The sequence below is a fragment of the Amycolatopsis vancoresmycina genome (genome assembly GCF_000716785.1).
Taxonomy (GTDB): Bacteria; Actinomycetota; Actinomycetes; order Mycobacteriales; family Pseudonocardiaceae; genus Amycolatopsis; species Amycolatopsis vancoresmycina.
Window position 1 is genome coordinate 1 of the sequence record NZ_JNYY01000011.1, and the last position, 55,784, is coordinate 55,784.

52 protein-coding genes (1 of these 52 running past the window's edge) are annotated in these 55,784 nt (G+C 72.4%); 23 read left to right on the forward strand and 29 right to left on the reverse strand.

Annotated features, from left to right (window positions below; genetic code table 11):
- Nucleotides 1-173: 173 nt before the first annotated feature.
- The 3 genes from OO60_RS25640 to OO60_RS25650 form a co-directional block, all read right to left on the reverse strand.
- Entirely contained in the window at nt 174-332 is a 159-nt protein-coding gene (locus tag OO60_RS25640; RefSeq protein ID WP_033262214.1) for a ribbon-helix-helix protein, CopG family, read from the reverse strand.
- 85 nt (nt 333-417) lie between these two features.
- The gene (locus OO60_RS25645; protein ID WP_033262215.1) at nt 418-1,482 is read right to left on the reverse strand and encodes a DmpA family aminopeptidase; all 1,065 of its coding nucleotides are present in this window, start codon (nt 1,480-1,482) and stop codon (nt 418-420) included.
- Nucleotides 1,479-2,081, reverse strand: a complete 603-nt coding sequence (locus OO60_RS25650) for a TetR/AcrR family transcriptional regulator (RefSeq protein WP_033262322.1) — start codon at nt 2,079-2,081, stop codon at nt 1,479-1,481. The genes OO60_RS25645 and OO60_RS25650 overlap by 4 nt, the downstream gene beginning before the upstream one ends.
- A 120-nt stretch (nt 2,082-2,201) precedes the next feature.
- Here OO60_RS25650 and OO60_RS25655 point away from each other — a divergent pair, with 120 nt between their 5' ends.
- Entirely contained in the window at nt 2,202-3,623 is a 1,422-nt protein-coding gene (locus OO60_RS25655) for an APC family permease (protein WP_051767761.1), read from the forward strand.
- Here OO60_RS25655 and OO60_RS25660 read toward each other — a convergent pair.
- From OO60_RS25660 to OO60_RS25670, 3 genes are all read right to left on the reverse strand, one after another.
- On the reverse strand, nt 3,611-4,162 hold the full coding sequence (locus OO60_RS25660) for a snapalysin family zinc-dependent metalloprotease (RefSeq protein ID WP_033262216.1): 552 nt from the start codon (nt 4,160-4,162) through the stop codon (nt 3,611-3,613). The two genes, OO60_RS25655 and OO60_RS25660, sit on opposite strands and share 13 nt — an antisense overlap.
- Before the next feature lie 146 nt (nt 4,163-4,308).
- Nucleotides 4,309-4,866, reverse strand: coding sequence for a TetR/AcrR family transcriptional regulator (locus tag OO60_RS25665; protein ID WP_033262217.1), 558 nt, complete (start codon nt 4,864-4,866; stop codon nt 4,309-4,311).
- A 1-nt stretch (nt 4,867) separates the two neighbouring features.
- Entirely contained in the window at nt 4,868-6,352 is a 1,485-nt protein-coding gene (locus OO60_RS25670) for an MFS transporter (protein ID WP_033262218.1), read from the reverse strand.
- Between the two features lie 83 nt (nt 6,353-6,435).
- Here OO60_RS25670 and OO60_RS25675 point away from each other — a divergent pair, with 83 nt between their 5' ends.
- Nucleotides 6,436-6,666 (forward strand): hypothetical protein, encoded by a 231-nt coding sequence (locus OO60_RS25675; protein ID WP_033262219.1) that lies wholly within the window; start codon nt 6,436-6,438, stop codon nt 6,664-6,666.
- A gap of 82 nt (nt 6,667-6,748) precedes the next feature.
- Here the strand turns inward: OO60_RS25675 and OO60_RS25680 are convergent, their stop codons facing one another.
- Nucleotides 6,749-7,915, reverse strand: coding sequence for an ROK family transcriptional regulator (locus tag OO60_RS25680; protein WP_051767762.1), 1,167 nt, complete (start codon nt 7,913-7,915; stop codon nt 6,749-6,751).
- A 137-nt stretch (nt 7,916-8,052) separates the two neighbouring features.
- Here OO60_RS25680 and OO60_RS25685 point away from each other — a divergent pair, with 137 nt between their 5' ends.
- The 3 genes from OO60_RS25685 to OO60_RS25695 are packed head-to-tail and all read left to right on the forward strand — an operon-like array spanning nt 8,053 to nt 13,174.
- The gene (locus tag OO60_RS25685) at nt 8,053-9,477 is read left to right on the forward strand and encodes an APC family permease (protein ID WP_033262221.1); all 1,425 of its coding nucleotides are present in this window, start codon (nt 8,053-8,055) and stop codon (nt 9,475-9,477) included.
- Nucleotides 9,474-12,287, forward strand: coding sequence for a glycosyl hydrolase 2 galactose-binding domain-containing protein (locus tag OO60_RS25690; protein WP_003097901.1), 2,814 nt, complete (start codon nt 9,474-9,476; stop codon nt 12,285-12,287). Before OO60_RS25685 ends, OO60_RS25690 begins: the two co-directional genes overlap by 4 nt.
- A complete protein-coding gene (locus OO60_RS25695) occupies nt 12,284-13,174 on the forward strand; it encodes an ROK family protein (RefSeq protein WP_003097903.1) in 891 nt (296 codons plus the stop codon). Before OO60_RS25690 ends, OO60_RS25695 begins: the two co-directional genes overlap by 4 nt.
- Nucleotides 13,175-13,230: 56 nt before the next feature.
- Here the strand turns inward: OO60_RS25695 and OO60_RS25700 are convergent, their stop codons facing one another.
- The 3 genes from OO60_RS25700 to OO60_RS25710 are packed head-to-tail and all read right to left on the reverse strand — an operon-like array spanning nt 13,231 to nt 16,272.
- Nucleotides 13,231-14,439, reverse strand: coding sequence for an MFS transporter (locus OO60_RS25700; RefSeq protein WP_033262222.1), 1,209 nt, complete (start codon nt 14,437-14,439; stop codon nt 13,231-13,233).
- Nucleotides 14,440-14,480: 41 nt separating this feature from the next.
- Complete coding sequence (locus OO60_RS25705) at nt 14,481-15,476, reverse strand: LacI family DNA-binding transcriptional regulator (RefSeq protein ID WP_003097909.1); 996 nt, start codon at nt 15,474-15,476, stop codon at nt 14,481-14,483.
- 31 nt (nt 15,477-15,507) lie between these two features.
- On the reverse strand, nt 15,508-16,272 hold the full coding sequence (locus tag OO60_RS25710; protein WP_155848961.1) for a Crp/Fnr family transcriptional regulator: 765 nt from the start codon (nt 16,270-16,272) through the stop codon (nt 15,508-15,510).
- 97 nt (nt 16,273-16,369) lie between these two features.
- Between OO60_RS25710 and OO60_RS25715 the strand changes: the two genes are divergently transcribed.
- Nucleotides 16,370-16,900, forward strand: a complete 531-nt coding sequence (locus OO60_RS25715) for a Pycsar system effector family protein (protein WP_003097914.1) — start codon at nt 16,370-16,372, stop codon at nt 16,898-16,900.
- A gap of 2 nt (nt 16,901-16,902) precedes the next feature.
- Here OO60_RS25715 and OO60_RS25720 read toward each other — a convergent pair whose 3' ends face one another.
- Nucleotides 16,903-17,589 carry a Crp/Fnr family transcriptional regulator gene (locus OO60_RS25720; protein ID WP_003097917.1) on the reverse strand — a complete coding sequence of 229 codons (687 nt, stop codon included), beginning with the start codon at nt 17,587-17,589 and terminating at the stop codon, nt 16,903-16,905.
- A gap of 135 nt (nt 17,590-17,724) precedes the next feature.
- Here OO60_RS25720 and OO60_RS25725 point away from each other — a divergent pair, with 135 nt between their 5' ends.
- From OO60_RS25725 to OO60_RS25735, 3 genes are read left to right on the forward strand one after another with little or no spacing between them, the layout of a single operon-like run.
- Nucleotides 17,725-19,386, forward strand: coding sequence for a peptide-N4-asparagine amidase (locus OO60_RS25725; RefSeq protein WP_033262225.1), 1,662 nt, complete (start codon nt 17,725-17,727; stop codon nt 19,384-19,386).
- A gap of 10 nt (nt 19,387-19,396) precedes the next feature.
- Nucleotides 19,397-20,038, forward strand: coding sequence for a class I SAM-dependent DNA methyltransferase (locus tag OO60_RS25730; RefSeq protein ID WP_003097922.1), 642 nt, complete (start codon nt 19,397-19,399; stop codon nt 20,036-20,038).
- A 52-nt stretch (nt 20,039-20,090) separates the two neighbouring features.
- Nucleotides 20,091-21,368 (forward strand): cytochrome P450, encoded by a 1,278-nt coding sequence (locus tag OO60_RS25735; protein WP_003097924.1) that lies wholly within the window; start codon nt 20,091-20,093, stop codon nt 21,366-21,368.
- Between the two features lie 2 nt (nt 21,369-21,370).
- Here OO60_RS25735 and OO60_RS25740 read toward each other — a convergent pair whose 3' ends face one another.
- Together OO60_RS25740 and OO60_RS25745 are read right to left on the reverse strand one after the other, a co-directional pair.
- Nucleotides 21,371-21,997, reverse strand: a complete 627-nt coding sequence (locus OO60_RS25740) for an alpha-ketoglutarate-dependent dioxygenase AlkB (protein WP_003097926.1) — start codon at nt 21,995-21,997, stop codon at nt 21,371-21,373.
- Nucleotides 21,998-22,071: 74 nt separating this feature from the next.
- Nucleotides 22,072-22,647: a dihydrofolate reductase family protein gene (locus OO60_RS25745; protein WP_003097928.1), complete on the reverse strand. Its 576-nt coding sequence runs from the start codon at nt 22,645-22,647 to the stop codon at nt 22,072-22,074.
- Nucleotides 22,648-22,864: 217 nt separating this feature from the next.
- Between OO60_RS25745 and OO60_RS25750 the strand changes: the two genes are divergently transcribed.
- Nucleotides 22,865-23,467: a hypothetical protein gene (locus OO60_RS25750; RefSeq protein WP_081655929.1), complete on the forward strand. Its 603-nt coding sequence runs from the start codon at nt 22,865-22,867 to the stop codon at nt 23,465-23,467.
- Nucleotides 23,468-23,489: 22 nt separating this feature from the next.
- Here the strand turns inward: OO60_RS25750 and OO60_RS25755 are convergent, their stop codons facing one another.
- Complete coding sequence (locus tag OO60_RS25755) at nt 23,490-24,425, reverse strand: RluA family pseudouridine synthase (RefSeq protein ID WP_003097932.1); 936 nt, start codon at nt 24,423-24,425, stop codon at nt 23,490-23,492.
- Between the two features lie 16 nt (nt 24,426-24,441).
- Complete coding sequence (locus OO60_RS25760; protein WP_003097933.1) at nt 24,442-24,819, reverse strand: DUF5313 domain-containing protein; 378 nt, start codon at nt 24,817-24,819, stop codon at nt 24,442-24,444.
- A 79-nt stretch (nt 24,820-24,898) separates the two neighbouring features.
- Here OO60_RS25760 and OO60_RS25765 point away from each other — a divergent pair, with 79 nt between their 5' ends.
- Entirely contained in the window at nt 24,899-25,336 is a 438-nt protein-coding gene (locus OO60_RS25765; RefSeq protein WP_003097935.1) for a MarR family winged helix-turn-helix transcriptional regulator, read from the forward strand.
- 35 nt (nt 25,337-25,371) lie between these two features.
- On the forward strand, nt 25,372-26,253 hold the full coding sequence (locus OO60_RS25770) for a TIGR03854 family LLM class F420-dependent oxidoreductase (protein ID WP_033262226.1): 882 nt from the start codon (nt 25,372-25,374) through the stop codon (nt 26,251-26,253).
- On the opposite strand, the gene OO60_RS25775 is transcribed toward OO60_RS25770, so the two are convergent.
- The 3 genes from OO60_RS25775 to OO60_RS25785 all read right to left on the reverse strand — a co-directional run bounded on the left by OO60_RS25775 (nt 26,250) and on the right by OO60_RS25785 (nt 29,778).
- Complete coding sequence (locus tag OO60_RS25775) at nt 26,250-27,032, reverse strand: hypothetical protein (RefSeq protein ID WP_004558916.1); 783 nt, start codon at nt 27,030-27,032, stop codon at nt 26,250-26,252. The two genes, OO60_RS25770 and OO60_RS25775, sit on opposite strands and share 4 nt — an antisense overlap.
- Before the next feature lie 55 nt (nt 27,033-27,087).
- Nucleotides 27,088-28,206 (reverse strand): hypothetical protein, encoded by a 1,119-nt coding sequence (locus tag OO60_RS25780; protein ID WP_004558915.1) that lies wholly within the window; start codon nt 28,204-28,206, stop codon nt 27,088-27,090.
- A gap of 66 nt (nt 28,207-28,272) precedes the next feature.
- The gene (locus OO60_RS25785) at nt 28,273-29,778 is read right to left on the reverse strand and encodes an MFS transporter (RefSeq protein ID WP_033262228.1); all 1,506 of its coding nucleotides are present in this window, start codon (nt 29,776-29,778) and stop codon (nt 28,273-28,275) included.
- A 120-nt stretch (nt 29,779-29,898) separates the two neighbouring features.
- Here OO60_RS25785 and OO60_RS25790 point away from each other — a divergent pair, with 120 nt between their 5' ends.
- The gene (locus OO60_RS25790) at nt 29,899-31,059 is read left to right on the forward strand and encodes a DUF1015 family protein (protein WP_033262229.1); all 1,161 of its coding nucleotides are present in this window, start codon (nt 29,899-29,901) and stop codon (nt 31,057-31,059) included.
- Here the strand turns inward: OO60_RS25790 and OO60_RS25795 are convergent.
- Together OO60_RS25795 and OO60_RS25800 are read right to left on the reverse strand one after the other, a co-directional pair.
- Entirely contained in the window at nt 31,056-31,979 is a 924-nt protein-coding gene (locus OO60_RS25795) for a hypothetical protein (protein WP_004558400.1), read from the reverse strand. The two genes, OO60_RS25790 and OO60_RS25795, sit on opposite strands and share 4 nt — an antisense overlap.
- Nucleotides 31,979-32,485 carry a DinB family protein gene (locus tag OO60_RS25800; protein ID WP_033262230.1) on the reverse strand — a complete coding sequence of 169 codons (507 nt, stop codon included), beginning with the start codon at nt 32,483-32,485 and terminating at the stop codon, nt 31,979-31,981. Before OO60_RS25800 ends, OO60_RS25795 begins: the two co-directional genes overlap by 1 nt.
- Before the next feature lie 54 nt (nt 32,486-32,539).
- Between OO60_RS25800 and OO60_RS25805 the strand changes: the two genes are divergently transcribed.
- On the forward strand, nt 32,540-33,619 hold the full coding sequence (locus OO60_RS25805; RefSeq protein WP_205624237.1) for an ATP-dependent DNA ligase: 1,080 nt from the start codon (nt 32,540-32,542) through the stop codon (nt 33,617-33,619).
- Entirely contained in the window at nt 33,616-34,620 is a 1,005-nt protein-coding gene (gene ligD, locus OO60_RS25810) for a non-homologous end-joining DNA ligase (protein WP_004558397.1), read from the forward strand. Before OO60_RS25805 ends, ligD begins: the two co-directional genes overlap by 4 nt.
- Here the strand turns inward: ligD and OO60_RS25815 are convergent, their stop codons facing one another.
- Nucleotides 34,621-35,739 (reverse strand): MFS transporter, encoded by a 1,119-nt coding sequence (locus tag OO60_RS25815; protein WP_004558396.1) that lies wholly within the window; start codon nt 35,737-35,739, stop codon nt 34,621-34,623. It lies immediately after the preceding gene.
- A gap of 92 nt (nt 35,740-35,831) precedes the next feature.
- Here OO60_RS25815 and OO60_RS25820 point away from each other — a divergent pair, with 92 nt between their 5' ends.
- Nucleotides 35,832-36,389: a TetR/AcrR family transcriptional regulator gene (locus OO60_RS25820; RefSeq protein WP_004558395.1), complete on the forward strand. Its 558-nt coding sequence runs from the start codon at nt 35,832-35,834 to the stop codon at nt 36,387-36,389.
- Here the strand turns inward: OO60_RS25820 and OO60_RS25825 are convergent.
- Together OO60_RS25825 and OO60_RS25830 are read right to left on the reverse strand one after the other, a co-directional pair.
- Nucleotides 36,386-36,640: a hypothetical protein gene (locus tag OO60_RS25825; protein WP_004558394.1), complete on the reverse strand. Its 255-nt coding sequence runs from the start codon at nt 36,638-36,640 to the stop codon at nt 36,386-36,388. The two genes, OO60_RS25820 and OO60_RS25825, sit on opposite strands and share 4 nt — an antisense overlap.
- A 67-nt stretch (nt 36,641-36,707) precedes the next feature.
- On the reverse strand, nt 36,708-37,730 hold the full coding sequence (locus OO60_RS25830; RefSeq protein ID WP_004558393.1) for a CobW family GTP-binding protein: 1,023 nt from the start codon (nt 37,728-37,730) through the stop codon (nt 36,708-36,710).
- A 452-nt stretch (nt 37,731-38,182) separates the two neighbouring features.
- Here OO60_RS25830 and OO60_RS25835 point away from each other — a divergent pair, with 452 nt between their 5' ends.
- The 3 genes from OO60_RS25835 to OO60_RS25845 all read left to right on the forward strand — a co-directional run bounded on the left by OO60_RS25835 (nt 38,183) and on the right by OO60_RS25845 (nt 41,274).
- Nucleotides 38,183-39,316 (forward strand): nitric oxide synthase oxygenase, encoded by a 1,134-nt coding sequence (locus OO60_RS25835; protein ID WP_004558392.1) that lies wholly within the window; start codon nt 38,183-38,185, stop codon nt 39,314-39,316.
- 88 nt (nt 39,317-39,404) lie between these two features.
- Nucleotides 39,405-39,914 carry a flavodoxin domain-containing protein gene (locus OO60_RS25840; RefSeq protein WP_004558391.1) on the forward strand — a complete coding sequence of 170 codons (510 nt, stop codon included), beginning with the start codon at nt 39,405-39,407 and terminating at the stop codon, nt 39,912-39,914.
- A gap of 79 nt (nt 39,915-39,993) precedes the next feature.
- On the forward strand, nt 39,994-41,274 hold the full coding sequence (locus OO60_RS25845; protein ID WP_033262231.1) for an MFS transporter: 1,281 nt from the start codon (nt 39,994-39,996) through the stop codon (nt 41,272-41,274).
- Here OO60_RS25845 and OO60_RS25850 read toward each other — a convergent pair whose 3' ends face one another.
- Together OO60_RS25850 and OO60_RS25855 are read right to left on the reverse strand one after the other, a co-directional pair.
- The gene (locus OO60_RS25850) at nt 41,275-41,934 is read right to left on the reverse strand and encodes a response regulator transcription factor (protein WP_004558389.1); all 660 of its coding nucleotides are present in this window, start codon (nt 41,932-41,934) and stop codon (nt 41,275-41,277) included.
- 9 nt (nt 41,935-41,943) lie between these two features.
- Nucleotides 41,944-43,143 (reverse strand): sensor histidine kinase, encoded by a 1,200-nt coding sequence (locus OO60_RS25855; RefSeq protein WP_081655976.1) that lies wholly within the window; start codon nt 43,141-43,143, stop codon nt 41,944-41,946.
- Between the two features lie 168 nt (nt 43,144-43,311).
- Between OO60_RS25855 and OO60_RS25860 the strand changes: the two genes are divergently transcribed.
- Complete coding sequence (locus OO60_RS25860) at nt 43,312-43,920, forward strand: MmpS family transport accessory protein (protein ID WP_004558387.1); 609 nt, start codon at nt 43,312-43,314, stop codon at nt 43,918-43,920.
- A gap of 85 nt (nt 43,921-44,005) precedes the next feature.
- On the opposite strand, the gene OO60_RS25865 is transcribed toward OO60_RS25860, so the two are convergent.
- Nucleotides 44,006-45,511 carry a sialidase family protein gene (locus OO60_RS25865; RefSeq protein WP_004558386.1) on the reverse strand — a complete coding sequence of 502 codons (1,506 nt, stop codon included), beginning with the start codon at nt 45,509-45,511 and terminating at the stop codon, nt 44,006-44,008.
- 111 nt (nt 45,512-45,622) lie between these two features.
- Complete coding sequence (locus tag OO60_RS25870) at nt 45,623-46,591, reverse strand: YeiH family protein (protein WP_004558385.1); 969 nt, start codon at nt 46,589-46,591, stop codon at nt 45,623-45,625.
- A gap of 70 nt (nt 46,592-46,661) precedes the next feature.
- Here OO60_RS25870 and OO60_RS25875 point away from each other — a divergent pair, with 70 nt between their 5' ends.
- The 3 genes from OO60_RS25875 (at nt 46,662) to OO60_RS25885 (ending at nt 49,535) form a co-directional block, all read left to right on the forward strand.
- Complete coding sequence (locus tag OO60_RS25875; RefSeq protein WP_033262232.1) at nt 46,662-47,558, forward strand: LysR family transcriptional regulator; 897 nt, start codon at nt 46,662-46,664, stop codon at nt 47,556-47,558.
- Nucleotides 47,559-47,631: 73 nt separating this feature from the next.
- Complete coding sequence (locus OO60_RS25880; protein ID WP_033262233.1) at nt 47,632-48,378, forward strand: PadR family transcriptional regulator; 747 nt, start codon at nt 47,632-47,634, stop codon at nt 48,376-48,378.
- Nucleotides 48,379-48,503: 125 nt separating this feature from the next.
- Nucleotides 48,504-49,535 (forward strand): class I SAM-dependent methyltransferase, encoded by a 1,032-nt coding sequence (locus OO60_RS25885; RefSeq protein ID WP_033262234.1) that lies wholly within the window; start codon nt 48,504-48,506, stop codon nt 49,533-49,535.
- 1 nt (nt 49,536) lies between these two features.
- Here OO60_RS25885 and OO60_RS25890 read toward each other — a convergent pair whose 3' ends face one another.
- The gene (locus OO60_RS25890; RefSeq protein ID WP_033262235.1) at nt 49,537-50,856 is read right to left on the reverse strand and encodes a M14 family zinc carboxypeptidase; all 1,320 of its coding nucleotides are present in this window, start codon (nt 50,854-50,856) and stop codon (nt 49,537-49,539) included.
- Between the two features lie 191 nt (nt 50,857-51,047).
- Nucleotides 51,048-55,784, reverse strand: partial view of an ATP-binding protein gene (locus tag OO60_RS25895; RefSeq protein WP_033262236.1) — the 3' portion only. Its footprint extends 732 nt past the window's final position; the window shows 4,737 of its 5,469 coding nt (coding positions 733-5,469); its start codon lies beyond the right edge, outside the window — the gene reads right to left on this strand; the stop codon is at nt 51,048-51,050.

Sequence of the window (55,784 nt, forward strand, 5' to 3'; positions counted from 1 at the left end):
CTACCACGAGCTCGGTGCTGACTACTTCACCCGCCGGGACCCTCAACGCGCCATGCGCCAGATCGTCAAGCAGGCCAACGCGCTGGGCATGACCGTCCGTTTCGACCCAATCCCCACCTGACACAAGACCAGACCAACCCCATCTCCACCAGCGAGTCTCGTTCATCTTCGTGTCAGTGCTCCTCTTCGGGTTCGGTTCCGAGGTAGGCGCGCAGCGCGTCGGCGACGAGCGCCGAGAGCGACCGCTCGGTCTCGATGGCCCGGTGCTTGACCTGCCGGATCAGGCCGATCGGCAGGTACACGTTGAACTGCTTGACGTCGTCATCGCCCACCCGGCGAGGCTAGCACGCTAGCAAGCTAGACGCATAGCTCCGCCGCTCGTCTCGAAACCTCGAAGCCCGGCTCGTCCTCGGCGGGTCAGCCGAGCCAGTGCGCAAGCGGCAGCCCGGGCACCCGGCGCCCCCGGTGGCCGGTCGTCTCGCGCCCGGCCACCAGCGCGTTGAGCACCGCTTCCTCCACCGCCTGGACCACCGCCTCGAAGAACGGGTCGATCCGGCCCCACGGCACGAACCGCAGGCTCTCGTACTCGGCCTCCGCCGTGCGGGGGAACGTGCTGGTCAGCGCGCCCGGGTTCGCCGTGCTGAAGGCGAGGAACAGGTCGCCCGAGAAATGGGAGCCCGTCGTGCCGGTGCGGGCCAGGCCCAGCGGGACCCGGCGGGCCAGCGCCGTGCACTGGCCCGGCAGCAGGGGTGCGTCCGTGCCCACGACGACGATCACCGAGCCCGCGCCCGCCGGGGCCGCCGCCCACGCCTCCATCGGGTTGTCCGCCGCCAGTTCCGCGCCCACCGGCGCGCCTGCGACCGTCAGTTCCCGCCTGCTGCCGAAGTTCGCCTGCACCAGCACGCCCACGGTGTACTCGTCCGCGCCGTGGGCGACGACCCGGGAGGCCGTTCCGGTGCCGCCCTTGAAGCCGTAGCAGGTCATCCCGGTGCCGCCGCCGACCGACCCCTCGGCGGGCGGGCCCGGCCGGGCCGCGTCGATCGCCGCCACCGCGTGTCCACTGTGGATGGTCGGCGCGTTGATGTCGTTGAGGTAGCCGTCCCACGTCTCGGCGACCACCGGCAGCAGCCACTCCGCGGCCACGTCGGGGCGCTCGCGCACCACCCAGTCCACCACGCCCCGGTGGCACGGCCCGACGGCGTGCGTGTTGGTGATCAGCACCGGCAGGGTCAGCGACCCCGTCTCGGCGAGCCACGCGGTGCCGGTCATCTCGCCGTTGCCGTTGAGCGAGGACGTCCCGGCGGCGCACGGCACGGCGAATTCCTCGCGGCCGCGGGGGAGGATCGCGGTGACACCCGTGCGCACCGACTCGCCCTCGACCAGCGTCGTGTAGCCGACTTCGACGCCGGGGACGTCGGTGAGCGCGTTGTGCGTGCCGGGCCGGCCGGGCAGGGCGATGCCCAGGTCGCGGGCACGGGTCATGACGGGTCCTCCAGGGTGCAGGCGGTGCGGGCGTAGGACAGCAGCATCGCTTCGGCGGTGGCCGGCTCCAGCGTCGGCACGGCCTGGGTGAGGTGCAGGCCGTAGCCGTCTTCGAGGGCGACGAGGTTCCGGGCGATCGCGAGCGCGTCGGCGGTCAGCGTGAACTCGCCGGTTGCGGCGCCGGCCTCGAGGATCCCGGTGTAGATGCGCACCTGCCGCTCGTAGAGCGCGATGTGCCGGGCGGCGTAGGCGGGGTCGCGGCGGGCGATCGTGCCGAGTTCGTAGAGCAGCACGCACAGTTCGTCGTCCGGGCCGGAGGGCAGGCCGCTGCGGATGGTGGCGAGCAGCCGCTCGGTGGGGGTGCCGCGGCGGGCGGCTTCCTCCCGCTGGGTGCAGAAGCGTTCGACGGCTTCGCGCTGCACCTCCTGCAGCAGCTCGGCCAGGGTGGGGAAGTAGTAGAGCACCGAACCGGACGACAGCCCGGCGCCGTCGGCGATGTCCCGCAGCCTCAGGTTGAGGACCCCGCGCTCGACGACGGCGCGCCGCGCCACCGCGATCAGCTCGGCCCGCCGCTCGGGTGCCCTGCTCGGTCGTGCCATGCCGATCATTCTTCGAAGGATCTTCAAGAAAAGCAAGTACTTGACTTCCCGGGCTGACAAGCCTTTGATCCGTGGTCACCTGGTTTATCGAAGGAGCTTCAAAAAACTGGAGGCCCGATCGTGACCACCCCTCCGCTCCGCCGCGGCCTGCGGACCCTCGGCACCCTGCTCATCACGCTCTCGGCGATCAGCCCCGCGTCGTCGGTGTTCATCATCGCGCCGGGCGTGCTCACCGGCGCCGGCACCGGGGCCTTCCTGAGCTTCGCCGCCGCCGCGGTCGTCGGCGTCTTCATGGCGTTCGTCTACGCCGAACTCGCCTCGGCGTTCCCGGTGGCCGGCGGCGAGTACGCGATCGTCGCGCGCACGCTCGGCCGGCTGCCCGGGTTCGCCGTGCTGGGGCTGATGATCATCACGCAGGTGCTGATCGTCGCCGTGATCGCCCTGGGGGTCGGCACCTACCTGGGTGTGCTGTGGCCGGGCCTGCCCGGGCCCGCGGTCGCCGCGGTGACGTGCGTGCTGGCCGCCGTGGTCGGGGTGTTCGACATCAAGGTGAACGCGTGGGTCACCGGGGTCTTCCTGGCCATCGAGCTGCTCGCGCTGGTCGTGGTGAGCGCGCTCGGCCTGCTGCACCCGGCGCGGCCGGTCACCGACCTGCTGGTGCACCCGGTGGCCGCCGACGGCAGCCCGGCGACCATCGGCGCCATCGCGATCGCGGTGGCCGTGGCGATGTTCGCCTACAACGGCTACGGCTCGGCGGTCTACTTCGGCGAGGAGACCCAGGACGCCCCGCGCGGCATCGCGCGGGCGATCCTGCTCGCGCTGGTCGTCACGGTGGTCGCCGAGCTCGTCCCGGTGACGGCGGTCCTGCTCGGCGCGCCCGACCTCGGGCAGCTGTTCGGCGCGGAGAACATGCTCTCGGCGTTCATCTCCGCCCGCGGCGGCAGCACCCTGGACACGGTCCTGAGCGTCGCGGTCGCGCTGGCGATCGTGAACGCCGTGCTGGCGATCGTGCTGATCAGCTCCCGGCTGGTGTTCAGCAGCGGCCGCGACCGGGCCTGGCCGGGCGCGGTCAGCCGGGCGCTGGCGGCGGTGCACCCGCGCTTCGGGACGCCGTGGGTGGCGACGGTCGGGACGGGGATCGTCGCCGCACTGCTCTGCTTCGCCGACCCGAAGCTGCTGCTCGTGGTCACCAGCACGTCGATCGTCGTGGTGTACGCGGCGCTGTGCCTCGGCGCGATCAACGGCCGCCGGACCGGCGCGACGGCGCACGCGAAGTACCGGATGCCGTGGTTCCCGGTGGCACCGCTGCTCGCGCTGGCCGTGCTGGTGTTCGTGGTGTACCAGAACCTGCTGGACCCGGTGGTGGGCCGGCCGAGCCTGATCGTCACGGTGGGCATCATCCTGCTGGCGGCGGCGTACTACGGCGTGGTCCTGCGCCGCCGCGGCGGCTGGCAGCTCGCCGAGGACGTCGTGGCCGAGGACGCACCGGCGCGCGCCGGTGACCCGGGGGCCACCGGCGCGCGGACCGATCAGAAGCCGTAAACCGTCTGGAAGACGCGCTGCTCGCTGGTGGCGGCGAGACCGTTCGCCCAGAGCTGGTTCACCCGCGAACGCTCGGTCGCGTTCGGGTAGGCGTTGGTGCAGGACGGGCCGGGGCCGCCACCCGACATCAGCTCCGAGCACGGGCCCGAGTAGTGGTCGGGCAGCCCGAGGGCGTGCCCTGTCTCGTGCGCCGCGATGCGGGTCGGGTTGTACTGGCGGGCCTGGCTGTAGTCGATGAAGATGGTGCCGCTGCCGTGCCCGTTGGTGGAGGCGTAGGACCCGCGGGGGTCGTTGCCTTCGGTGTAGCGCAGGCTCGCACCGGAGTTGCGTTCGACCAGCTTCACGTTGGTCACGCTGTTGTTCCAGTTGGCGGCACCGGCGTTGATCACCGAGCGGAACGTCGGCGCGCTGGCGGTGCTGTAGTACACCGTGGTGACGGCGGCTTCCTGCTCGGTGGCGGCCGACGCGGTGCCGGCGGCGAGCGGGGTCAGGCTCAGTGCCAGCGCAGCGGCGCCGGCCAGAGCGAACTTCCTCGACATCGGAAGACTCCTCGTGGGGACGGGGATTTGCCGGATTTGCGCGCGCTGTCGAAAATTTACCCGGAAGCCGCGACGGCGGGAGCCGACTAACGTAGGGTCGGCAAGTGGTGATTTACCAACACCTTCGACGGGTTGACACCGCCGGTTCAGTTCGGGCGGGTCAAGTCGAGTAGCTGCTGTTCGAGCTTCCGCGCGGCCGCCACGTCGATGCCGACGCCCCACAGCGGGGCCGCGCTCGCGCCGTCGGCCGCCGCGACCACCAGGGTGACCACGTGGTCCGGGAGGCCGTCGTCGTGCAGTTCGCGCTCCCACTGCCCGGCGTCCGCGCGGGCGAGCTCGGCGACTTCCGGGATCGACATCAGCTGGGCGATCAGGGCGAGGTACTCGCGCACGGCGACCTCGTCGTGGGAGGTGTCCAGCGACGCCCGGACGTAGGCGCGCGTCAGCCGTCCCGGGGCCGTGTCGGCCGGGTCGAGCGCCGCCCGCACCTCGGTGCGGAAGGCGTCCAGCATGTCCTGCGCGAGCGTGCGCACCAGCGCGTCCTTGGCCGGGAAGTGGTACAGCAGCCCGCCTTTCGACACCCCGGCCGCCCGGGCGATGTCGTCGAGGGACGCCGAGACGCCGCGGGTGCGGATCACCGTCGCGGCGGCGTCGAGCAGCGCCCGGCGGGTTTCTTCCGGGCTGCGCCCGGCTTTGCGCGGCATGTCAGTCCTTTCCGGACGGAATGGTACGCCAGGCGATCACCGCGGCGACGGCGGTGACGGCGGCCGCCGCGAGCGCCGTTACCTGCATGGCGCCGGTGAAGGCCTCCTGCGCGGCCCGGACGAGCTCCGGGTCGCCGACGAGCACCGCGCCGGCGAGGGAGTCGCGGGCCTCGGCGGGGAGCGGGTCCGCCGGCAGGAAGGCGCGGTAGGCGAGGGTGACGACCGAGCCGAGGACCGCGATGCCCAGCGCCGCCCCGAGTTCGTAGGCGGTCTCGGAGATCGCGGACGCCGAACCGGCCTTGTCCCGCGGGACGGCGGACAGCACCGAGTCGACGGTCAGCGTCAGCGCCAGCCCGACGCCGAGCCCGACCGGCACCAGCGTCAGGCCCAGCCACCAGTACTGCGGCGCCGGTTCGGCGAGGGCGACGAGCGCCAGCCCGGCGGCGGCCACCGCGAGCCCGGCTGCGACGGCCCGCCCCCGCCCGAGCCGGGCGACGACCACGCCGACCGCGGCCACGACGGCGATCGAGGCCAGTGTCGCCGGCATTTCCGCGAACCCGGCCTGCAGCGGCGAGAAGCCGCGCACGAGCTGCAGGTACTGCGAGAAGAAGAACAGCAAGCCCATCAGCGCGAAGACGGCGATGAAGTCCGCGAGGACAGCGCCGCTGAACGCCGGGTTGCGGAACAGCGTGACGTCGATCAGCGGCGCGGCCGCCCGCCGCTGCCGCCGGACGAACAGGACACCGGAGCCCAGCCCGAGCACGGCGGCGACGGCGACCCGGGCGTCGAGGCCGGCGCTGACGGCGTGCTTGACCGCGTAGACCAGCGGCACGATCGCGGCGAGCGACAGCCCGGCCGAGAGCAGGTCGAACCGGCCCGGCGCCGGATCCCGCGACTCGGGCAGCAGCCACGCACCCGCGATCAGGAAGACCACGACGACCGGCACGTTGATCAGGAACACCGAGCCCCACCAGTAGTGCTCCAGCAGCGTCCCGCCGACGAGCGGGCCGAGTGCGATGCCGCCGCCGGACCCGGCCGACCAGATCGCGACGGCGCGGGTCCGCTCGCGCGGGTCGGTGAACAGCGTCCGGATGAGCGACAGCGTCGACGGCATGATCGTCGCCCCGGCGACGCCCAGCAGCAGCCGCGCGAGGATCAGCACGCCGGCGGTGGGGGAGAAGGCGGCGAGGACGGAGGCGAGCCCGAAGGCGGCCGTGCCGAGGAGCAGCACCTTCTTGCGCCCGAACCGGTCGGCGAGGTTCCCGGCGGTGACGAGCAGGCCGGCCAGTGCGAGGGAATAGACGTCGCCGATCCACAGGACCTCGGTGGCGGTCGGCGCGAGTTCCCGGGTGAGTGACGGCACGGCGAGGTAGAGCACGGTGCCGTCGATGGCGAGCAGCAGGACGGCCCCGACGAGCACCCCCAGCGCGGCCCAGCGGCGGCGCGGGCTCACCGTCCGGGCGGAGGCGGGCTGAGTCGTGGTCATGCCGGTTACTATACCGTCTGGACGGTACAGTAACGCTGGTGAGGCCGGTCACGGGTACGCTGGAGGAGCGGAAAGGGGTGCCTGTGACGGCGGAAGAACTGATGATCGAGTTCGCCCTGACGCGCCTCGACCACCCGGACCTCGACTTCGAGGAGATCGCGGCGCTGCTGGTCCGCCGCGGCGGCACGGAGCGGGAGCTGGAGTTCGCGTCCCGCAACCTGGCCGACCGCGGTGAGCTGCGCGGCCCGGCCTTCCGCACGGCGGTCGAGTACGTGCTGCGCGTGGTCCTCACCCTGCGGGGCCCCTCGGACTAGCGCCGGTGCGGGTTGTCGTGAGTGGTAAGGCGAGTTAGAACTCGCCTTACCACTCACGACACCCGGGCTGGTTTCCCGGTGCTCAGGCGCCCGCGGTGTGGGGGAGGCCCCGGCGGTCGAAGACCAGGTCCCGGGCCGTGTCCAGTGCCGTGGCGATCGCTCCCGCCAGCACCGCGTCCTCGCCCAGCTGGCCGGCCACGATGTCCGGCACCGCCGGGATCGTCGCCGCCAGCGCCCGCCGCATCGGGCCGGCCAGCAGGTCCGCGTTCCCGCCGATCCCGCCGCCCAGCACGATCAGGCGCGGGTCCAGCACCGCCGTCACCGCCGACACCACGTACGCCAGCTTCTCCGCTTCCTCCTCGACCACCCGCACCGCCCGCTCGTCGCCCGCGCGGGCCAGGCGGAACACGTCCTTCGCCGACCTCGCCGTCAACCCGAGAGCCCGGGCCGCGTCGACCACCGCCTGGCCCGCCGCCGCCGTCTCCATCGGGCCGGGGCGTCGCGCGCCCGCGCCCGACGGCATCGGGCCGTACGGCAGGTCCGCGATCTCGCCCGCCGCGCCGTGGGCGCCGCGGAACAGCCTCCCCGCCACCAGCAGGCCCATGCCGATCCCGGTGCCGACCGTCAGGCACACCAGCACGTCGACGCCGAGCGCCGCGCCGAGGGCGTGCTCGCCGACCGCGCACAGGTTCGCGTCGTTCTCCACCACCACGTCCGAGCCCGCGACGGCCAGCGCCGAGACGAGCTCGTGCAGCACCCCGCGCCGCTCCCAGCCCGGCAGGTTGGGCGCGCGGTGCACCGTGCCGGTCGCCGGGTCGGGGACGCCCGGCGTGCCGACCACCGTCGCCACGACTTCGTGCGGCGCGAGCCCGGCCGAAGCCACCGCGCGGTCGACGGCGTCGCTCACCGTGCGCACCAGCGCGCTCGCCGAGCGGCACCGGTTGGGCTCGTCGAGCCGGGCGACGATGCTGCCTTCGAGGTCCGCGACGGCCACCCGGATCACCCGCCGCCCGATGTCGACGCCCACGACGTGCCCGGCGTCCGGCGCCGCCTGGTAGACCACCGCCGCGCGGCCCGGTCCGGCCAGGCTGCGCCCGGTGGCCCGGACGAGCCCGTGCTGCTCCAGGTCCAGCAGCGCCTGGCCCACCGTGGGTTTCGACAGGCCGGTGTCGGCCGCGATCCGGGGCCGCGTCGCTTCGCCGTGGGTCCGCAGCCGGTCCAGGACGAGCCGCTGGTTCAGCGCCCGCATGTGTGCCGGGGTTCCGGCCTGCGGCCCGTTTTGCCCCACACGTCCTCCTGAGTTGCCGCAACTTTACCGGCGGAACCCTTTCGACCCCGCCCGTTCTATGTTAAGAAACTTTACTAACTACTAGTCGGAGGCACGTCGTGAGTTCACCCACTCGGTCCGGGGAACCGCCCGCCCTTGAACGCCGTATCGGCCCGCTGCAGGCCACCGCGATCAACATGACGCAGATGTGCGGGATCGGCCCGTTCGTCACGATCCCCGCGATGGTCGCCACCATGGGCGGCCCGCAGGCGATGTTCGGCTGGATCATCGGGGCGATCGTCGCGCTGGCCGACGGGCTGATCTGGGCCGAACTCGGGGCCGCGATGCCGGGGGCCGGCGGCACTTACCTCTACTTGCGCGAGGCGTTCCAGTACCGGACCGGGCGCCTGATGCCGTTCCTGTTCGTCTGGAGCGCGGTGCTGTTCATCCCGCTGATCATGTCGACCGGCATCATCGGGCTCGTCCAGTACCTCGGCTACCTGATCCCGGGCGTCACCGACGACGCGGGCACGACCCCGCTCGGCAAGCTGATCGGCGTCGGCATCACGCTCCTGATCATCCTGGCGCTGTTCCGGAAGATCGGTCAGATCGGCAAGCTGACCACCGGCCTGTTCGTGGTCATGCTGGTCGCCGTGCTCGCCACCATCGTCGCGGCCTTCTCGCACTTCAGCGGCGCGCAGGCGTTCGCCTTCACGCCCGGCGCGTTCAGCTCGGCCGGCGAGGGCACGTTCTGGGGCGGCCTCGGCGCCGGCCTGATCATCGCGATCTACGACTACCTCGGCTACAACACGACCGCCTACCTCGGCGGCGAGGTCCGCTCGCCGGGCCGGACCATCCCGCGGTCGATCATCTTCTCCATCCTCGGCATCATGAGCCTCTACTTCCTGCTGCAGGTCGGCGTGCTCGGCTCGATCCCGCTGGACCAGCTCAAGACCGCCACCTCGGTGGCCTCCTCCGTGCTCGAGCAGGCCTGGGGCACCGGCACGGCCAAGGCGATCACCGTGCTGATCGTGATCGCCGCGATCGGCTCGGTCTTCGCCGGGCTGCTCGGCGGGTCGCGGGTGCCGTTCGAAGCCGCGCGGGACAAGGTGTTCCTGCCGGTGTTCGGCAAGCTGCACCCGAAGCTCAACCTGCCGACCGCGGGCGTGCTCACCATGGGCGCGATCACGATCATCGGCTCGCTGTTCACGCTGACCGACGTCATCAACGCGGCCGTCGCCACGCTGGTCATCATCCAGTCACTGGCCCAGGTCGCCGCGATCTGGACGCTGCGGCGGCGGCAGCCGGACCTGAAGCGCCCGTACCGGCAGTGGCTCTACCCGGTGCCGACGCTGCTCGCGCTGGTCGGCTGGGTCTACATCTACGTCTCCGCGACCTGGCTCTCGATCGGGCTGTCGCTCGGCTGGATCGCCCTCGGCGCGATCGCGTACCTGGTCTATGCCAAGGCGGAGCACACGTGGCCGTTCGGGCCCAAGGAAATCAAGGAAGCCTTCGCCACCGAACCGGAAGGGGTTCAGGCATGACCCGGAAGCTCGCGGTCCTCGCCGCGCTGCTGCTCGTGCCCGGCGTGCTGAGCGTGGCCGCGCCGGCGTCCGCGCAGCAGGACCTCGCGAAACCGCACGGGTTCAGCACGATCGGCCTGCCGGGCTGGCAGGTCCTCACGACGGCGAACGTCAAGGACGGCGGAGACAAGGTCTCCACGCCCGGGTACGCCACCCGTGGCTGGCTGCCGGTGAAGGTCGACGACGCCGGCGCGCCCGGCACCGAGATCACCGCGCTGGTCCAGAACGGCAAGTGCCCGGACGTCTTCTACTCGGACAACATCCGCAAGTGCTTCGGGTACGTCGACAAGCTCGGCCCGGTCGTCACCCAGCCGTTCGCCGACCCGTGGTGGTACCGCACCGACTTCACCCCGGACATCCGGCCGGGCCAGCACGCGAAGCTGACCATCCCCGGCATCGTCGGCGAGGGCGACGTCTGGGTGAACGGCACGCTCGTCGCGACGAAGGACGTCGTCAGCGGCGCGTTCGCCGGGCACACCTTCGACGTCTCGAAGCTGGTCAAGCCGGGCAAGAACACCCTGGCGATCAAGGTCTACCCGAACAACCCGCTGAAGATGTACACCCTCGACCAGGTGGACTGGAGCCAGATCCTGCCGGACAACGACACCGGCATCCAGTTCCCGCCCACCCTGCAGGTCTCCGACGCCCTCTCCGGCGACAACGCGCACGTCGTGCAGGACAACGCACCCGACCTGTCCAGCTCGAAGCTGACCGTGAAGGTGGACGTCACCAACGACGCGGCCGCGCCGCAGACCGGCGACGTCGCCGCGACGATCACCCCGCCCTCGGGCGCGCCGGTCGTCGTGCGGCAGCGCGTCACGATCCCGGCGAACACCAAGCGGACCGTCGTGTTCGCGCCGGTGAAGATCGACCGCCCCCAGGTGTGGTGGCCGTATTCGATGGGCGCCCAGCCGCTGTACACGCTGACCACCGCGGTCTCGCAGGACGGCGTGCTGTCGACGTCGTCGAAGAGCACGTTCGGCATCCGCACGGTGACCTCGCGGCTGGTCGGCAAGTCCGCGCCGCTGCCGGAAGGCGCGCGGCAGTTCACGATCAACGGCAAGGACTTCGTCTTCCGCGGCGGCGGTTTCGCGCCGGACCTGTTCCTGCGCTACGACCAGGCCGACACCGCGCACCAGATCGCGCTGATCAAGAACCTGGGGCTGTCCGGTGTCCGCCTCGAAGGCCACGACATGCCGCAGGACTTCTACGACCAGGCCGACCGCGCGGGCCTGCTGGTGATCGGCGGGTTCCTCTGCTGCGACGCCTGGCAGCCCGACACCGCCGAGCAGCTGGGCGAGCGCGACCTGCGGATCATCCACGACTCCTCCGTGAGCATCGCGCAGCGCGAACGCAGTCACCCCAGCGTGTTCAACTACGGCTGGAGCGACAACGAGCCGTTCCCGAACCAGGAACAGGCCGTCCTCAGTGCCTTCAAGCAGGAGGACTTCCAGGTTCCGGTGATCGCCTCGGCCGAGTACAAGAGCACGCCGACGCTGGGCAACTCGGGCGAGAAAGAAGGCCCGTACGACTGGGTCCCGCCGTCGTACTGGTACGACAGCTCGCACTTCGACGCGTCCGACGACAGCCGGACCAACGCGGGCGGCGCCTGGGGCTTCGCGAGCGAGCAGAGCGCCGGGCACACCGTGCCGACGCTGGACTCGATCAAGCGGTTCCTGTCGCCCGCGGAGCAGGCGAAGCTGTGGCAGGACCCGGCGTACAACCAGTACCACGCCAACTTCGAGCCGGACCACGGCGGTTACGCGTTCGGCACGCTGTACACACTGGACCAGTCCATCCTGCAGCGGTACGGGAAGTGGACCTCGCTCAAGTCCTATGTGGACCTGGCGAACATCGCGAACTACGAGAACACCCGCTCGCAGTTCGAGGCGTTCCTGCACCACTCGGCGGACAAGGCGAACCCGGCCACCGGCGTCGTCTACTGGCAGCTGAACAAGGGCTGGCCGACGCTGCTGTGGTCGCTCTACAACGACGACGGCGACCAGCCCGGCGCGTTCTTCGGCGCCAAGAAGGCGAACCGGCCGCTGCACGCGCTCTACGGCTACGACAACGGATCCGTGACGCTGGACAACCTCGGCGCCACCACGCAGTCCGGCCTGTCGGTGCAGGCCCGCGTCCTCGACACCGCGGGCAAGGTCCTCGACGACCAGACGGTCTCGGGTGTTTCGCTGGATTCGCAGGGCGTGCGCACCGGAGTCCTGAAGCCGAAGGTGCCCGCGGAGACAAAGGCGCCCGCGCCGGCGCAGGTCTACTTCGTGGAACTGCAGGTCAAGCAGGGCGGGAAGGTCGTGGACCGGAACGTCTACTGGCTGTCGACGCAGAAGGACGTCGTCGACTGGGCCAAGACGCTCGGCAACCCGCAGGCGACGCTGTCGCAGTACAGCAACCTGCAGGCGCTGCAGAACCTGCCGAAGTCGCAGGTCGGCGTCACCGCGTCGACCAAGGCGCAGGGCGGCGGCCTCGTCACCACGGTGACGGTCACGAACACCGCGAAGACGCCGGGGGCGGCGTTCTTCCTGCGGGCCGACGTCCGCCGCGGGACGCCGGACGGGCGCGAGGCGCCGGGGGACAACCAGCTCGCGAACGCGACCTGGGACGACAACGACATCACGCTGTGGCCGGGTCAGTCGCAGACGCTGACCGTCACCTACCAGGCGGCCGACCTGCGCGGGGCGGCCCCGGTGATCAGCGTCGACGGGTTCAACACGGGCCGGGTCGTGGTGCGGGGGACAGGAGGGGCGCACGCGTGAGCGACGATCGGATTCTCGGGATCGACTTCGGCGGCACGAAGGTGGCGCTGGGGCTCGCCGACCGCGACGGCACCCTGCTGGCGACGCGCCGGCTGGACACCGACGCGCAGGCGGGGGCCGAGCAGGTGGTGGTGCGCGCGCTCGCGGCGGCCAGGGCCCTCCTGGCCGACGAGGGCGCGGTGCCCGCCTGCATCGGCGTCGTCAGCCCGGGGATCGTGCTGCCGGACCGCATCCTGCTCGCGCCGAACGTGCCGGGGTGGGAGCAGCTGCGCCTGGCGGAGCTGGTGGCCGCCGAGTTCCCGGCCGTGCCGATCTCGGTGGGCACGGACGCGAAGGCGGCGGCGCTGGCGGAATGGCGCTGGGGCGCGCTGGCCGGGGCCGACCCGGCGGTGTTCCTGTCGCTGGGCACCGGCATCGCGGCGGCGGTGCTGTTCGGCGGCCGGGTGCTGACCGGCGCCAACGGAGCTGCCGGCGAGATCGGGTACAACCTGCTCTCGCCGCAGGACACCGAGGGTTTCGCGAGCGGAGCGGCGCCGCTCGAGGAAGCCGTCGGTGGGCGTGGGCTGGGCGGCCGGGCGAGCGAACTGCTCGGCCGCCCGGTCACCGCCGGTGAGCTGTTCGCGCTGGCCAAGGAGAACGTCGAGGCGAAGGAACTGGTGACCGCGGCGCTCGACGAGCTGTCGATGCACGTGGCGAACCTGGCGATCATGCTGGACCCGCAGCGCATCGCGGTCGGCGGCGGGCTGGTGCGCTCGGCCGACGTGCTGCTGCCGGCGCTGGCGGACCGGCTCGCGCACGCGGTGCCGTTCCCGCCGCAGCTGGTGGCGGCCCGCTTCGACCAGGACGCGGCGCTGCTCGGCGCGGTCGCGCTGGCCCTGGGCGGCTGAGTCGTCCGGGTGGTGTGCCGGTGCCCCGACCCGGCCCACCACCCGGTTTCAGCGTTTCAGGCCGGGGCCACGGCGGCTTCTTCCGCGTACCGGAAGGCGGCGGGGGACAGCGTGAACCAGACCAGCACCGCGCTGACCGCCTGGATGCCCGCGGCCACCACCCAGACCGCGCGCAGGCCCCAGTGGGCCGCGACGAGCCCGCCGGTCAGCGCGCCCAGCGGGGTCAGGCCCCAGGCCAGCGCCCGGTGGCTGGTCAGGACCCGGCCCAGCAGCGGCGCCGGCGTGAAGCGCTGGCGGCTCGACTGCGAACAGACGTTCCAGATCAGCACGGTCGCCGTCAGCGACACCAGGACGACGCCCACCAGCGGCGGCCACGGCGGGACGAAGGCGATCAGCAGTTCCGTCACCACGCCGAAGCTCTGCGCGAACCGCATCGACCACGAGTAGCCGAGCCGGTCCACCACCTTCTGCACCACGAACGACGACGCGACCCAGCCGACGGCGAGGCAGGCGAGCAGCAGGCCGTAGCCGACCGGCCCGACGTGCAGGACCTGCGTCGCGTAGAGCACGAACATCGCGTTGCCGGCGCTCGCGGCGAACGAGCCGAGGGCGACGTTGATCGTGATCGACCGCAGCAGCGGCGTCCGCACCAGGTGCCGCAGCCCGCCGGAGAGGTCGCGCAGCGGGTGCGTCGTCGCCGCCACGACGGACTGCGACGGGATCCGGCGGGCCAGGACGAACGCGAGGACCGCGCAGCCGGCGGCCAGCCACGCGGGCGCCCCGCCGCTCACCGCGACCAGGAACCCGGTCAGCGGCGGCACGACGAACCGCACGACCCCCTGGTCGATCACCGTGAGCCGCGCGTTGGCGTGGGCGAGCTGGCCGGGCCCGACCAGTTCCGGCACGAGCGCGCCGCTGGCACCGTCCCCGAGCACCCGCGCCGAGGTGATGACGAAGGCGACCACCAGCAGCACGGGCAGGCTGAGCACCTTCCCCGAGGTGACGGCGGCGAGCACGACGGCGGCCCCGGCCAGCACGGCGTAGGCCCAGGCCAGCACGGTGGTCCGCCGCACCCGGTCGATGAGCACCCCGGCGAACAGGGAAAGCAGCAGCCACGGCGCTTCCCCGACGACGTTGATCAGCGACACCTGCCGCGGATCGGTGGTGACGGAGACGGCGAGCAGCGGAATGGCGGCGAGCAGCAGCCCCTCGGCGGCGGAACCGGACACCATCACGGCCTGCAGCCGCACCCACCTCGACGCCATGATCCCGAGCCTGCCCGATGGACCGGTGAATCCGAAACGATTTAGCGGCGCACCCGGGTCGACTCGCGCACCACCAGCTCGGGCGTGAACACCACCGCCTGCCGTTCCGGCTTCGTGTCCGACGTCTCCGCCAGCAGCAGTTCCGCCGCCGTGCGGCCGAGGCGGCGGGCCGGCTGGCGGACCGACGTCAGCGGGACCGCCGCGGCGCCCGCGAACTCGATGTCGTCGTACCCCACGATCGCCATCTCCTCCGGGACGCGGACCCCGGCGCCGACCATCGCCTGCAGCACGCCCAGAGCAAGCAGGTCGTTCGCGCAGAACACCGCCGTCGGGCGAGGGCTCATGCCGAGCAGGCGGGCGCCGGCGTCGCGGCCGGAGGTGACGTCGAGGCCGATCGCTTCCAGCACGGTCAGCTCGGCCCCCGAGCCGGTCAGCGCGGTGCGCAGGCCCTGCTCGCGGTCGCGGCACTGGGCGAGGATGGCGGGGCCGTTGACGAAGGCGATCCGCCGGTGACCGGTTTCCAGCAGGTGCCGTCCGCCGAGCGCGCCGCCGGCGACGTCGTCCACCGACACCGAACTCGCCTCGGCCGCCGGGGCCTTGCGGTCGACGAAGACGTACGGCGTGCCGGTGCGCCGGAACGTCCGCAGGGCCTCGCCGGACGTCGCGACCGGGCTCAGCAGCACGCCGCGCACCCGCTGCTCGGCGAACATCGCCAGGTACGACGCCTCCAGCTCGGACCGCTGGCCGCTGTTGCAGGTGATGATGTTGAGGCCCTCGGCGTGCGCGGCCTGCTCGGCGCCGCGGGCGACGTCGACGAAGAACGGGTTGCCGAGATCGAGCACGAGCAGCCCCATGACGCGGCTGCGGCCGGCGCGCAGCTGACGGGCCGACTCGTCGCGGACGTAGCCCAGCTCCTCGATCACCGACAGCACCCGGCTGCGGGTGGCCGCCGCGACCACGTGCGGCCGGTTGACCACATTGGACACCGTGCCGATCGAGACGCCGGCCCGTTTCGCGACGTCCTTGATGCCGACCACGGAACCCCCTCGCTGAGAGAGCGTGAGCCTATCATGATCTGAAACGTTTCAGGACCTGCGGATCGGTCTCGTCGAGCTTGCCGAACCGCAGCAGCGCGCCGAGGTCGGCGACGACGATGCGCCGGTACTCGCTGCGGAGGACACCCAGCCGGTGGAGGCGCTGGGTGGTCTTCTCGAACGTGCTCAGCGCGACCCCGGTGAGGGAGGCGATTTCGGCCTGGGTGAGGGAAAGGTCGAGGATCCAGCCCTCGCAGCTGGGGCGGCCGTGGCGGCGGACGATCTCGGCCAGGACGCGGCCGACCCGCATCGGCGCCGGGCAGCTGAGGATCTCGGCGCGGCGGCTGTTCGCCCAGTGCAGCCGGGTGCTCAGCGAACTGGCCACCGCCCGCCACAAGTCGGGATGGCGGTCGAGGAACTCGGTGAACTGCGCCTTGCCGACGAGGTTCGCCCGGACGGGCGTGCAGGTCTGCACGTTGGCCGACCGCCGCCGGTCTTCGAAGACCGACAGCTCGCCGAGGATGTCGCCCGGGCCGCGCAGCGCGAGCAGCACCGGACGGCCGAACTCGGTGTCGACGACCACCTTCAGCGTGCCGGTCAGCGGGATCACCACGTGGTGGCTCGGCTCGCCCTGCCGCAGCACGGTCTGCCGCGCGCGGTAGGTCACCGGCGTCCCGAGGTCGAGCAGGGCGTCCCCGGTGCTCGCCCCGAGCAGCCCGAGCACCGAGTCGGCCGGCCATTGTCGTTGCTGGTTCAGCGCTACCCCCGTGGTCCGGACGCTGCCGTCGCGGCGTGTCACGCCAGGGAAGCCCGGACCGGCGCCGGTGAACCCGTCATCCGATGGGGTGCGGGCGCCCGGATCGCGGAAAAGTGGGTGCGGGAGAACGGAGATCGCGATGAGCCCGAAGGCGGTGAAACGCGTGCCGGCGCCGGAACCCGGGCTGGTGCGGGAGCTCGACACCGCGCTGAGCACCGTGACGTCGTTCCAGGGCGCGGTGCAGCACGCGGACGAGAAGGTGCGCACGGTGGTCGCGGTGCAGAGCACGATCACCGCGCTCGTCGCCGCGCAGCTGGCCTTCCTGCCGGCGGCCCAGCCGGCCGCGGGCCTGCGGACGGCGGTGTTCGCGATACTGGCCTGCTTCGTCGCGGGGTACGGCTATTCGGCGTTCCAGCTGGTCCAGGCCCTGCGGCCGCGGACCGAACGCCTCGCCGTGCCCAACCGGTTCGCCTTCCCGACCGTCGCGGGCGCCGCCGGGCCACCCGCCCGCGCCCCGGTGCGCCGGCAGTGCGCCGAAGCGCACCAGCTGTCGAGGCTGCTGGCCGAGCTGGCGATGGTCAAGCACCGCCACGTCCGGCGGGCCTTGGCCGGCACCGGTGTGCTGTTCCTCTGCGGCCCGTTGCTGCTGCTGGTCACCGCCCTCGCGTGAGATCAGCCGTCGGCGACGGCCTCCAGCCGGGCGCGGTCGACGACGGTGATCCGCCGGTAGCCGGTGCCGACGACGCCGGCGTGCCGGAACCCGGCGAGCGCGCGGTGGACCGTCGGCTCGGCGGCGCCGACGAGCCCGGCGAGCTCCGGCTGGGTGAGGTCCAAGCCGATCTCGACCCCGCCGCGGCCGGGCGTGCCGTAGGCCGCCGCGAGTTCCAGCAGCACCCGCGCCAGCCGGATCCGCACCTCGCGGCTCCCGAAGTCGACGCGCCGCCGGGTCGCCCAGCGCAGCTTGCCGGCCACGCTGCTGCCGACCGCGAGCGCCACGTCGGCGTGCCCGGCGAGAAACCGGCGGAACTCGGCCTGCGGGACGAGCCGGGCGCCGACCCGGCCGGCGCAGGTGACCGTCGCGACCCGGGGCTGCCCGTCCATGCTCGCGAGCTCGCCGATCAGCTCGCCCGCGGCGCGGATGGCGAGCAGCGCCAGGTGTCCCTCCGGGGTCGTGGCCGTCACCTTGACGAACCCGGCCACGAGCACGAACGCGTGCGTGGTCGTTTCGCCTTCCCGCAGCAGGACTTTGCCCGGGGCGTAGTCGCGGAGGGTGCCCAGGCCGAGCAGGCCGGCCCTCGACCTCTCGGGCAGCTTCGCCAGGAAGCTGCCCGGGGGGAAGTCCCCGGTCAGGCTGCTCACGGCCGTCCTCCTCACCCGCCGTGCATGCTACGGACCGGCCCGGCCGCCGACCAAGGGCGGCGAGCCGCGTGACCGGGCTTTGTCCGGTTGATGTCCAGCCGTTCGTCGGGCGGGCACCGGGATAGGGTGGCCCGCGTGCGGAGACGACTGGTGTTGATCGGTGCGGTCCTGTCCCTGCTGCTCCTTCCGGGCGTCGCCGTGGCTTCGCCGGTCGTGGAAGGCGACACCGACGATCCGGTGACCGCCGCGCCCGCCGTCTCGCGGCCGGACACCCCGCACTGCACCGTCACCCTCGCCGATGCCTTCCGCTCCAACGCCGCCGACGGCAGCCCGCGGTTCTACGAGGGCACGCTCGCCCCGCCGAAGGCCTGCCCGGGGCCGTGGGCGAAGGTCGTCATGGACCAGACCGTGACGGTCAGCGGGCGGCAGTACGACCGGATCGGCGACCTGCGGATCGGCGGCACCGAGGTCTGGTGGGGGACCACCGAGGAACCCAGCGGCGAGGGCCACCGCGCGATCACCTACCACTTCGCCAAGGACCTCACGCCCTACAGCGCGCTGCTGCGCACCCCGCAGCCGTTCCACGGTGGCATCGAAAACTACAACTCGGCGGTCTACACCGGCGTCTACGCCCAGACCGTGACGCTCACCTACTACCAGGCGGACCGGCGGCACCCCGCGGCCGTCACGCCCGATCACGTCGCCGGGTTCGGCCACGCCGACGCCACTCCCGCCGCGCCCACCGTGCACTTCACCGCGCAGGGCCTGCCGCGCAACATCACCCGCGCCTACCTCGAGGTCACGCTCGAAGGCCACGCCTGCGACGAGCAGTGGTTCGACGACGTCCCCGACGCCGTCGCGGCGAAGTACCCGGCGGCAGGCCTGTGCGGGAAGGGCCCGTACCGCGAGGCGAACTTCGCGATCGACGGGACGGCGGCCGGGAGCGCGTTCACGTTCCCGCACATCTACTCCGGCGGGATCGTGCCGCAGCTGTGGCGGCCGGTCGTCGCGATCGACACCTTTAGCCTGCACGCCGAAACCTACGACGTGACGCCCTTCGCGGGCCGGCTCGTCGACGGCGGTACCCATGACCTCTCCTTCTCTTTCCCGGACATCGGCGGCGAATTCACCGTCGTCCCGACGCTACTGCTCTACACCGACAAAAACGCCGCGCAGACGTCCGGCGCCCTGGTCCAGCACGATGTCGCCGCCGCGCCGGCCCGGCAGACGACGGCCAAGGACATCTCCGGCGGCGTGAACGTGACGGTGACCGCGAAGCGCACCGACGTCACGGCGGGCTACGTCGACACTTCCGCCGGCCGCGTGTACACCCGCGTCGAGCGCACCCGCGACTACCGCAACAGCGACGACGTCACCGGCGACGGCTTCACCCAGCACGTCGTGCAGGCCGACGCCGGCCACCAGACGTCGGTGTCCACAGTGGACGGCCGGGTGCGGTCGGCGGACCGGCACACCTGGTCCTACCCGCTGACGACCGACGCGACGGCGAACATCACCGACGACCAGAACCTCCGCATCTCGGGCTCGGCCGACATGACGAAGACCCTCGCCGACTTCACCGGCGACGGCCGGACCTGGCGGCCGTCGAGCGCGTCGCGGGAGTGGCTGGGCTCGTCCGGCGTGCTGGCCCGCACGAACGGGGTCAACACCGAGGCCGACGGCCGGTCCCGGACGCTCTTCACCGGCACCGACGACCTGGGCCGCCCCTACTTCCACTACGTCGCCAGCGAGCACGGGCTGATCACCGAGAACCGGATTGTCGGTGGCCGCGGATAAGGTCCGCCTCATGACCGAACCCGCCTTCGTGACCGAGACCCGGACCGCCTACGACACCGTCGCCGACTCGTACGCCGAGCAGCTGCGGGACCTGCTGGACGAGAGCCCGTGGGACCGGGCGATGCTGAGCACGTTCGCCGAACTGGTCGGGAAGAGCGGCCCGGTCGGTGATCTCGGCTGCGGCCCGGGCCGGTTGACGGGATACCTGGCGTCGCTCGGGCTGGACGTGTTCGGCGTCGACCTCTCGCCCGGCATGGTCGGCGCGGCCCGCCGGGCGCATCCCGGACTGCGCTTCGAGGTCGGCTCGCTGGCCGCCTTGGACCTGCCCGACGGGAGCCTGGCGGGCGCGGTGGCGTGGTACTCGCTGATCCACACCCCGACGGCGGAGCTGCCGGCGGTGATGGCGGAGCTGGCGCGGGTGCTGGCGCCGGGCGGGCGGCTGCTGACCGGGTTCCAGGTCGGCGACGAGTGCCTCCGCATCACGCAGGGCTACGGCCACGACGTCGCCCTGGACGCCTACCGGTTGCCGCCGGACTTCGTGGCCGGGCTGTGCGCCGCCGCCGGGCTGGTCGTGGAGGCGCGGGTGGTCCGCGAGCCGCAGCCGCCCGAGAAGACACCACAGGCCTACCTGCTGGCGCGCAAGCCGGGGTGAACCCCGTCTCGCTCCCGTCACCCGATCGGGCTAGTGCGGTACTGTCGGCGGCATGGGGAGTCTCCGCTCACGGGTCCTGGGCTGGGTCGGCCGACGGTACCTCGCCCGGCAGTCGAAAAAGGGCTTCGACCTCGAGAAGATGTCGGCCATCCTGCCCGATTCGGCGCTGCTGCCGCTGAAGCGGGACGGCCTCGACCCGGTGCCCGCGATGGCCGAGCGGCGGAGCGAGGCCCCGATCGGCAAGCTCGACCTGCCGTTCGGGATGAACGCCTGGCTCGTCACCGGGTACGACGAGGCGAAGGCCGTGCTCGGCAAGGCGACCGGGTTCTCCAGCGACTTCGGCAACCTCGTCGGCAACGCCGGCGTGACCGCCGACCAGAACCCGGGCGGCCTCGGCTTCGCGGACCCGCCGGTGCACACGCGGCTGCGGAAGCTGCTCACCCCGGAGTTCACCATGCGCCGGCTCGGCCGGCTGGCGCCGCGCATCGACGAGATCGTCGCCGAGCAGCTCGACGCGATGGCCGCCACCGACGGCCCGGTCGACCTGTGGCAGGCGTTCGCGCTGCCGATCCCGTCGCTGACCATCTGCGAGCTGCTCGGCGTGTCCTATGAGGACCGCGAGGACTTCCAGCGGCTGAGCACGGCCCGCTTCGACCTCTTCGGCGGCGCGGGCGCCTCGCTCGGCGCGATGTCGGAGTCGCTGACGTACCTGCTGGACATCGTCAAGAAGCAGCGCGAACAGCCCGGCGACGGCCTGCTCGGCATGCTGATCAAGGAACACGGCGACGAGATCGACGACCGCGAACTGGCCGGCCTGGCCGACGGCGTCCTCACCGGCGGCCTGGAGACGACGGCGAGCATGCTGGCCCTCGGCGCCCTGGTGCTGCTGCGCGACGAGCAGGCGATGGCCGCCGTCCGCGGCGACGACGAGTCGGTGCACCGGTTCGTCGAGGAGCTGCTGCGCTACCTGACGGTGGTGCAGATGGCGTTCCCCCGCTTCGCCAAGGAGGACATGGAGATCGGCGGCGCGCGGATCGCCGAGGGCGACATCGTCCTGGTGTCCCTGTCGGCGGCGGACCGCGACCCGAAGCTGGGCCCGGACATGGAGACGTTCGACGCCACCCGCGAGCCGACGTCCCACCTGGCGTTCAGCTACGGCATCCACCGCTGCATCGGCGCGGAACTGGCCCGCATGGAGCTGCGCACGGCGTACCCGGCACTGATCCGGCGGTTCCCGAACCTGCGGCTCGCGGTGCCGGAGGACGAGCTTTCGTTCCGCAAGGTGTCCATTGTGTACGGCCTGGACGAGCTCCCGGTGCTGGTGGACTGAGCTCAGCGCACCCCGCGCGGCCGGAACTGGATGCTGATCCGCGGCCCGGCCGCCCGGTTCGTCTTCGGGATCGCGTGTTCCCACGTGCGCTGGCACGAGCCGCCCATCACGATCAGGTCGCCGTGGCCGAGGGCGTACCGGTGCGACTCGCCGCCGCCGCGGGGGCGCAGGGCCAGCTGGCGGGCCGCGCCGACCGAGAGGATCGCGACCATCGTGTCCTCGCTGCTGCCGCGGCCGATGGTGTCGCCGTGCCACGCGACGCTGTCGCGGCCGTCGCGGTAGTAGCACAGGCCCGCGGTGCGGAACGGCTCGCCGAGTTCACCGGCGTAGTGCGCGCTCAGCGCGTCGCGGGCCTCGGCCAGCACGGGATGGGGGAGAGGCGCCGCCTCGCGGTAGAAGCACAGCAGCCGGGGGACGTCGACGAGCCGGTCGTACATCCGCCGGCGCTCCGCCTGCCACGGGACGCCGGTGACCAGGTCGGTGAACACCTCGTCGGCGCCGTCGAGCCAGCCCGGCTGCACGTCGATCCACGCGCCGGAGCCGAGTTCGGTCCGCCGCGGCGCCAGCGCATTCAGCGTGACGGGGCCGGATTCGCCGAACAGCGATGCCTGCAGTGCCGGGGTCGTCATGGGTCCGACCATACACGACGTTCGAACAAATGTTCTACGTGAAACATCGCGCAGCCGGCCGGACCCGGCGGCGGTCAGTGCACGACGTCGTAGACCAGCTTCTGGATCCCGTTGCCGTACGTCTCGGACTCGACGAGCTTCAGGTTCTGCTTGTCCTTGTCGGTCTCGCTGAACAGCCGCTTGCCCGCGCCGAGCAGGACCGGGAAGACCAGCAGGTGGTAGCGGTCGATCAGGCCGGCGTCGGCCAGGGCGCGGTTGAGGGTGGCGCTGCCGTTGACGATGATCGGCCCGCCCTCGGTCTCCTTGAGGGCCGCGACCTCGTCCAGGGACCGCAGGATCGTCGTCTCGCCCCAGTTGTCCACCAGGCCGGCTTCGGTGAGGGTCGTCGACACCACGTACTTCGGCATCGCGTTGTAACCGGCGAACTCGACGGTCATGCCCGGCCAGACCGGCGCGAACGCCTCGTAGCTGACCCGGCCCAGCAGCAGCGCGGTGGCTTCTTCCTGCTCGGCGCCCTTGATGGCGTAGGCGGCCGGCTCGAAGTCGACGTCCTTGAACGTCCAGCCCGCGTTCCGGTAGCCCGGCTCCCCGCCGGGGGCCTCGACGACGCCGTCGAGCGAGACGAACGAGGTGGAGATCAGGGTGCGCATGGGGTGCTCCTCGGTGGTCGATCTTGCTTCTGCAAGTCTGTCGAACGGGGTGGGCCGGATTCGACAGCGGGTCCGGAGAAAACTTCCGACACACCGCGGCGGCGGAGAGTGGCTCTTGCCCGTCGCCGCGCGGGCTCGTACAGTCACTTCCACGCCGGACACAGGTCTGGACCTTTGTCCGAGCCACCGCCGCCTCGAGTGACACAGGAGGTTGACGGTGCGCAGACTTCACGGTGCGGTCGTGTTCGCGGCCGCGGCGCTGGGACTCGCGGTCTTCACCCCGGCGGCGGACGCCCAGGTCGGCACGGGTCCGTGGACCGCGGACTCACCGGGCTACTCCGAGCAGCAGCGGGGGTGCGGCAAGATCTCCGGGCTGACGTTCCAGCTCACCTGCTCGACCGGCAGCGGTGACCAGCGCGCGGAACGCCGCTACACCACCTACACCGGCGGCACCCACCAGTTCGAGGGCTCGTTCAAGATCACCAGCATGTCCGGCTCCCGGATCAGCCTCAAGCAGACGTTCCGGGACGGCTCGAACGCCGGCCCGTACTTCCTGCTGGCGGTGGAGAAGGGCGGCCGGCTCTACGCCGTGCACGGCGGCGAGACGATCGCCACCGGCGCGACCGTGGGCACGAGCGTCCGGGTGAACACGATCAACCAGGTCGGCAGCACCCACAAGGTGTACATCAACGGCTCGCAGAAGGACTCCGTGTCGAGCCCCGGCGGCAGCTACTACGACAAGTTCGGCAGCTACCGCACGGCCAGCGGCGCCGGCCCGATCACCGTGCAGTGGAGCGGCATCAAGTTCTGGCACAAGTGAAACCCGTGGCGGCGTCCCCGGTTCACGCCGGGGGCGCCGCCCAGGCGTCCGGGTCGTCCCAGGCGGTCAGCCGCCGCCCGCTGGTGAAGCGGCGGTGCGCGCCGGTCAGCGGGTCGTCGAAGTCGAGGACCTTGGCCAGCAGCTGCAGGGGTTTCGTGAAGTCGCCCAGCGGCTTCTCGCGCAGCACCGGGTAGAAGTCGTCGCCGAGGATCGGGACGCCGAGGCCGCTCAGGTGCACGCGCAGCTGGTGGGTCCGGCCGGTCGAAGGCACCAGCCGGTACCGGCCCCGGCCGTCGCGGTGCTCGAGCAGGTCCACGTACGTTTCGGCGTTCGGCTCGCCCGGCACCTCCTGGGCGGCCAGCACCCCGCGGTCCTTGACGATCCGGCTCCGGACGGTCCTCGGCAGGGCCAGCTCCGGGTCGTACGGCGCGATCGCCTCGTACTCCTTGTGCACCCGGCGGTCGCGGAACAGCGTCTGGTACTTCCCGCGCAGCTCGGGCGTGATCACGAACATCACCAGCCCGGCGGTGACGCGGTCGAGCCGGTGGGCGGGGGACAGCTGTGGCAGGTCGAGGTCCCGGCGCAGCCGCACGAGCGCCGTCTCCAGGACGTGCTGCCCGCGCGGGATGGTGGCCAGGAAGTGCGGCTTGTCGACGACCAGCAGGTGTTCGTCGCGGTGCACGACGTCGATCGCGAACGGCACCGGCACCTCGTCCGGCAGGTCGCGGTGGAACCAGATGAACGAGCCGGGCGCGTAGGGCGTGTCGACGCCGAGCGGGCCGTCGGTGCCGTGGATGCGTTCCTCGCGCAGCATCTGCTCGATGCGGCCGGGCGTCACGCGCGGCAGCCGGTCGACGAGGTGTGCCAGCAGCGTCGGCCACTCGCCCTCGGGCAGTTTCAGCCGGGCGGGGTCGAGCCCGTGGCGGGGCGGGATCGGCGGGCGGAGCTTGCGTCTCATCGTCCCCCGACTGTAGCTAACCCTCCGACGGCGTCCGGTAGCGCGCGAGGTACCGGGCGGTCGCCTCGGCGTTCTTCGCCTCGGCGGCTTCCGCGCGGATCCGGCGTCCGGTGTGGTGCGGGAACCCTTGCCGTCCGAGCCGGTGCTCGACGCTCTCCTCCATGTAGGCGCACGAGTAGAAGTACGCGACGAGCGCGGCCATGAGGACCAGCGAAAGCCGCAGCCAGATCGACCCGGGCAGCAGCAGCCACACGGCGCACAGCGGCACGATGCCGATCGACCGCTGCAGCACGAACCGCGCACGCCAGTGCTTCGACGTCGCGTCGTGCAACGCCCAGTCGTTGAAGCGCTCGGGCAGCCGGACGCCCACGGCGTAGCCGAACCAGCGGAGCACACTCGGTCGTTCCATGACAGTGATAGTACACTAATACTTAGTGCACTAACTATTACCGCCGACACAGTAGGATCGGGACATGATCGACCTGGGTGAGGACCCCCTGAAGCTGGACCGGCAGGTGTGTTTCGCGCTGTCGGTGGCTTCGCGCAGCGTGATCGCGATCTACCGGCCGCTGCTCGAGCCGCACGGCCTGACCCACCCGCAGTACCTGGTGATGCTCGCGCTGTGGGAGCAATCACCGCGCTCGGTGAAGGAGCTGGGCGCGGCCCTGCGCCACGAGCCCGCGACGCTGTCGCCCCTGCTCAAGAGGCTGGAGGCGCTGGGCTACCTCACGCGCAGCCGCAGCCGCTCGGACGAACGCCGGCTGACGGTGGAGCTGACCGAGACGGGCCGGGCGCTGCGGGCGGAGGCGGAGAAGATCCCGTACCAGGTGGTGGAGACGCTCGGCATGGAGGTGGCCGAGCTGGAGGCGCTGCACGGCGTGCTGAGCCGCGTCATCGCCGCGACGGCCTGAGGAATGCCCCGCCGCCGGGCGGGGTTGCACGGTGTGTGCTGAAGATCAGGCTGGGCGTCGCCCCCGCGGCCGGCACCGGGCCGGCGGAGTTCGCCGGGCTGGCGCAGCGGCTGGAGGACGCCGGCGTCGACTCGCTGTGGCTGTCCGAGCTGGTCTATTCGCCCGAGGTCGACCCGATGATCGGGATGGCGCACGCCCTGGCGCGGACGTCGAAGCTCAAGGTCGGCACCGGCGTGGCCATCCTGCCGGGCCGCCACCCCGTCCTGGTGGCGAAACAGCTGCTCACCCTCGCCGGCCTCGCGCCCAAACGGGTCCTGCCGGTGTTCGGGCTCCGCCCGGCGCGCCCCGCGGAGAACGACCTGTTCCCGGTCCCGCCGGGCCGCCGCGCCGCGGTGTTCGACGAGTCTCTCGTGCTGCTGCGCCGGCTGCTGGAGGAGGACGAAGTGTCCTTCCACGGCGAGTTCTTCGACGTCGACGGGGTCCGCCTCGGCCCGCGCCCGGCCAAGCGCCTCGACGTCTGGCTGGGCGGATCGGCCCCGGCGGCCCTGCGCCGCACGGGCCGGCTCGCGGACGGCTGGCTGGGCAGCTTCCACACCCCCGCCCAGGCACGGGCCGCCCGCATCGCCATCCAGGAAGCCGCGGCCGAAGCGGGCCGCGAGATCGAAGCGGACCACTTCGGGCTCAGCCTCGCGGTGGCGGAGGGCGGCGTGCCGGCCGAACTCGCGGCCGTGGCGGCCCGCCGCAGTCCCGGCGTGCCGGTCACGGACCTGGTCGCGACGAGCTGGCCGGAGGCCCGGCGGCTGGTGGAGCAGCACATCGAGGCCGGGCTGTCGAAGTTCGTCATCCGCCCGGCACACGGCGACTTCGCGGGTTTCCTGGAGAAGTTCCAGGCGGAACTGGTGCCGTTGCAGAACTAGCCGTGGTTGAGGTTGCCGTGCACGTGGCCTACCTGGATCGCGGTCCCGCCGTGCATGTCGTGGATGACGTTGTGGGTGCCGGCCGGCTCCGGCACCGATTCGATCGTCGCCTTGGCCGCGGCCAGCTCTTCGGCGTAGTCGCCGGCGCCGTACCGCAGCAGGTCTCCGCTGGGGTTCGGGATGTAGAGGTAGACGGTCCCGCGGTACTCCTTGACCGAGACGTCCGCCGGGACGACCTTCGTCGCCGGGAGGGTGGCGTATTCGCTGGCGAGCACGTCTTCGAAGACCCGCTGCGACAGCGCGACGGCGAGGAAGGTCTGGTCGGGATCCGACCGCTCCAGCACGGCCCGCACGGGAGCGGCGTCGAGCAGCCGGTGCGTGGTGATGACCGCACTCCCGATCGCGGCGGCCGAAGTGCCCGGAGCCGTTTCGAGCACGGGCCCGACGTTCAGGCTGGCCCGCATCCGCAACCGCACCGACCGCCCGGCGGCCCGCAACCGCGCATCCCGCGCGGCGAGCACGACCTGCAGTTCGTCGAAGAACCGGCTGACGACGGCGGGCAGGAACCGCGGATCGAAGCCGAGGCCGTAGCCGTCCCCGGTGCCGTGCGGGAAGAGCGGGCTCTCCCAGACCTCCCCGAGCCCGGCGCGTTCGAAAGCGAGCCCGAGCACGTCCGGGATGGCCTCGACGACGGCGGCCTGAACGGCATCGGGCTGGCTGCCGAACCCTTTGGCATCGACAACGAGCAGGGCACGGTAAGGCGGGAGTTCGGCGAGCACGGTGAGGCCTTCCTGGTCGCGGCCGAGGCCACCCGATTCTGACGGACGAGCCGAGTCACCCGCACATCCGGGACACGACCGCCGGCAGCGGTGCCGGGGAGAGCGGGACGGCTCGTGCCGGTTCGCTCAGGCCGAGCAGCTCGTACATCTCCTTGCGCAGGATCGTCCCGGCTTGCCCCGGACGCGAGGTCAGCAGACCGGCGATGCGCGCGCCGAGGCCGCGGTCCTGCGCGCCGGCCGCCGCGTCGAGCTGGGGGAGGAGCGGCCGCGTGACGTCCCACAGCGGCGCGTGCTCGGCCAGGACGGCGGCCGGGCTGCCCGCCAGCATCGGCTGAGGTTCGTGCGGGATCCGCAGGACGGGAGTGCCGAGGCCGGCCGCGAAGGTACCGACTGACGTGTAGTCGGCGAGCACGTGGTCGGCGGCCGCGACCGCGCCGCGCCAGTCGGTGTGCGGAGCCAGCACGGCGAGCCCGGCGTCGAGGGCGTCGGAGAGCCAGCCGAGCACCTGGCCGCGGCCGTGGTGCGACCAGATCTGCGGGTGCAGGGAGGCGACCACCCGGAACCGATCGGGCGGCGCGGCCTCGACGATCTCCCGGAAGAGCTCCGGGTTGCGGCCGAACCCGGAGCGGGGTGACCAGGTCGAGGTGACCAGCAGGACTTCACGGTCGTCCGTGACGCCCAGTGCGCGCCGGTGCCGTTCACGGTGTTCGGTGGTGGCGACGAGCCGGTCGAAGGCGATGTCCCCGGCGACGACGGCGTGCGGGACGGCCTCCGGGCAGAACCGGGCGAGGACGTCGAGCTCGCGTTCGTGGGCGAGCGCGATCCGGTCGGGCCGGACCCGGCCGTCCCGCACCAGCTGCCCGGGGTGGAGGCCGGTGACGAGGTCGCCGTCCGCCGCCGTGCGCCAAGGGCGGTACTGGCCCAGGGCGCCGCCGTGGGCGACCAGGAGCGCCGGTCCCCGCACGGCCTCGAGACCGCGGGAACTCGCGGCGAGCACCAGCCCGTGGGTGTCCTGGCGGGCTTGCTGCATCGACAAGAGGACCTCGCCCCGGGCGCGGATGCGTTCGGCGGCGTCCGGCCGGTCTTCCCCGTCGTCCGGCACGGCGTGGACGCGCTGCGTCCGGTGGTCGCTCTCGAGGAGCGGAACGAGGTCTTCGAGCCTGGTGAGCGCCACGATGTGCGGGGCGAGGACGAGGACGGACTTGCCGGTCCGGGTCGCCCAGTTCTCCGTGGCCAGTGCTCAGAACTCCAATTGCTCCGTCTTCCGCGGCATCAGCAACAACGCCCCCACCGACAGGACGGCCACCGCTAGCAACCCCAGGAAAACATAGTGCGTCGCATCCGCCAACGCCCCGCGCACGAACACCGCCGCCGGTGAGTCGTCGTGTCCGCCCAGCACCAGGCTCGTCGCGTCCACCGAAGCCGGCAGCTGACCGACCCCCGGAGGCGGCGAAGCGAACCGCGAAGCCAGCGTCGCGTTCGCGATCGCCCCGAACACCGCCGCTCCCACCGCGCTGCCCAGCGACCGGCTGAACAGGTTCGTCGCCGTCACCACGCCGCGCCGGTCCCAGCCCACCACCGACTGGATCGCCACCAGGGTCGGGCTCGCCGCCAGCCCCAGGCCCACCCCGAGGACGAACGCCGCGAACGCCGCCGCCCACAGGGACGAGCCCGCGCCCAGCAGCGCCACCAGGACCCCGCCCAGGATGATGAACACGCTGCCGATCAACGCCGTGTCGCGGAAGCCGATCTTCAGGTAGATCCTGCCCGCCAGGGACGCCGAAATCGGCCAGCCCACCGTCAGCGCCGCCACCGCGAAGCCCGCCACCAGCGCGCCCGCGCCCAGTACTCCCTGGGCGTACGTCGGCAGGTACGACGTCAGGCCCATCAGGACCGCGCCCACCACCACCGCCACCAGGTTGCCGCCCACCAGGACGCGGCGGGTGAACACCCACAGCGGCAGCACCGGCTCGGCCGCCCGCTTCTCCACCAGCACGAACGTCACCAGCAGCGCCGCGCCCGCCACGAAGATCGCCACGCTCGGCAGGCTGCCCCACGCCCACGCGACACCTCCCTCGAGCAGGCCGAGGATCACCAGCGAACAGCCGATCGTCAGCAGCGCCGCGCCCAGGTAGTCGACCTTGTGCGGCTTGCGCTCCACGCGCTCGGTGAAGTTGCGGTGCAGCATCAGTGCCGCGATCGCGCCCAGCGGCAGGTTGATGAAGAAGATCCAGCGCCAGTCCAGGTACTCGGCGAACAGGCCGCCGAGCGTCGGGCCGACCACCGAGGCCGCGCCCCACACGCTGGCCACGTAACCCTGCACCCGCGCGCGCTCCTCCACCGTGTAGAGGTCGCCGATCACCGTCATCGACATCGGCTGGATCGCGCCCGCCCCGATGCCCTGGACCGCGCGGGCCGCGATCAGCACCGGCATGCTCCACGCGGCGCCGCACAGCACCGAGCCCACCAGGAAGGCCGCGATGCCGAAGAACATCACCGGGCGGCGGCCGAGGACGTCGGCGAACTTGCCGTAGAGCGGCACCGTCACGGCCTGGGTGAGCAGGTAGATCGAGAACAGCCACGGGAACTGCGCGAACCCGCCCAGGTCCCGCACCACCGACGGCACCGCGGTGGCGATGATCGTGCTGTCCAGCGCGACCAGCGCCGTGCTGAGCATGACCGCGATCAGGACCGGGCCGCGGTCCGAGCGGAAACCGACCCCTCTGGCGGCGGCGGACGTCGTCATCGGCGGGGTGCTCCTCGGGACCGTCATGACCGGAGTCAACTGCTTTGCAGTCCTAAGCATTCCATCCCGGCGGTGCCGGCCCCAGCGAATTTCCGCGGCCCGTGCCGGAAGATGGGCAGGATGAGCGACTGGATCCGGCCGATCGGGCCGGGGTGGGTGGTCCGCGACGCGGTCCCCGGCCCCGACGTCGACGAGTTCGCCGAGCCTGAGCGGGTGATCGCCGCGCTGGCCGCGCCCGGGGCCGCGGACAGCCTGCTGGCCGTGCAGCACCCCGCCCGCACGCCCGCGGCCCTGGCGCGCGGCCTCGACCTGGCGGCCGCCGTCCCGGTCGCCCGCGCCGTGCTCGAACGGCTGCGCCGGCGGTTCTACCGGCCGGTGCGCGACATCGTCGCGCCCTACCGCGTGGAAGGGCCGGACGGCGTGGCGCTCGGCCTGCTCTGCCTGGTCGACCCGGCGGCGGTGACCGACGACGGCGCCGCGCGGGTCAGCCACACCGAGGACGTCTACCCCGACGTCGTCGCCGAACGGGCCGCCGTCCTCGCCGGCCTGGGCTGCGCGACCAGCGCCGCGCTGCTCGTCCCGGCGTCCGGCGGGCGGGCGCTGACCGAGCAGGTCGAGCAGGCGTGCGCCGGGCTCGGCCTGCCCGATCTGTCCACTTCGGATGCGGCGGGCCGTCGCCACGACCTGTGGCTGGTGCCCGCCGGACCCCTGCAGAGCCGGCTGCTGGCCGCGGTCGCGGACGCGGACCTGCTCGTCGCCGACGGCAACCACCGTGTGGCCGCCGCCGCGGCCGCCGGGCACGGCGCCCTGCTGGCCCTGGTCACGGCCGGGCCCGCGCTGAAGATCGGCGCCATCCACCGCGTCCTCACCGGCACCGGCCTCGGCCCGGAGGACCTGGTGTCGCGCTGGTGCGCGGCCGGCCTGGACGTCCGCTACGACGAGCACGCCGTGCCGGTCACCGGCGAGGCCGTCGTGCGCGCTGGCTCGGCCGTGCTGCGGGTACCGCTCCCGGCCCCGGACGGACCCGGCCCGGTGATCGACCACGAGCTCGTCGAGCAGGTCCTGTTCGCCGGCGCGCTCGGCATCGACCCCGACGGCCCGTGCGTCCGCCCGCTCCCGGCGGGGCGCCCGCTGCCCCCGGACGCGGACGCGGTGGTCCTGCTGGCCCCGGTGAGCTACGCGGACGTCCTGGCCGTGCACGCGGCCGGGCGCCGGATGCCGCGCAAGGCGACCTACTTCACGCCGAAGCCGCGCAGCGGGCTGGTGCTGGCGGAGCTTTAGCGGGCGTCCCACCAGTTCAGGACCCGGGTGGCCGACAGCGTCAGCCACTTCGACGGCTGCCCGGCCGGGACGTCGACCGCGAACCACACGCGGCCGGGGTCGTCGCGCTGCTGGAGCCAGGTGCCGTCCGGCTGCCGCGCCGCGCGGATCAGCTCGACGGCCTCCGCCAGGCGCGGGTCGGGCCGACCGGCCGCGCGGAAGTACTCGGCCGCGTTCAGCGCGGTGAACCGCCAGCGGACCGGGGCGGAGAACTCGCCCACCCCCGGCACGATCGGCTCGCCGGTCGAGAGCCGCCGCAGCAGGTGGCGCTCCAACAGGTACTCCTCGCCACCCCGGCGGGCCGCGCGGGTGGCGGCCGAGCCGCCGGTGGCCGTTTCCCAGGCGAGGAGGCCCTTGAGCGCGTTCAGCGTCGAGTGGACGGACGAGCGCGTCGAACCCTCGACCCACTCGCAGTTCCAGCCGCCGTCGGGCAGCCGGTGCTCGACGAACCACTCGGCGAGGCCGGCGACGTCCGCGCCGAGCCACACCCCGTTGGCCAGGGTCCAGGCGTTGATGCAGACGTCGACTTCGCCGCCCCAGTACGGCAGGTCGTCGTACTCCCAGCGGCTGGTGCGCGCGAGCAGCTCGGCCGTGCCGCGCAGGACGGCGGCGTCGAGACCCCATTCGCGCAGGCTGTTCAGCGACCACGTCGTCGCCGTCCACGGCTGGGGCTCGTCTCCGCGGAAGCCCGCGGGGAAGAACGCGCCGCCCGCCCACTGGCCGTCGGGGTCCTGCCGGGCCAGCAGCCGCGCGCCGAACCCTTCGGTGGTGATCCGCGCCCGCGTCGCCTCCCAGACCTCCGGCGGCTCGCCCGCCAGGTCGCGCTCGACCTGCCAGCGCAGGGCCGGGTCGGCGTCGCGCAACCAGGCGAGCACGTCCATCAGGCGCCCGTGACGCCGTCGATGGCCTCGCGCAGGAAGTCGGCGTGGCCGTTGTGGCGGGCGTACTCGTGGATCATGTGCAGCATCACCAGCCGCAGCGAGACGTCCTCGCCCCAGCGCGGCTGGTGGCCGGTGACGTCCAGGGACTCGGCCGCCTCTTCGATCTTGCGGGATTGCTCGACCTCGGCCTCCCACACCGCGAAGGCTTCCGAGCGCGTCGACGAGGTCGCGTCGTAAGCGGCCTGGTAGTCGCCCTCGGCCGACCAGACGAGCGGGACGTCCTCCCGGTTGATCACCCGCCGGAACCAGGTGCGCTCGACCTCGGCCATGTGCCGGACCAGGCCCAGCAGGGACAGCGTCGAAGGCGGGCTCGAGGCCCGGCGGAGGTCCTCGTCGGACAGTCCGTCGCACTTCATCGCGAGGGTGGCGCGGTGGAAGTCGAGGAAGGTGCGGAGCATTTCGCGCTCGCCCCCGGTCAGGGGCGGTGCGGGACGTTCGGTGGTCACGAGGGAGTGTGTATCACGCTCAGAAATGTCGTACCCGTGTTTTAAGCTCGCGCCGTGGACTTGCCCGTCATGCCGCCGGTGCGGCCGATGCTCGCGAAAGCGGTGCACGAGGTACCTCGTGCCCCGGGGCTGCTGTACGAGCCCAAGTGGGACGGCTTCCGCTGCATCGTGTTCCGCGACGGCGACGAGATCGAGCTCGGCTCCCGCAACGACCGCCCGCTGACCCGCTACTTCCCGGAGCTGGTGGAGCTGCTGGCCGCCGCGCTGCCGCCCCGCTGCGTCGTGGACGGCGAGATCGTGCTGGTCACCCCCGCCGGGCTCGACTTCGAGACGCTGCAGCTGCGGCTGCACCCGGCCGCCTCGCGCGTGCGCAAGCTGGCCGAGGAGACACCCGCCAGCTTCATCGCCTTCGACCTGCTCGCCCTGGGCGGCACCGACCTCACCGAGGAGCCGTTCCGCGAGCGGCGCAAACAGCTCGAAAGCGTGCTCGCCACGAGCGCCGAAGGGCTGCAGCGCGTCCACCTGACGCCGCTGAGCGAGGACCCGGAGCAGGCGCAGGACTGGTTCACCCGGTTCGAGGGCGCGGGGTTCGACGGCGTCATGGTCAAGCCGGCCGACCTGCCGTACGAGCAGGACAAGCGGGTCATGCTGAAGGTCAAGCACGAGCGCACGGCCGACTGCGTCGTCACCGGCTTCCGCTGGCACAAGGACGGCGCCGGCGTCGGTTCGCTGCTGCTCGGGCTGTTCGACGACGACGGCGTCCTGCACCACGTCGGCGTGGCCAGCAGCTTCACCAAGGCGCGGCGGGCCGAGCTGGTCGACGAGCTGGCGCCGCTGCGCGAGAACGCGCTGGAGAACCACCCGTGGCGGTCGTGGGCCGAATACGAGCCCGAGCCGGGCCGGCAACCGGGCGTGAACAGCCGGTGGGCCCCGCAGAAGGACCTCTCGTGGGAGCCACTGCGCCCGGAGTGGGTGGCGGAGGTCCGCTACGAGCACCTGCAGGGCGGCCGGTTCCGGCACGGCGGGCGGCTGGTCCGGTTCCGGCCCGACCGCACGCCGGAGTCGTGCACGTACGCCCAGCTCGACGAGGCGCCGCCCGCCGAGCTCGCGAAACTGTTCGGGGAGGCGCGGTGAGCGGGGCGGTCCTGCTCGACGTCGACGGCGTCGAGGTCAAGATCAGCAGTCCGGACAAGGTCTACTTCCCGGAGCGCGGGGAGACGAAGCTCGATCTCGTCGAGTACTACCGGGCGGTGTCCGGACCGCTGCTGAGCCGGCTCGGCGGCCGTCCGCTGCTGCTCGAGCGCTACCCGGACGGCGCCGGCGGCAAGAACTGGTACCAGAAACGCGTGCCGAAGGGCGCGCCGCCGTGGCTGACCACCACGGTCGTCTCGACGCCGAACGGCACGACGAGCGACGCGCTGGTGGCGAAGGACCTGGCCCACATCCTCTGGGCGGTGAACCTCGGCTGCCTCGGCTTCCACGTCTGGCCGTACCGCGCGGACACCCCCGAGGTCACCGACGAGCTGCGCGTCGACCTCGACCCGTCGCCGGGCATCGGCTTCGACGAGCTGCGCGAGGCCGCGGTGCTGACCAGGGAGTTCCTGGCCGAACACGGCATCGAGAGCCAGCTGAAGACGTCGGGTTCGCGCGGGCTGCACCTGTACGTGCTGCTCGAGCCGCGCTGGGACGGCTTCCAGGTGCGCGCCGCCGCGGTCGCGCTGGCGCGCGCGCTCGAACGCCGTCACCCGGAGAAGATCACCGCGCAGTGGTGGAAGGAGGAACGCGGCTCGCGCGTGTTCGTCGACTTCAACCAGAACGCCCCGCACAAGACGGTGTTCGGGACGTGGTGCGTGCGGCCGCGCGTCGGCGGCCAGGTGTCCACCCCGATCGGCTGGGACGAGCTGGCCACCGTCGAGCCGGACGAGCTGACGCTGACCACGGTGCCGGCGCGGCTCGCCGAGCGGGGCGATCCGTGGGCCGGGGCGCGGGAGCGGCCGCAGTCGATCGAGCCGCTGCTGGCGATGTCCGAACAGGACATGGCGGACGGGCTGATGGACGCGCCGTGGCCGCCGGTGTACCCGAAGATGCCCAACGAGCCGCCGCGGGTCGCGCCCAGCCGCGCGAAGAAGGCGTGATCACGGTGGCGAGAGGCGGTGGTGCAGCTGGCTCCACGCGGTGAGCGCGACCAGGGCGGTCAGCCCGAACACGGCCGCGGACCCGAGGGCAGCGGCCAGCGCGCCGGCCAGGGGTGACGCCACGGTCTGGCCGACGCCGAGCCCGGCGAACGACCAGGTGATGCCCCGCGCGGGGCGTCCGGGGACCAGCCGGGTCGCCCAAAGGATGCACAGCCCGGTCAGCGCCATGTAGGTGATGCCGAACAACGCACCGGAAAGCAGGGCGAGCGGCACGCCCGGGTCCGGCAGGGCGAGGAGCGCGATACCCGCGGCCGCCAGGGTCCACGTCGCGAGGTTGACCGTCCGCAGGCCCGCGCGCCCGGCCGCCCGGCCCGCCAGGCCGCCGAGCAGCCCGGCCGCGCCGATCGTGGCCCAGGCCCAGGTCGCGGCCACTGGGCTCAGCCCGGTTTCGGCGAGCCGGGAGGTGGAGAACGTCCAGTACGGCGCGCTCGTCACGCCGATCAGGACGGAGTTGACCACGAGCGGGACCATCCCGCGGACGGGACCTGGTTCCGCCGGGGCACCGGCGGGCCCCCGCGGCAACGTCCGCCACGCCAGGGCCAGCACCGCCACGCCGAGGGCGGCGAACGCCGACCAGATCACCGGCCAGCCGAAGGCCAGCAGGGGAGTGAACGCCGACGCGGCCAGCCCCAGGCCGGTCCCGGTGTTGGCCCAGGTCTGCGCCCGGTCGCGGGTGCGGGCCCCGGCCGTCTCGCCGATCAGCTGCGCGACGCCCGGCGAGACGAGTCCCGCGCCGGCGCCCGCGACGGCGATCCCGGCGCCGAACACCGCGACGTGCGGTGCCAGCGCCATGAGCGCGAGCCCGGCCGTCGCCGAGGCGGCGGCCAGCAGCACGGTGCCGCGCGCCGATCGCGCGGACGTTCTCGGTGCCAGCAGCAGCCCGAGGCCGTAGCCCGCGGTGGAGAGGCCGCCGAGCACGCCGGCGCCGACCGTCGTGAGCCCGAACGTTTCGCTGAACCGCGGCACGAACGGCCCGTACGCGTAGCGCGCGAACCCGTAGCAGAGGGCGATCACGACCGCGCCGACCGCGGCCGTGGACCACCAGGTCTTCGTTGCCATCGACTCCAGCGAACAGACAGGTCTGTCTGCTGTCAAGCGATGGTAGGATCACCGCAGGTGAATCACCATACCGATCTGTACGGAGGAGTGCGGTGGGCCGAACCCGTCCCGGCGATGCGGGCGCGAAGGTGCTCAAGGCCGCGTCGACGTTGTTCTACCGCGACGGCATCCACGCCGTCGGGGTCGACACGGTGGCGGCCGAAGCCGGGGTGACCAAGGCGGCCCTCTACGGCAACTTCGGGTCGAAGAGCGGGCTCGTCGTCGCCTACCTGCGGGAACGCGACCGGCGGTGGCAGGCGGAGATCGACCGGATCACCGCCGCGCACACCGATCCGCGGGAGCGGGTGCTCGCGGTGTTCGACGCCTACGAAGCCTGGTTCTCGGCCGACGGCTACCGCGGCTGCGCTTTCCTCAACGCGACCTCGGAGTTCCCCGATCCCGCCGACCCGGTGCGCGAAGTGGTCCGCCACCACAAGACCGCGCTGCACAGCTACCTGCGGGCGCAGCTGCAGCGCGCCGAACCGCAGCGGGCCGACGTGCTCGCCGACGAGCTGATGCTGCTGCTGGAGGGCGCCGCGGTCACGTCGGTGGTCGCGCAGAGCGCGCGGCCGTTCCACACGGCGAAGCGGCTCGCACAGACCTTGATCTAGACCGGCAGGTCGAGGGCGAGCTGGCCGCGGTCCTCACCGACGCCGGACAGCGTCGCGACGCACGCCGGGCACGGCGCGATCTCGGACGTGGTCAGGTCCAGGGGTTTCCAGCTGCGGGATTCCCGCTCGCCGCAGGCCGAGCGCCGGTAGCGGAGGTCGCCGGAGCGGGTCATCAGGTGGGCCAGGGGGACGTCTTCGGGCAGCACGCCGACCAGGTACCAGCGTGGTGCGCTCACCGCGGTGGTCGTCATGGCCGCCAGTCTCCGCGGGCGGGCCGGCACCCCGGTGCATTTGCCGGTCTTCGGCGTGGCGGCGGGGTCAGGCCTCGTCGGGCAGGTAGCGCAGGACGTGCAGCAGGCCGCGCTCGTCGACGGTGTCCGGGTCTTCGGCGAGGCACGTACCCAGGTCGGCGAGGACGGCGTCGGTGTCCAGTCCGGCGCCGATCAGCACCAGCTCGGTCCGCCGCGGCGCGCCCGGCGGCCAGGCCGACCGCTCGAGCTGCACGAACCCGCCGACGGTGTGCAGGTGGAAGCGCGATTTCGGGCCGGTGGGGCCGAAATCGGCCTGGCCCTTCATCCGGTAGAGCCCGGCCGGCCGCCGTTCGAGGAAGCCGACGAACGCGCGCGGCGCGAGCGGCGTGTCCGCGGTGAACGTGACCGTCTGGTACTCGGCGTGCAGGTGCTGCGAGTGGTCGTGCTCCTCGCGCAGGTCGTCGAACGACAGCTGGCCGACCCGCTCGCCGCGGGGTTCGGGGTCGAAGAACAGCCGCGGGTCGACGCGGCCGTGCGCGGTGACCAGCAACGGACGGCCCGGCGCCAGCTCTTCGACGGTCGCGGTGAGCTTCGCGAGCGCCTCGGCGGTCACCCGGTCGGCCTTGTTCAGCACCACGAGATCGGCCAGCCGCAGGTGGTCGGCCAGTTCGGGGTGGCGCTCGCGGGCGGCCTCGAACTCGGCGGCGTCGACTACCTCGGCCAGCCCGCCGTAGCGGATGGCGGGGTTTTCGCTGGCGATCATCAGCCGGATGAGGTCACGCGGCTCGGCGATGCCGCTGGCCTCGACGACGATGACGTCGATCCCGGCCTCGGCGCCGGACAGCTTCGCGAGCATCGCGTCCAGCCCGCGGGCGTCGACCGCACAGCACAGGCAGCCGTTGCCGAGCGAGACCATCGTGTCGACCTGGCCCGCGACGGCGAGCGCGTCGACGTTCACCTGGCCGAAGTCGTTGACCACGACGCCGACCCGGGCCCCCTCGCGGTTGGCGAGCAGGTGGTTGAGCAGCGTCGTCTTGCCCGCGCCGAGGAACCCGGCGACGAGGACCACGGGGATGCGCCTGGCGCTCACGAATCGTCCCTCCTCTGCCGATCACCGCGACTCTAACGCGGGCGCGCGTACACGGGCGGCCGCCCCCGGTGAAGGCCGTTCGTCGAATGCCCACGAAAAGACGCAGGCGGCCGCGCGGGAAAGGATCACGCGGGTTTTGCGGGCCGTTGTGATCGATTGGCGGATAATGCGCAGAGCCATGTCCGGATAACGCTTGGTAGCAGTTATTTTTCTCGTCCTTTTGCTGGCCGGAGGGGAATTCCGGGATCGCCGGGACGCCGGTCACGACCGGCGGAGTGCGCGCCGCGAAACGTGGGGTATCCTCCCCCGCCTGACCGGAGTGCCCAGCGCAGCGGGAACTTCCGGCCGTCAGTGTCGACGGCGACCTTCGGAGGAACGGTGGATCTTTTCGTCGGGATGCAGATCGCGATTTCGGAGAGTGGGGTAACGCCGTGACGGTTACACCCGAGCGGGTGACGCATCCGCTGCCGCTTTACCCTCAGCGCGTCTCGGGGGAGCAGAGCGTCGATTCCGCGGCGGCCGAAGAATTCCTGGACCGGATGTTCGCCGAAGGCGCCGCGGACGAAGGCGACCGGTTCGAGACCCGGCTGGCCGAGGTTCGCGCGGAAATCATGGAAACCGGCACCTACCGGCACACCGCGGCCGAACTGGCGTACGGCGCGCGCGTCGCGTGGCGCAACTCGGCTCGCTGCATCGGCCGGCTGTACTGGCGCAGCCTCCGGATCCGGGACCGGCGCCGGGTCACCGGCCCGGCCGCGATCGCCGGCGAGTGCGTGGCGCACCTGCGTCAGGCCACCCGGGGCGGCCGGATCCGCCCGACGGTCACCGTCTTCGCCCCGGACACCCCGGACACGCCCGGGCCGCGCATCCACAACGAGCAGCTGATCCGCTACGCCGGGTACCGCCTCGACGACGGTTCGGTCCTCGGCGACCCGCGGTACGCCGCGTTCACCGAGCAGGTGCGAAGACTCGGCTGGCGCCCACCGGAGCGAAGAGGGTCCTTCGACGTCCTGCCCCTGCTGGTCGAGGCCGAGCCGGGCGAGCCGCGGCTGTTCACCCTGCCGCCGGACGCCGTCCTGGAGGTCCCGCTGACCCACCCCGACCACCGCTGGTTCGCGGGGCTCGGGCTGCGCTGGCACGCCGTGCCGGCGATCAGCAACATGCCGCTGGAGATCGGCGGCGTCACCTACCCCGCCGCGCCGTTCAACGGCTGGTACCTCGGCACCGAAATCGGCGCCCGGAACCTGGCCGACGAGCAGCGCTACGACCTGCTGCCGGTCGTCGCCGAGCTGATGGGCCTGGAAACGGCGTCCGAGCGCACGCTGTGGCGCGACCGGGCGCTGGTGGAGCTGACGCTGGCGGTGCAGCACTCGTTCGACGCGGCCGGCGTCACGCTGGCCGACCACCACACCGAGTCGCACCGGTTCCTGTCCCACCTGGAGCGGGAGGAGCGGGCCGGCCGCCGGTGCCCGGCCGACTGGAGCTGGATCGTGCCGCCGGTGTCGGGCGGCCAGACGGCGGTGTTCCACCGCTACTACGACGAGCCCGACCCGGCGGAGCGCCCGGCGTTCCTGCCGCCGGGGTGAGGGACGGAGAGTAGCGTGGGAGCGCCCGTTCGGCGGATCGTGCGCAACCCACGGGGCAGACCGGCGCCCGAAGGCCGACAATGGGCGCATGACCGCAGTCCTCGTCGCCTACGCCGGGCGCCACGGCGGAACCCGGCAGATCGCCGAGGTGATCGCCGCGGAACTCGGCGCGGCGGGCCTGTCCGTCGAGGTGCGCGACGCCGCCGACGTGGCCGGAGTCGAGGACTACGCGGCGGTCGTCATCGGCAGCGCCCTGTACTACCACCGGTGGCGGCCGGAGGCCGTCCGGCTGCTGGAGCGCAACGCCCGGGCGCTCGCCGAGCGTCCGGTGTGGCTGTTCCACAGCGGGCCGTGCGGTCCCGGCGCGGCCACGCACCAGGTCAGCCTGCCGCCGAACGTGGCGCTGCTGGCGGCGCGCATCGACGCGGAGCGCACCGCCACCTTCGGCGGCAAGCTCGACCCGGCGACCGTGCGCGGCCTGATCCCGCGGCTGCTGGCGTCGTCCGGCCGGCGGGCGGGCGACTTCCGCGACTGGGACCGGATCAAGGCCTGGGCCCGTGACGTCGGGCGCCGGGTCCGCACCCGCGTCTCGCTCTGACGGTCTTGCCCGCCCGGGGTGGTGGGTGCTAAACCGTGCCTGAGGTCTTCCGGTGGGAAACCGACGGAACGGGGCGAACGTGACGGAACGGCAGCCGAAGAAAGCGCTTACATCGGACCAGCGCAACGCGTTCCTCGCGGCGCTGCTCGGCTGGAGCATGGACTCGTTCGACTACTTCCTCGTGGTGTTCGTCCTGGCGGACATCGCGAAGGACAAGTCGTTCGGCGCAACGGCGACGCAGCTGGCGTTCATCACGACGGCGACCCTGGTGATGCGCCCGGTCGGCGCGCTCCTGTTCGGCCTGTGGGCCGACCGGGTGGGCCGCCGCATCCCGCTGATGGCCGACGTCCTGCTGTACTCGGCGGCCGGCCTGCTGTGCGCGTTCGCCCCGAACTACACGGTGTTGCTCCTGCTGCGGTTCGTCTACGGGATCGGCATGGGCGGCGAGTGGGGCCTCGGCGCGGCGCTGGCGATGGAGAAGATCCCGGTGTCCCGCCGCGGCTTCTTCTCGGGCCTGCTGCAGGTGGGGTATTCGATCGGCTACCTGCTGGCGGCGCTGGCGTACCTGCTGTTCCACTCGGCACTCGGCCTGCAGTGGCGCTGGATCTTCGTGCTGAGCATCTTCCCGGCGCTGATCACCCTGCTGATCAGGGCGAGGGTCCGCGAGTCGGAGGTCTGGGAGGCGGCGCGCGAGAAGCTGCGGGTGACGCGCACGTCGGTCAAGGACATTTTGCTGAACCCGAAGGTGATCCGCCGCTTCGGGTACCTGATCCTGCTGATGACGGCGTTCAACTGGATGAGCCACGGAACGCAGGACGTGTACCCGAGCTTCCTGAAGGCCCACGAGAACGGCGGCGCGGGCTTGAGCGCTTCGACGAGCACGTGGATCGCGGTGCTGTACAACATCGGAGCGATCATCGGAGGGCTGACGTTCGGAACGCTGTCGGAGCGGCTGGGCCGCCGCCGGACGATCGTGACGGCAGCGGTACTGGGTCTGCCGGTGATCCCGATCTTCGCGTTCGACCACGGCGCGGGAATGCTGGCGCTGGGGTCGTTCCTGATGCAGATCATGGTCCAGGGGGCGTGGGGCGTGATCCCGGCGCACTTGACGGAGATGTCCCCGGACGCGATCAGGGGGTTCTACCCCGGGGTGACGTACCAGCTGGGCAATCTGCTGGCGGCGTTGAACCTGCCGATCCAGCAGGCGATCGCGGAGTCCCACGGGTACACGTCGGCTCTGGTGTGGACGGTGGTGCCGGGGCTGGTCGCGGTGGCGGTGCTGACGGCGATCGGGAAGGAGGCGAAGGGAATCAGGTTCGGCGAGTCGGCAGTGGCGACGGCACCGGCGGGTTCGAAGTAGCTACGGCGTCACAAGAGCCGCTTCATAAGCGAAGATCGTCAACTGCACCCGATTGGACACATCCAGCTTCGCGAAAGCCCGCGTGATATGCGTCTTCACCGTCGCCTCGCTCAAAAACAACTCCTCGGCGATCGAAGCATTCGGCTTCCCCTGAGCAACAGCGGTGACGATCTCCCGCTCCCGCTCGCTCAGCAGCTCCAGCTTCACCTGGGCCCGCGCCCGCCGCGGGTTCGCCCTCGCCGCCACGAACTCGCCGATCAGCTGCTTCGTCATCCGGGGTGACAACATCGCGTCGCCGTTCGCCACCACGCGGACGCCCTCGATGATCTCCTGCGGCGAGCCCTCCTTCAGCAGGAATCCGCTCGCTCCCGCCGCCAGTGCCTCGAACACGTACTCGTCCAGGTCGAACGTCGTCAGGATCAGCACCTTCGGGGGCCTCGGCTGGGCCAGGACCGCCGCCGTGGCCACCAGGCCGTTCATGCGGCGCATGCGGATGTCCATGATCACCACGTCCGGGGCGTGCCGGGCCACCTGCTGGACCGCTTCGTCGCCGTCGCCTGCCTCGGCCACCACCTGCAGGTCCGGGGTGCTGCCCAGGATCATGGACAGTCCGGTGCGGACCAGCGGGTCGTCGTCGACGAGCAGTACGCGCACGCTCACCCGCCCATGCTAGGGCGCCGGTGTCACCCACGGCAGCCAGGCCCGCAGCGCGAACGTGCGCTCGTCCACCGGGCCCGCCGTCAGGGTGCCGCCGAGCAGGGAAATCCGCTCGTTGACGCCGGTGAGGCCGGTGCCCGAGCCCGGTGACGGCACCGGGTGCGGCGGCCGCGGGTTCACCACCTCCAGCGACAGCCCCGCCCCCGGGGCGCCGCGGACCAGCACCTCCGCCGGTGCCCCCGGTGCGTGCCGCAGCACGTTCGTCAGTGCCTCCTGGAGGATCCGGTAGGCCGCCGTGCCGAGCGGGGCCGGGGCCGCCGACGCCTGGTCGAGCAGGATCGTCACGTTGACCGGCAGGCCGGCCTGCCGGGCGCCGGTGACCAGGTCCGGGATGTCCGCCAGCGTCGGCTGGGGCGGCTCGGCCGGGCCGCCCGGGGCGCGGTCGGCGAAGCCGGTGCTGCGCAGCACCCCGATCACCTGGCGCAGGTCGTCGAGCGACTGGCGGGCCGTCGTCCGGACCGTCTTCGCCGCCTCCGCCGCGTCCGGGGTGGTGGCCGCGGTGACCTCCAGCGCGCCCGCCTGCAGCGACAGCAGCGACAGCCGGTGCCCGAGGACGTCGTGCATCTCGCGCGCGATCCGTGCCTGCTCCTCGCGGCGGGCCACCTGGTCGCGCAGCGCCGCCTGCTCCGCGGTCCGGCGGCGCGTCTCGGCGATGCTGCGCCGGACGATCCCCACGGTGAGCGGGACCGCGGTGAACAGCAGCGCGGTCAGCACCACCCCGAGGACCTTGGCCGCGGTGGTCTCGGTCGACAGCCAGGCGCCGGCGATCGTCAGCTCCGGGTGCCGTCCCGCGTCGCGCCAGACCGCGAGCCCGGTCGCCGCGAACACCAGCGTCGCCGCACTCCACCGCCGCCAGCCGACGTACCGCGCGGTGAAGGCGGCGAGGGCGATCAGCGCGGCCATCGAGTCGGCGGTGAGCAGCAGCGGCGGGACCAGCGCGATGCCGGTGACCAGCAGCGGCCAGCGGTGCCGCCAGACCAGCAGCACGGCGGCACCGATGCCGGCGAGCCAGCCGAGCATCCCCAGCACCGTGGTGTTCGTGGCGTCGCTGCCCGGCACGGAGCTGTCCAAGGCGACGTTCACCGTGCTGCTCAGCACGCCCGACGCGACGGCCAGCACGGTGTACAGCACGCGAAGCACGGACCGTCCCATGGGGGAAGCCTACGAGGCGGCACCCGCCGGACCATCAGCCGTTCCGCTCGTCCGCCCGGCCGCCGGTTCAGACGAAAGTCGCACCCCTTCGAGGCTTGCGGACGACGCGGGTGCGGGCCCGCCGCTGGTTTCCTTCTCGCCGTCCAGCAGCGGCGAAAGGAAATCCCGATGACCGACTACACCCCGATCCAGCAGCAGGCGGCCCCGCCGGCCGCGCCGCCGCGCAACGGCCTGGGCACGGCCGGGTTCGTCCTCGGCCTGGTCGGGCTGGTGATCGCGCCGATCCCGCTCGCCGGCGTCGCGGCCTGGCCGCTGGCCGTGCTCGGCCTGATCCTGTCGGCCGTCGGCATCGCCAGAGTGCGGTCCGGGAAGGCCACCAACAAGGGCCTCGCGATCGCCGGCGTCGTCCTGTCGCTGCTCGCCCTGGTCGTGAGCGTCCTGTGGCTGGTGGTGATCGGCAAGGTGATCAACGACGTGAACGAGCAGGCCACCCAGCACCACACCATCGTCTACGAAGTCAGCGGCAACGCGAAGACCGCCGACATCGACTACAGCACCTTCGACCGGAACACGATCCTGATCAACACCGAGGCCGGCGCCGCGGTGCCGTGGACCAGGACCGTCGAGGCCACCGGGTTCCTCGCGGGCGCCCAGTTCACCGCGACCGCCGGGCCGGACGGCGGTTCGGTCACCTGCAAGGTCGTCGTCGACGGCAAGGAGGCCAAGACCGCGACCGCGGCCGGGCCCGGTGCCGTCGCCGGCTGCACCGGGTTCTGACCCACCCGTGCCACCCGGGCGAGGGGGCCGGGTGGCACGGGGGAGGGGGTGGGACCCGGCCAGGGGCGGGTCCCACCCCGCGGGTTCAGCCGCAGTGTTCGAACTCGCTGTCGTAGGCCTGGCCGCCGGCCGAGCCGCCCCACTTCACGCACTTGTCCGCCGCCGCGGCCTTGACCGGGCCGGCGAAGTAGGAGAACGCCCCCGAGTCGGTCTGCCGCGTCGAGCCCTTGACCTCCAGGTAGGCCGAAGTCGCGCTGGCCGTCCCGGCGGCGGCGTTCTTCATCGTGCTGACGCAGTTCTGACCATTGGCCGCGTTGTACGACAGGTAGACCGTGCCGGCCGCGCCGCCGGTGCCCAGCGGCGCCGAGTCGATGACGCTGTAGCCGCCACCGCAGGCGGGCGCGCCGAGCGCGTCGGCGGTGACCGGCGCGAACCGGATCGTGTCGTTCGCGTGGAATTCCGGGCCCGCTTCGAACAGCACGCCGACCGACGACTGGGACAGCTGCACCATGTCCGAGTACGCCGCGTCCTGACCCCACACGAGCAGGCTGCCCGCGGTGCCCGTCCAGTTGGCGCCCTCGTCGAACGACGAGTGGATGCGCAGTTCCTTGCGGCGGTCGCAAGTGGACGGTGCGGCGAAGACGATCCGGTTGTACTTGCCGCCCGTGTCGGTCGCGCTCATCCGCGCCGTGGAGCCCTCGACGGTCGGGGTGACGAGGTCGGTGGCGAAGGCGAACTTCGAGCTGAAGGTCGCACCGCCGTCGGAGCTGATCGCGAAGGCGCGGTTGTGCGTGCCGTCGGACAGGCACTTGTTGTCGTTGTTGGCGTCGTTGCGCGCGGCGGCGTAGACCCGGCCGTCCTGCAGCTCGGTGACGCTGATCTCCTGCGGGTTCATCAGGTCCGAAGTGGACGTGTCGGTGGCACCGCGGTGCCAGGTCGCGCCCTGGTCGTCGCTGTAGACCAGGGAACCGGTGTTCTTGCCGCTGATCGTGTAGCTCATGCCGGCGACGATCCGGCCGGCGTGCGCGCCGCGCGTGAGCACGATGCCGTGCGACGGCCCGGTGGCGAGCCAGCCGGGCGCGCTCGCGAAGCCGAGCTCCGTGGTCAGGACCCGGGGAGCGCCCCAGGTCTTCCCGTTGTCCTCGCTGATCGACACGCGCGGGATCCGGCCGCAGGCGGGGTTGGTGTAGCACTGCATCGTGGACAGCAGCACGATCCGGCTGCTGCCCGGGATGACGATCGGCGCCGGGTTGCCCTTGGTGTCGCCGTTGGCCTTGATGACGGTCTGCAGCGCGCTCCACGTCTTGCCGCCGTCGGTGGAGCGCTTCGCGACGAGGTCGATTTCGCCGAGGTCGGCGCAGGTGCTGGCGCCGCCGTTGCGGCCTTCGGCGAAGGCGAGCAGGTCGCCGTTGTTCGCCTTGACGATGGTCGGGATGCGGTAGCAGTCGTGGCCCTCGGTGTTTTTGTTGAACACCAGCGTGCTGGCCACGTCGGCCTGGGCGGCCGCGCTGCCGATGGCGGCCGGGACGGCGACGGCGGCGCACCCCAGCAGCCCGGCGAGCAGGCCGCGGGCGATTCGGGTGATCTTCACGGTACAAGCTCCCTACGGGTTTCTTTCACGTCGGCGACAGCGTCGACGCGGCCCGTACAAGAGGTGTACAACCTCGCGTATAACGAACTATACCTGTCCGGGAGACGAATTTCAGGTGAACGCGGCCAGCGTCCCGAACCCGGTCGCCAGCACCAGCAGCGTGGACAGGAACCCCAGGAGCAGCGCCCGCCCGCCGCCGCGCAGCAAGGCGCCGAGCCGGACGGCGCAGCCGAGGCCGAACAGTGCCCCCGCGAGCAGGAGCGTCGACACGGTCTTCGCGATGCCCAGCGCGAACGCCGGGACCAGCCCGGTGCTGCGGACGGCGACCATCGCGAGGAAGCCGAGGACGAACAGCGGCACGAGCGGCGCGTGCCCACCGCGGCGCGTGCGTTCGGTGGCGCCGACGAGCGCGACCACCGGGGCGAGCAGGACGACCCGGCTGAGCTTCACCACGACGGCGATCCCGACCGCGGCCGCGCCCGCCGGCCCGGCCGCCGCGACGACCTGGGCGACCTCGTGCACGGAGATCCCCGCCCAGCTGCCGGTCCGGGTCGCGTCCAGGCCGAGCGCGCGGGCGAGGAGGGGGAGGGCGGCCAAGGTCAGGCTGCCGTAGCAGGTGACGAGCGCGACGGCGGTCGCGACGTCTTCGTCGTCGCGCTCGACGACCCCCTCCACGGCGGCGATCGCGGAGGCGCCGCAGATCGAGAACCCGGTGGCGACCAGCAGGGCGAGGCTGCGCGGCACCCGGACGACGCGGGCGAGGCCGAGCGTGCCGAGGAAGGTGACCGCGACGGTCAGCACCACGGCGGCGAGGGTGCCGGGGCCGAGCGCGAGCACCGTGGGCACGGCGAGCTGGAGCCCGAGCAGGACGACGCCCGCGCGCAGCAGGCGTTTCGTGAGCCGGGCGACGGCCTGGCGCTGCTCGCCGGTCAGCAGCGGCGTGCTGCCGAGGACGACGCCCAGCACGACGGCGACGGTGAGGGCCCCGGCGACCGGCCACACCGAGCTGAGCGCGTACGCCGCCGCGACGCCGAGGCCGGTGATCGCGAGGCCGGAGGTTTTCGCCGTCGTCAGTGCCATGCCTCCAGCGTCGCCGCTCGCGGGCGGGCGCGGTAGCCGCCGGTGCGTGGTGAGGTCATAGACTGAAGCTATGACCGGACCCGATCTGGACTCGTTGCGCCTGCTGGTGCTCGTCGACGACCTCGGCAGCATCGGCCAGGCCGCCGGGGCGCTCGGCATCGCCCAGCCGTCGGCGAGCAAGCGTCTGTCTACTTTGGAGCGTCAGCTGGGACTGTCCCTGGTGGACCGGACGCGCCGCGGCTCGGCGCTGACGCCGGACGGCCGGGTGATCGCCGGCTGGGCCCACCGCGTACTGGCCGAAGTGGACGGACTGCGCACCGGCGCCGAGGCCCTGCGCACCCAGCGCGGCGCGCAGCTGCGGGTGGCGGCGAGCATGACCCTCGCCGAGCACTTCGTCCCCGCGTGGATCGGCGAGGTCAAGCGGACCGGGCCGGACACCTATGTCGGGCTCGAGGTGGTGAACTCCGAGCAGGTGGCTGACCTGGTCGCCCGCGGGCGCGTGGACCTGGGTTTCGTCGAATCACCGGGGCCGTGGCCGGGCCTGGCGACGCGCCGGGTCGCGGCGGACCGGCTCGTGGTCGTGGTCCCGGCCGGGCACCCCTGGGCCCGGCGCCGCCGCCCGCTCACCGCCGCGGAACTGGCCGCGACGCCGCTGGTGGTCCGGGAGCCGGGCTCCGGAACGCGCGAGACGGTGGAGGCGGCCCTGCGCCGGGCCGGGGCGGGGCCGGTGCGGCCGCTGCTGGAGCTGGGTTCGGCGTCGGCGGTGCGCAACGCGGTGACGGCGGGCGCCGGACCGGCGGTGATCAGCGACCTCGACGTCGTCCGCGAGGTGGCGGGGCGGCGGCTGGTCCCGGTGCCGGTGGACGGCGTGGAGCTGGGCCGGGTGCTGCGGGCGGTGTGGCCGGCGGGACGGCGCCTGACCGGACCGGCGGCGGAGCTGCTGACCCTGGCGGTGAAGTCCGGCTGACCTCCGGGGTGGTTGCCGCCGATCGAGCGGCGATATATCGTGTGAATGTCGCCGATACGACTAGGAGGGCATCATGGAGATGAGTGCGGGAGCGGACCGGATCTTCGCCGGGTTCGGCGGGCACTTCGGGCACCACCACCACGGGCACCCGGAGCACGCCGTACCGGGCCACGAGGACTGGCACGGCGGCCCGGAACTGGCGCGCGGCGGCCCGCCCGGCGGATTCCCGCCGCCACCACCGCATCCGCCGCAGCCACCCGGGTTCCCGGGCGGCCCCGGCGCGTTCGGCGGCCCCGGCGGCTGGTTCGGCGGCCCGGGAGCGTTCCAGCGGGTGCGCGAGTTCCGAGGCGGGCGGCCCGCGGCCCGTCCGGTGCGCCCGGCCGTGCTGGCGCTGCTGGCGGAAGAGCCCATGCACGGTTACCAGCTGATGCAGGAGATCCGGCGGCGCACGCACGACCGGTGGCGGCCCAGCCCGGGCTCGGTGTACCCGATCCTGCAGCAGCTGGAGGACGAAGGCCTGGTCCACACGGCCGAGACGGCGGGCCGCCGCGTCGCCGCGCTGACCGACGCGGGCCGGGAGCACGTGGCCGGCCGCGAGGCGGAGTTCGCGGCGCTGTGGGAGGAGCCGGAGGAGGACCCGGGCGCGGACCGGTTCGCGGCCCTGTGGCACGCACTGGGCGAGCTCTCGGGCGCGGCGGCCCAGGTGGGCTACAGCGGAACGGAGGCCCAGGTGGCGGCGGTGAAGAAAATCCTCGCCGACGCGCGCCGCCGGGTGTACGCGGTCCTGGCCGACGCGGGCCTGGAGGACGAGGACGCCTGAGGCCCGCCTGGGGAGTTGCATTGCCGCGAATGACTCATTCGGGACCTCCGACGTCCCGAATGAGTCATTCGCGACCTCCGGACCGTCCACATCGGACTGGTCGGCTGCCGGGTAGGCTCCAGGCCATGGAGGCTGAGGAGTTCGCCGCTCACCTGACCGCGACCATGACCGGGAGCGCCCTCACCATGCTGATCGGGCTCGGGCACCGCACCGGGCTCTTCGAAGCCGCCGCCCGCGGGCCCGCGACCAGCGGCGAACTCGCCGGGCGAGCCGGGCTGCAGGAGCGGTACGTCCGCGAGTGGCTCGGCGCCATGGTCACCGGCGGCATTTTCACCTACGACCGCCCGCGCTACACCTTCCCGCCCGAGCACGCCCGGTACCTGCTCGGCGAGACGGCGTCGAACCTGATGCCGTCGCTGCTGACCCTGTCCGCGTTCACCGGCATCCTGCCGGACCTCGAACGCGCCTTCGCCGAAGGCGGCGGCGTTCCCCGCTCAGCCTACGGGCCCCACCTCGAAACCCTCGGCGCGAAGACCGGCGACAGCTGGAAGCACGTCTACCGCGAGCACCTGGTGGACGGCTTCTTCGGCGCGGTCCCCGGCCTCAAGGACCGGCTCACGGCCGGGGCCCGCGTGCTCGACCTCGGCTGCGGCACCGGCCACGCCATCGCCGTGGCCGCGCGTGCCTTCCCCGCCTCGCACTTCACCGGGCTGGACATCAACGCGGGCGTCGTCGAGCAGGCGCGGGAACACCGGCTGCCGAACGCCGAGTTCGCCGTCGGGGACGCCGCCGAGCTGACCGCCGATCCGCCCTACGACGTCATCACCGCCTTCGACGCCGTGCACGACCAGGACCGCCCGGACGTCGTGCTGCGCCGGATCCGCGGGGCGCTCGCCCCGGACGGGCTGTTCTTCATGGTGGACACCGACTTCTCCACGCACCTGGAGCAGAACGTCGGCCATCCGCTGGCCGCCCTCACCTATTCGATCAGCCTGATGTACTGCACGACGACGTCGCTGGCCGAAGGCGGGGCCGCGCTCGGTGCGGTGTGGGGCCGGGAGAAGGCGGCGGAAATGCTGGCGGACGCGGGGTTCCGGCACGTCGACGTGCTCGGTTCCCCGCGTCCGCAGAACTGCATCTACGCCTGCCGCCCGTGACTCACTGCTGGTACGGCGCCGCCGCGGCCTTGGCGGCGGTGATCAGCGCGCCCTTGTTCTTCGGCCAGAACGTGCTGTCGACGCAGGTGTAGCGCGGCAGGAACCCGCCGCACGTGCCGCTCGAACCGCCGACCTCGAACGTCACGCTGGCCACGCCGAGCACGCCGTAGGTGAAGTCGTCGGTGGTGCCGGTCGTGTCGTAGCCGACGGTTTCCTCGTTCGTGCCGACGAGGTAGCCGTTGGACGCCGCGTACTTCGCGCCCAGCCGGCGGTACTGCGCGTCGTTCGGCGAGGTCGCCTGCGTGAAGCCCCACGGGATGATGATGTCGTTGCCGTAGCTGTGCAGCGTGATCATCGTGCCCTTGGCCGTCGACGGCGCCGGGTCGTTGTCGCCGGTGCCGCGCTGGTCCGGGAAGATCGCGCGGGCCAGCGTCTCCAGCGCCTGCACCTCGGGCTCGGACCCCGCGCTCACGCCCTGGTAGGTCTCGGAGCACGCGGAGTTGGAGTCGCCGCCCCACTTGAACGTCGAGTTCCGGTTGAGGTCGACGCCGATGTTCGTGCCGGTGCAGCTGCCGCGGGAGTTGTTCGCGTTCTTGCGCTGCAGCTTCGGCGAGTTGCCGCCGGAGGCGACGATGTCGACGCCGTCGGGGTTGGCGATCGGCACCACCCACACCTCGGTGGTGTCCAAAATGGACTTCGCGGTGGCGTCGGTGGCGTAGCCGTCGGCCAGGTAGTCGATGAAGCGCCAGGCCAGCTCGCCGGTCGACAGCTCGCGCGCGTGGATCTGGGCCATCAGGAAGAACTTCGGCTTCGGCGACGTCGTCGACAGGGTGCAGTCGCCGGCCTGCTTCTTGGTCAGGCAGATGGCCTGGATGTCGTGGCCGCCCTGGCCCTTCGCCTTCTTCCAGGACTGCCCGATCGTGTACTTCGTGGCCAGGTCGGGGTGCGCGGCGGCGACCTGCGTCAGGTGGTTCTCGTGCGCGGTGACGGTCCGGTACCCGCCGTAGAACGTGTCCGCCGCGAGCCGGTTCGTCTCGGCGGGCAGTTCCTTGTAGACGGTGTCGAAGAAGGACGGCCGGAAGCCGAGCGCCCGCAGTTTCCCGGCGACGGCCTGGCCCCCGACGACGTTGACGGTGCCGGCGTCCCCTTCCTCGACGTCGAAGCCGGCCGCGGCCAGCGCGTGCGCCTGGGCGGCGGTGGCCGGGACGCGCCAGAACACCGGCGTGTCGGCGGTCTGCGCGCCGGCGGTGCCGCCGAGCAGGGAGGTGAGCAGGACCCCGGTCGCCACGAGGGCGAGCCGGGACAGGGACCTTGACGCCATCGGGGGATCTCCTCACGCCGCACGGATGGAGGTCCGGTCGGAACCCGTGGTCACCGTACCGGCACGCACAGTGTGTCGGCCCGCCGCAACGGGCCCATACCCCCGAAAGTCGCGAAGCGCCCGACGGCCCGGCTCGTGAGTGGTAAGGCGGGTTAGAACCCGCCTTACCACTCACGACCGGCTGCGGCAGGCTACTTCTTCAGGCCGTGCTCGATCGCCTCGATGATCCGCGGCCGCAGTTCCGCCGCGCTGATGATCGCGTCCACCGAGCCGACCTCGACCGCGCGCTGGATGCTGTGCACGCGGTCGAACTCGGCCGCCACCTCGCTGACCTTCTCCGCCCGGACCGCCGACTGGACCTCCGCCAGCTTGGCGCCCAGGGTCGCGCGGGAAGCGCCGCTCGCCGCCACGACCTCGGCCTGCAGCTCCGTCACGCGCGGGTCGTTCGCCGTGCGGTTGTTGACCTCGCCCGCGAACACCACCGCCGCGGCCGGGGCGCCGCCCAGCACCGAGGCGAACGAGCCCTCCAGGGCCAGCACCGTCATGCTCGGGTTGAGCGCCTTGGAGAACACCACGAACGCGCCGCCGTGGTAGCGGGAGATCACGGTGAACACGATCGGGCCCTCGAAGTTGACGATCGCCCGGCCGATCTCCGCGCCGTACTCCAGCTGCAGCTTGCGCAGCGACTCCGGCGAGCCGTCGAAGCCGGACAGGTTCGCCAGCACCACCAGCGGCCGGTTGCCCGACGCCGCGTTGATCGCCCGCGCGGTCTTCTTCGACGACCGCGGGAACAGCGTGCCCGCGGTGTAGGTGTCCGGCCCGTCGGTGGGCGGGAAGCCGCGGCGGGGCACCGACCGCGACTCGATGCCGACCAGGCAGACCGGGCGGCCGCCGATGTGCACGTCCTGCACCGCCGCGGTGTCCGCGTCCGCCATGCCCGCCCAGCGCTCCAGCACCGGGTGGTCCTGGTCCGACAGCGCGCGCATCACCGTGCGGATGTCGAACGGCTTCTTGCGGTCCGGGTTGTGCTCGGCCGAGAAGATCTCGCCGACCGTCGTGAAGTCGCTGCCGACGATCGCGTGCGGGAACGCCGAGACGTCCCGGTCGGCCGGGTCGCTCGTGCCCACCTTCCGCGGCCCGGTCTCGCCCGGCACCACGTACGTGTGGTCGTAGTGCGCCATCAGCACTTCCCGCGCGGCCGGCAGGTTCGGCGCCCAGTACTGCGCCTGGCCGTTCGGGCCCATCACGCGGTCGTAGCCGCCGATGCCGAAGTTGTCCTCGGCCGACACGCCACCGGAGAAGTCGAGCGCCTGCTTGCCGGTCAGCACCATCGCCGAGTCCGGCGTCATCACCAGGATGCCCTTGGTGTGCATGAGCATCGTGGCTTCGGCGTTCCAGTACGGCTGGGCGCCGACGTTGATCCCGTTGACGACGATGTTGATTTCGCCGCCGTCCTGGGTGAACGTGACGATCCGCTTGAGCGCCGCGGCGACCCAGTCCATGTTCTCGGTGCCCGAGGACATGGAGATCCGCGCGCCCGAGGACAGCGCGAACCACTCCAGCGGCACCTGCATCCGCTCGGCCAGGTCGAGCGCCGCGATCACGCGCGAGCACTCCGGCTCCGACAGCGCGCCGAGCGACTTCGTCGGGTCACCCAGCAGCACGACGCGGGTGACGCCTTCGGGGTGCCGCCCGGTCGGGGTCGTGACGACGCCCGCCACGATCGCCGCGCTGTTCCTGCCCTTCGGCCGGTCCACCGGCACCAGGACGCCCGAGGCGTCCAGGTCGTGCTCGGTGAAGGTGCCCTCCGGGCCGGACAGCAGGCCGGTCAGCTCGTACGGGTAGACCGTCCCGCGCCGCGCCGCGCGCAGCACCTTCAGCCGGTAGTCGTCGAGGGGCTTGACCGGCTCGGTCGACGGCGCCTCGACGTGCAGCCGCGCGCCGTGCCCGGGGTCGAGGGCGATCCGGACGGCGAGCTCGGTCAGCTTGCCCGCGTCCGTGCGCCGCCGCGCCAGGAACTGGACCTCCTCCAGCCCCGCCCCCACCGACGTCGGCAGGATGCGCTGGACCAGCGTGTTCAGCTCCTCGGTGGTCAGGTCGGTCGGCGGCCAGATGTACATCATGATCCGGTTCGTGTCGAACCGCTTGTTCGGCGGCCGCTGCGCCTGGATGTTGCGGATCGCGTCGAGGCAGGCGGTGACGGCGTCCTCGAGCGCGGGCAGCGCGACCAGGCGGCCGTCGGCCTCGCGCAGCGGCGTCAGGTCGCGGACCTGGCCCATCGCGATCAGCCGCTCGTCGGCCGGGTTGGTCTTCGCCGCGGCCTTGAACAGGTAGATCTCCTCGTCCGCCGACGGGAGGCGGGTGAGGTCGAACTCGCGCAGCCGCTGCAGCTGCAGGCGCTGGGCGATCTGCGGGTGCAGGCCGCGGATCAGCCGGTCCTCGGTGAAGCTGTCACCTTCGCGCTCGAAGGTGAAGTGGTGGTGCATCACCGCACCGCCGGTGCCGGCCACGGTCACCACGACCCGGCGGACCCCGGCGGGCAGCGGGTTTTCCGCCAGCAGCGCGCCGAGCCGCTCGGCGGTCGCGTCGACGTCCGGCTGGTCCTCCCAGCGCAGGTACAGGTCGGCGATGACGCCGCCGGTGGCCACTTCGCCGAGCGCGCGGAGGGCGCCGGGCAGCTCGGCGATGTCGACGGCGGTGGTGACGAGCGGCAGCACGCCTTCGGGGGCGTTCAGCTCGGCGGTCAGCCACCGGTGGCCGCCCGCGTCGCGGACGGCGACCGCGGAAAGCCGCCGGTTGCCGTAGTACCGGCGGGTCAGCACCTCCAGCAGCGGCGCGTGGTCGCGGCCCGGCCGCCCGATCCGCTGCCCGATCAGCCGGACCAGCGGCTGCGAGCCGGTGATCATGGCCTGGATCCGCTCGGCGCGGTCCGGCGCGTCCGGGTGCTGGTCGAGGTAGGTCAGCTCGGTGCGGACGGCGGCGTAGACGCGGGCGCGGCTGCGGCGCAGCAGCGGCTGGGCGAACCAGCGGAAGACCACGCCGCGGGCCAGGTCGGACACCACCGGGAAGCGCACCTGCGTGGCCTCGACCAGGTGCTCCAGGGTGAGCCCGGCGCGTTCGCTGAGCGCCTCGGGCGGCGGGGCCCCGGTCAGCCACTGCCGCAGCAGCTCGGAGACGACGGCGACGTCGGCCGTCATCCGCTGCTGGGCCAGGAAGATCCGGAAGACCGCGGCCTCCAGCTCCGGCGTGCGCTCCAGGTCGGTGACGCCGTAGTGCGCGAGGACCCGCTTGAGCTTCGCCTGGAACCCTTCGGTGACACCGGCGCGTTCGACGTCGAGGCTCTGCAGGTAGCTGTGGAAGAACTCACGCGGGCTGTGCACCGCGCCGTTCGGCACGGTGTCCTCGCCGCCCGGGGTGTTGCGGCTGAGCTCGGACAGGTCGGCGAAGACGGTGAGCAGTTCCAGCTCGCCTTCGACCGGACGGCCGCCGAGCTCGGCGCGGGCCTCCAGGTACGCGGCCAGCACGCGCTTGCGCTCGGCCGGGTCGACGTCGAAGCCGAGCAGCAGGCTGCGCAGGTCCTGGCGCCCGCGTTCGACGCGGTCGGCCGCGGACACGCCGTCCGGCACCGACGGCAGCTCGATCTCGACGGTTTCGCCGCTGTCGGCGGCTTCCTCGGCGTCGTCGTCGGCGAGCGGTTCCAGGCGCATCAGCGGCGCGCCGGTCTCGACCTGGCTGCCGACCGACACCGGGCATTCCCGGACCCGGGCGCGGAACGGCGCGCGCAGCACCGTCTCCATCTTCATGCTCTCCAGCACGAGGATCGGCGCGTTCGCCTCGACCTCGTCGCCGACCGACAGCGGCGTCGCGACGACCAGCGCGGGCGCGGGGGAGCGGACGACGCCGCCCTCGTCGCGGCTGATGCGGTGGGTGACGCCGTCGACCTCGACGAGGTGGATCGGGCCGTGCGTGGCCGCGACGAGCCGGAACCGCCGTCCGTTGACCGAGATCTGGCCGCTGTGGGCATCGAAGCGGTCGATCTCGATGTCGGCGTGGTGGACGTCGGACGCGCCGGCCGAGATCCCGACGCGAAAGCGCGTCCGGCCGGCTCGTGCGACGGAGACGCGGTAGCCGACGCCCCGGAGTTTGAGGTCGAGCGGGCGGCCGCTCTCGTGCTGCACCTGCGGACGCCCGCCGTGCGCGGTGGACAGCAGCCGCTGGACGGAAACCTCTTCTTCGTCCTGGTAGGCCTCGATGGCGGCCGCGGCGAGCGCGATCGCGGAGTGCCGGTGGGTGACCAGGCGGCCTTCGGCGCGGACGCGGTCGATCCAGCCGGTGTCGGCGCTGGCGTCGATCACCTCGGGCTGGTCGAGAAGGTCGAGCACGAAGCTCTTGTTGGTCGCGCCGCCTTCGATGATGACGGTCGTCTCGGCCATCGCGCGGCGCAGCCGGCCGAGCGCCTCGTCGCGGTCGCGGCCGTAGGCGATGATCTTGGCGATCATCGAGTCGAAGTCGGCCGGGATCGTGTCGCCCTCGCTGACGCCGGTGTCGACGCGGATGCCGGGGCCGGCGGGCAGGGCCAGCCGCGTGATCCGGCCGGGGGAGGGGGCGAAGTCGCGGTCGGGGTCCTCGGCGTTCAGGCGCGCCTCGATGGCGTGGCCGCTTTCGGCGGGCTGGTCGCCGGCCAGCTTGCCGCCGTTCGCCACGTGCAGCTGCAGCTTGACCAGGTCGGTGCCGGTGGTGATCTCGGTGATCGGGTGCTCGACCTGCAGCCGCGTGTTGACCTCGAGGAAGGCGAACAGCTTCTCGCCCGGGTGGTACAGGAATTCGACGGTGCACGCGCCGCGGTAGCCGACGGCCACGGCCAGCCGCTCGGCCGACGCCTTCAGCTCGGCCGTCTGGGCCGGCGCGAGGACCGGCGACGCCGACTC

What these genes read in the sequence shown, in the direction of transcription:
- OO60_RS25875 (WP_033262232.1), top strand. Translation starts at nt 46,662, where the DNA reads ATGACCGGACCCGATCTGGACTCGTTGCGCCTGCTGGTGCTCGTCGAC.
- OO60_RS25790 (WP_033262229.1), top strand. Translation starts at nt 29,899, where the DNA reads ATGAGCGACTGGATCCGGCCGATCGGGCCGGGGTGGGTGGTCCGCGAC.
- OO60_RS25890 (WP_033262235.1), bottom strand. Translation starts at nt 50,856, where the DNA reads ATGGCGTCAAGGTCCCTGTCCCGGCTCGCCCTCGTGGCGACCGGGGTC.
- OO60_RS25715 (WP_003097914.1), top strand. Translation starts at nt 16,370, where the DNA reads ATGAGCCCGAAGGCGGTGAAACGCGTGCCGGCGCCGGAACCCGGGCTG.
- OO60_RS25785 (WP_033262228.1), bottom strand. Translation starts at nt 29,778, where the DNA reads ATGACGACGTCCGCCGCCGCCAGAGGGGTCGGTTTCCGCTCGGACCGC.
- OO60_RS25815 (WP_004558396.1), bottom strand. Translation starts at nt 35,739, where the DNA reads ATGGCAACGAAGACCTGGTGGTCCACGGCCGCGGTCGGCGCGGTCGTG.
- OO60_RS25680 (WP_051767762.1), bottom strand. Translation starts at nt 7,915, where the DNA reads ATGCGGGCGCTGAACCAGCGGCTCGTCCTGGACCGGCTGCGGACCCAC.
- OO60_RS25670 (WP_033262218.1), bottom strand. Translation starts at nt 6,352, where the DNA reads ATGACCACGACTCAGCCCGCCTCCGCCCGGACGGTGAGCCCGCGCCGC.
- OO60_RS25860 (WP_004558387.1), top strand. Translation starts at nt 43,312, where the DNA reads ATGACCGACTACACCCCGATCCAGCAGCAGGCGGCCCCGCCGGCCGCG.
- OO60_RS25885 (WP_033262234.1), top strand. Translation starts at nt 48,504, where the DNA reads ATGGAGGCTGAGGAGTTCGCCGCTCACCTGACCGCGACCATGACCGGG.
- OO60_RS25660 (WP_033262216.1), bottom strand. Translation starts at nt 4,162, where the DNA reads ATGTCGAGGAAGTTCGCTCTGGCCGGCGCCGCTGCGCTGGCACTGAGC.
- OO60_RS25870 (WP_004558385.1), bottom strand. Translation starts at nt 46,591, where the DNA reads ATGGCACTGACGACGGCGAAAACCTCCGGCCTCGCGATCACCGGCCTC.
- OO60_RS25735 (WP_003097924.1), top strand. Translation starts at nt 20,091, where the DNA reads ATGGGGAGTCTCCGCTCACGGGTCCTGGGCTGGGTCGGCCGACGGTAC.
- OO60_RS25645 (WP_033262215.1), bottom strand. Translation starts at nt 1,482, where the DNA reads ATGACCCGTGCCCGCGACCTGGGCATCGCCCTGCCCGGCCGGCCCGGC.
- OO60_RS25765 (WP_003097935.1), top strand. Translation starts at nt 24,899, where the DNA reads ATGATCGACCTGGGTGAGGACCCCCTGAAGCTGGACCGGCAGGTGTGT.
- OO60_RS25880 (WP_033262233.1), top strand. Translation starts at nt 47,632, where the DNA reads ATGGAGATGAGTGCGGGAGCGGACCGGATCTTCGCCGGGTTCGGCGGG.
- OO60_RS25740 (WP_003097926.1), bottom strand. Translation starts at nt 21,997, where the DNA reads ATGACGACCCCGGCACTGCAGGCATCGCTGTTCGGCGAATCCGGCCCC.
- OO60_RS25745 (WP_003097928.1), bottom strand. Translation starts at nt 22,647, where the DNA reads ATGCGCACCCTGATCTCCACCTCGTTCGTCTCGCTCGACGGCGTCGTC.
- OO60_RS25730 (WP_003097922.1), top strand. Translation starts at nt 19,397, where the DNA reads ATGACCGAACCCGCCTTCGTGACCGAGACCCGGACCGCCTACGACACC.
- OO60_RS25650 (WP_033262322.1), bottom strand. Translation starts at nt 2,081, where the DNA reads ATGGCACGACCGAGCAGGGCACCCGAGCGGCGGGCCGAGCTGATCGCG.
- OO60_RS25755 (WP_003097932.1), bottom strand. Translation starts at nt 24,425, where the DNA reads ATGAGACGCAAGCTCCGCCCGCCGATCCCGCCCCGCCACGGGCTCGAC.
- OO60_RS25690 (WP_003097901.1), top strand. Translation starts at nt 9,474, where the DNA reads ATGACCCGGAAGCTCGCGGTCCTCGCCGCGCTGCTGCTCGTGCCCGGC.
- OO60_RS25825 (WP_004558394.1), bottom strand. Translation starts at nt 36,640, where the DNA reads ATGACGACCACCGCGGTGAGCGCACCACGCTGGTACCTGGTCGGCGTG.
- OO60_RS25840 (WP_004558391.1), top strand. Translation starts at nt 39,405, where the DNA reads ATGACCGCAGTCCTCGTCGCCTACGCCGGGCGCCACGGCGGAACCCGG.
- OO60_RS25855 (WP_081655976.1), bottom strand. Translation starts at nt 43,143, where the DNA reads ATGGGACGGTCCGTGCTTCGCGTGCTGTACACCGTGCTGGCCGTCGCG.
- OO60_RS25700 (WP_033262222.1), bottom strand. Translation starts at nt 14,439, where the DNA reads ATGGCGTCGAGGTGGGTGCGGCTGCAGGCCGTGATGGTGTCCGGTTCC.
- OO60_RS25665 (WP_033262217.1), bottom strand. Translation starts at nt 4,866, where the DNA reads ATGCCGCGCAAAGCCGGGCGCAGCCCGGAAGAAACCCGCCGGGCGCTG.
- OO60_RS25795 (WP_004558400.1), bottom strand. Translation starts at nt 31,979, where the DNA reads ATGGACGTGCTCGCCTGGTTGCGCGACGCCGACCCGGCCCTGCGCTGG.